53 protein-coding genes (2 of these 53 cut by a window edge) are annotated in these 54,443 nt (G+C 73.3%); 22 read left to right on the forward strand and 31 right to left on the reverse strand.

What is annotated here, in order from left to right; all coding sequences use genetic code 11:
• The 5 genes from AC2EAQ_RS11940 to AC2EAQ_RS11960 form a co-directional block, all read right to left on the reverse strand.
• Positions 1 to 100, reverse strand: the 5' end (the start) of a protein-coding gene (locus AC2EAQ_RS11940; protein ID WP_484644010.1) for an NAD(P)-dependent oxidoreductase. The gene continues 788 nt to the left of window position 1, outside the view; only the first 100 of its 888 coding nucleotides appear in the window; its start codon is at positions 98 to 100; its stop codon lies beyond the left edge, outside the window.
• Between the two features lie 4 nt (positions 101 to 104).
• Positions 105 to 950 carry a carbohydrate ABC transporter permease gene (locus tag AC2EAQ_RS11945; RefSeq protein ID WP_484644013.1) on the reverse strand — a complete coding sequence of 282 codons (846 nt, stop codon included), beginning with the start codon at positions 948 to 950 and terminating at the stop codon, positions 105 to 107.
• A 40-nt stretch (positions 951 to 990) separates the two neighbouring features.
• Entirely contained in the window at positions 991 to 1,845 is an 855-nt protein-coding gene (locus tag AC2EAQ_RS11950) for a carbohydrate ABC transporter permease (RefSeq protein ID WP_484644844.1), read from the reverse strand.
• Positions 1,846 to 1,914: 69 nt separating this feature from the next.
• On the reverse strand, positions 1,915 to 3,249 hold the full coding sequence (locus AC2EAQ_RS11955) for an ABC transporter substrate-binding protein (protein WP_484644016.1): 1,335 nt from the start codon (positions 3,247 to 3,249) through the stop codon (positions 1,915 to 1,917).
• 29 nt (positions 3,250 to 3,278) lie between these two features.
• On the reverse strand, positions 3,279 to 4,343 hold the full coding sequence (locus AC2EAQ_RS11960; RefSeq protein WP_484644019.1) for an ABC transporter ATP-binding protein: 1,065 nt from the start codon (positions 4,341 to 4,343) through the stop codon (positions 3,279 to 3,281).
• An 88-nt stretch (positions 4,344 to 4,431) separates the two neighbouring features.
• Here AC2EAQ_RS11960 and AC2EAQ_RS11965 point away from each other — a divergent pair, with 88 nt between their 5' ends.
• Genes AC2EAQ_RS11965 through AC2EAQ_RS11985 form a run of 5 tightly spaced genes read left to right on the forward strand, consistent with a single transcriptional unit; the run spans position 4,432 to position 8,896 of the window.
• The gene (locus AC2EAQ_RS11965; RefSeq protein WP_484644022.1) at positions 4,432 to 5,205 is read left to right on the forward strand and encodes a FadR/GntR family transcriptional regulator; all 774 of its coding nucleotides are present in this window, start codon (positions 4,432 to 4,434) and stop codon (positions 5,203 to 5,205) included.
• A gap of 28 nt (positions 5,206 to 5,233) precedes the next feature.
• A complete protein-coding gene (gene otnI, locus AC2EAQ_RS11970) occupies positions 5,234 to 6,034 on the forward strand; it encodes a 2-oxo-tetronate isomerase (protein WP_484644025.1) in 801 nt (266 codons plus the stop codon).
• Positions 6,031 to 7,038: a D-erythronate dehydrogenase gene (gene denD, locus AC2EAQ_RS11975; protein WP_484644027.1), complete on the forward strand. Its 1,008-nt coding sequence runs from the start codon at positions 6,031 to 6,033 to the stop codon at positions 7,036 to 7,038. Before otnI ends, denD begins: the two co-directional genes overlap by 4 nt.
• Positions 7,035 to 7,781, forward strand: a complete 747-nt coding sequence (locus AC2EAQ_RS11980) for an SDR family NAD(P)-dependent oxidoreductase (protein WP_484644030.1) — start codon at positions 7,035 to 7,037, stop codon at positions 7,779 to 7,781. The genes denD and AC2EAQ_RS11980 overlap by 4 nt, the downstream gene beginning before the upstream one ends.
• A 2-nt stretch (positions 7,782 to 7,783) precedes the next feature.
• Positions 7,784 to 8,896 (forward strand): dipeptidase, encoded by a 1,113-nt coding sequence (locus AC2EAQ_RS11985; protein WP_484644032.1) that lies wholly within the window; start codon positions 7,784 to 7,786, stop codon positions 8,894 to 8,896.
• A gap of 19 nt (positions 8,897 to 8,915) precedes the next feature.
• Here the strand turns inward: AC2EAQ_RS11985 and AC2EAQ_RS11990 are convergent, their stop codons facing one another.
• The 4 genes from AC2EAQ_RS11990 to AC2EAQ_RS12005 form a co-directional block, all read right to left on the reverse strand.
• Positions 8,916 to 9,386, reverse strand: coding sequence for a hypothetical protein (locus AC2EAQ_RS11990; RefSeq protein ID WP_484644034.1), 471 nt, complete (start codon positions 9,384 to 9,386; stop codon positions 8,916 to 8,918).
• A 167-nt stretch (positions 9,387 to 9,553) separates the two neighbouring features.
• Positions 9,554 to 9,763, reverse strand: coding sequence for a tautomerase family protein (locus tag AC2EAQ_RS11995; protein ID WP_484644036.1), 210 nt, complete (start codon positions 9,761 to 9,763; stop codon positions 9,554 to 9,556).
• A gap of 44 nt (positions 9,764 to 9,807) precedes the next feature.
• Positions 9,808 to 10,728, reverse strand: a complete 921-nt coding sequence (locus AC2EAQ_RS12000) for a ParB/RepB/Spo0J family partition protein (RefSeq protein WP_484644038.1) — start codon at positions 10,726 to 10,728, stop codon at positions 9,808 to 9,810.
• A 45-nt stretch (positions 10,729 to 10,773) separates the two neighbouring features.
• Entirely contained in the window at positions 10,774 to 11,730 is a 957-nt protein-coding gene (locus AC2EAQ_RS12005; RefSeq protein WP_484644040.1) for a helix-turn-helix domain-containing protein, read from the reverse strand.
• 102 nt (positions 11,731 to 11,832) lie between these two features.
• On the opposite strand from AC2EAQ_RS12005, the gene AC2EAQ_RS12010 reads away from it, so the two are divergent.
• The gene (locus AC2EAQ_RS12010; protein WP_484644042.1) at positions 11,833 to 12,366 is read left to right on the forward strand and encodes an ester cyclase; all 534 of its coding nucleotides are present in this window, start codon (positions 11,833 to 11,835) and stop codon (positions 12,364 to 12,366) included.
• Positions 12,367 to 12,369: 3 nt separating this feature from the next.
• On the opposite strand, the gene AC2EAQ_RS12015 is transcribed toward AC2EAQ_RS12010, so the two are convergent.
• A complete protein-coding gene (locus AC2EAQ_RS12015; RefSeq protein ID WP_484644044.1) occupies positions 12,370 to 12,912 on the reverse strand; it encodes an RBBP9/YdeN family alpha/beta hydrolase in 543 nt (180 codons plus the stop codon).
• A 17-nt stretch (positions 12,913 to 12,929) separates the two neighbouring features.
• On the opposite strand from AC2EAQ_RS12015, the gene argC reads away from it, so the two are divergent.
• Both argC and AC2EAQ_RS12025 read left to right on the forward strand, forming a co-directional pair.
• Entirely contained in the window at positions 12,930 to 13,886 is a 957-nt protein-coding gene (gene argC, locus AC2EAQ_RS12020; RefSeq protein ID WP_484644046.1) for an N-acetyl-gamma-glutamyl-phosphate reductase, read from the forward strand.
• Between the two features lie 7 nt (positions 13,887 to 13,893).
• Complete coding sequence (locus AC2EAQ_RS12025; protein ID WP_484644048.1) at positions 13,894 to 15,021, forward strand: NAD(P)/FAD-dependent oxidoreductase; 1,128 nt, start codon at positions 13,894 to 13,896, stop codon at positions 15,019 to 15,021.
• Here the strand turns inward: AC2EAQ_RS12025 and AC2EAQ_RS12030 are convergent.
• Positions 14,972 to 15,937: a LysR family transcriptional regulator gene (locus tag AC2EAQ_RS12030; RefSeq protein ID WP_484644050.1), complete on the reverse strand. Its 966-nt coding sequence runs from the start codon at positions 15,935 to 15,937 to the stop codon at positions 14,972 to 14,974. The genes AC2EAQ_RS12025 and AC2EAQ_RS12030 overlap by 50 nt on opposite strands.
• A 126-nt stretch (positions 15,938 to 16,063) precedes the next feature.
• On the opposite strand from AC2EAQ_RS12030, the gene AC2EAQ_RS12035 reads away from it, so the two are divergent.
• The gene (locus AC2EAQ_RS12035) at positions 16,064 to 16,297 is read left to right on the forward strand and encodes a hypothetical protein (protein WP_484644052.1); all 234 of its coding nucleotides are present in this window, start codon (positions 16,064 to 16,066) and stop codon (positions 16,295 to 16,297) included.
• Positions 16,285 to 16,689 carry a tautomerase family protein gene (locus AC2EAQ_RS12040; RefSeq protein WP_484644054.1) on the forward strand — a complete coding sequence of 135 codons (405 nt, stop codon included), beginning with the start codon at positions 16,285 to 16,287 and terminating at the stop codon, positions 16,687 to 16,689. The genes AC2EAQ_RS12035 and AC2EAQ_RS12040 overlap by 13 nt, the downstream gene beginning before the upstream one ends.
• 7 nt (positions 16,690 to 16,696) lie before the next feature.
• Here AC2EAQ_RS12040 and AC2EAQ_RS12045 read toward each other — a convergent pair whose 3' ends face one another.
• Complete coding sequence (locus AC2EAQ_RS12045; protein WP_484644056.1) at positions 16,697 to 17,044, reverse strand: hypothetical protein; 348 nt, start codon at positions 17,042 to 17,044, stop codon at positions 16,697 to 16,699.
• Between the two features lie 63 nt (positions 17,045 to 17,107).
• Positions 17,108 to 17,539 (reverse strand): TonB family protein, encoded by a 432-nt coding sequence (locus tag AC2EAQ_RS12050; RefSeq protein ID WP_484644058.1) that lies wholly within the window; start codon positions 17,537 to 17,539, stop codon positions 17,108 to 17,110.
• 112 nt (positions 17,540 to 17,651) lie between these two features.
• On the opposite strand from AC2EAQ_RS12050, the gene AC2EAQ_RS12055 reads away from it, so the two are divergent.
• Positions 17,652 to 18,224: a c-type cytochrome gene (locus tag AC2EAQ_RS12055; RefSeq protein WP_484644060.1), complete on the forward strand. Its 573-nt coding sequence runs from the start codon at positions 17,652 to 17,654 to the stop codon at positions 18,222 to 18,224.
• Here the strand turns inward: AC2EAQ_RS12055 and AC2EAQ_RS12060 are convergent.
• The 3 genes from AC2EAQ_RS12060 to AC2EAQ_RS12070 are packed head-to-tail and all read right to left on the reverse strand — an operon-like array spanning position 18,221 to position 20,464.
• Positions 18,221 to 19,072 carry a GNAT family N-acetyltransferase gene (locus tag AC2EAQ_RS12060; protein WP_484644062.1) on the reverse strand — a complete coding sequence of 284 codons (852 nt, stop codon included), beginning with the start codon at positions 19,070 to 19,072 and terminating at the stop codon, positions 18,221 to 18,223. The two genes, AC2EAQ_RS12055 and AC2EAQ_RS12060, sit on opposite strands and share 4 nt — an antisense overlap.
• Complete coding sequence (locus tag AC2EAQ_RS12065; RefSeq protein WP_484644064.1) at positions 19,069 to 19,845, reverse strand: ParA family protein; 777 nt, start codon at positions 19,843 to 19,845, stop codon at positions 19,069 to 19,071. Before AC2EAQ_RS12065 ends, AC2EAQ_RS12060 begins: the two co-directional genes overlap by 4 nt.
• Before the next feature lie 4 nt (positions 19,846 to 19,849).
• A complete protein-coding gene (locus AC2EAQ_RS12070; RefSeq protein ID WP_484644066.1) occupies positions 19,850 to 20,464 on the reverse strand; it encodes a LysE family transporter in 615 nt (204 codons plus the stop codon).
• An 81-nt stretch (positions 20,465 to 20,545) separates the two neighbouring features.
• Between AC2EAQ_RS12070 and AC2EAQ_RS12075 the strand changes: the two genes are divergently transcribed.
• Positions 20,546 to 21,760: a ProQ/FINO family protein gene (locus AC2EAQ_RS12075; RefSeq protein ID WP_484644069.1), complete on the forward strand. Its 1,215-nt coding sequence runs from the start codon at positions 20,546 to 20,548 to the stop codon at positions 21,758 to 21,760.
• A 51-nt stretch (positions 21,761 to 21,811) separates the two neighbouring features.
• Here AC2EAQ_RS12075 and AC2EAQ_RS12080 read toward each other — a convergent pair whose 3' ends face one another.
• Complete coding sequence (locus tag AC2EAQ_RS12080) at positions 21,812 to 22,888, reverse strand: RNA methyltransferase (protein WP_484644071.1); 1,077 nt, start codon at positions 22,886 to 22,888, stop codon at positions 21,812 to 21,814.
• A gap of 90 nt (positions 22,889 to 22,978) precedes the next feature.
• Here AC2EAQ_RS12080 and AC2EAQ_RS12085 point away from each other — a divergent pair, with 90 nt between their 5' ends.
• Complete coding sequence (locus tag AC2EAQ_RS12085; protein ID WP_484644073.1) at positions 22,979 to 24,625, forward strand: mechanosensitive ion channel family protein; 1,647 nt, start codon at positions 22,979 to 22,981, stop codon at positions 24,623 to 24,625.
• A gap of 33 nt (positions 24,626 to 24,658) precedes the next feature.
• Here AC2EAQ_RS12085 and glsA read toward each other — a convergent pair whose 3' ends face one another.
• Entirely contained in the window at positions 24,659 to 26,530 is a 1,872-nt protein-coding gene (gene glsA / locus AC2EAQ_RS12090) for a glutaminase A (protein WP_484644075.1), read from the reverse strand.
• Positions 26,531 to 26,593: 63 nt separating this feature from the next.
• Between glsA and AC2EAQ_RS12095 the strand changes: the two genes are divergently transcribed.
• Entirely contained in the window at positions 26,594 to 29,779 is a 3,186-nt protein-coding gene (locus AC2EAQ_RS12095) for an AAA family ATPase (RefSeq protein ID WP_484644077.1), read from the forward strand.
• A gap of 39 nt (positions 29,780 to 29,818) precedes the next feature.
• Here AC2EAQ_RS12095 and AC2EAQ_RS12100 read toward each other — a convergent pair whose 3' ends face one another.
• The 5 genes from AC2EAQ_RS12100 to AC2EAQ_RS12120 all read right to left on the reverse strand — a co-directional run bounded on the left by AC2EAQ_RS12100 (position 29,819) and on the right by AC2EAQ_RS12120 (position 38,143).
• Positions 29,819 to 30,889, reverse strand: coding sequence for a hypothetical protein (locus AC2EAQ_RS12100; protein WP_484644080.1), 1,071 nt, complete (start codon positions 30,887 to 30,889; stop codon positions 29,819 to 29,821).
• Positions 30,890 to 31,035: 146 nt separating this feature from the next.
• A complete protein-coding gene (locus tag AC2EAQ_RS12105; protein WP_484644847.1) occupies positions 31,036 to 34,254 on the reverse strand; it encodes an error-prone DNA polymerase in 3,219 nt (1,072 codons plus the stop codon).
• 64 nt (positions 34,255 to 34,318) lie between these two features.
• Positions 34,319 to 35,938 (reverse strand): Y-family DNA polymerase, encoded by a 1,620-nt coding sequence (locus tag AC2EAQ_RS12110; RefSeq protein ID WP_484644083.1) that lies wholly within the window; start codon positions 35,936 to 35,938, stop codon positions 34,319 to 34,321.
• Complete coding sequence (gene imuA, locus AC2EAQ_RS12115) at positions 35,898 to 36,761, reverse strand: translesion DNA synthesis-associated protein ImuA (protein ID WP_484644085.1); 864 nt, start codon at positions 36,759 to 36,761, stop codon at positions 35,898 to 35,900. The genes AC2EAQ_RS12110 and imuA overlap by 41 nt, the downstream gene beginning before the upstream one ends.
• A gap of 191 nt (positions 36,762 to 36,952) precedes the next feature.
• The gene (locus AC2EAQ_RS12120; protein WP_484644088.1) at positions 36,953 to 38,143 is read right to left on the reverse strand and encodes an NAD(P)/FAD-dependent oxidoreductase; all 1,191 of its coding nucleotides are present in this window, start codon (positions 38,141 to 38,143) and stop codon (positions 36,953 to 36,955) included.
• A gap of 159 nt (positions 38,144 to 38,302) precedes the next feature.
• Here AC2EAQ_RS12120 and AC2EAQ_RS12125 point away from each other — a divergent pair, with 159 nt between their 5' ends.
• The 5 genes from AC2EAQ_RS12125 to AC2EAQ_RS12145 all read left to right on the forward strand — a co-directional run bounded on the left by AC2EAQ_RS12125 (position 38,303) and on the right by AC2EAQ_RS12145 (position 45,197).
• Complete coding sequence (locus AC2EAQ_RS12125; protein WP_484644091.1) at positions 38,303 to 39,271, forward strand: TAXI family TRAP transporter solute-binding subunit; 969 nt, start codon at positions 38,303 to 38,305, stop codon at positions 39,269 to 39,271.
• Positions 39,272 to 39,330: 59 nt separating this feature from the next.
• Positions 39,331 to 39,762: a DUF1850 domain-containing protein gene (locus AC2EAQ_RS12130; protein WP_484644094.1), complete on the forward strand. Its 432-nt coding sequence runs from the start codon at positions 39,331 to 39,333 to the stop codon at positions 39,760 to 39,762.
• Positions 39,759 to 41,987: a TRAP transporter permease gene (locus tag AC2EAQ_RS12135; RefSeq protein ID WP_484644100.1), complete on the forward strand. Its 2,229-nt coding sequence runs from the start codon at positions 39,759 to 39,761 to the stop codon at positions 41,985 to 41,987. The genes AC2EAQ_RS12130 and AC2EAQ_RS12135 overlap by 4 nt, the downstream gene beginning before the upstream one ends.
• Positions 41,988 to 42,306: 319 nt before the next feature.
• Positions 42,307 to 44,409 (forward strand): CocE/NonD family hydrolase, encoded by a 2,103-nt coding sequence (locus AC2EAQ_RS12140; RefSeq protein WP_484644102.1) that lies wholly within the window; start codon positions 42,307 to 42,309, stop codon positions 44,407 to 44,409.
• Between the two features lie 161 nt (positions 44,410 to 44,570).
• Positions 44,571 to 45,197, forward strand: coding sequence for a hypothetical protein (locus tag AC2EAQ_RS12145; protein WP_484644107.1), 627 nt, complete (start codon positions 44,571 to 44,573; stop codon positions 45,195 to 45,197).
• 94 nt (positions 45,198 to 45,291) lie between these two features.
• On the opposite strand, the gene rsmG is transcribed toward AC2EAQ_RS12145, so the two are convergent.
• From rsmG to AC2EAQ_RS12160, 3 genes are all read right to left on the reverse strand, one after another.
• Positions 45,292 to 45,927 (reverse strand): 16S rRNA (guanine(527)-N(7))-methyltransferase RsmG, encoded by a 636-nt coding sequence (rsmG, locus tag AC2EAQ_RS12150; RefSeq protein WP_484644849.1) that lies wholly within the window; start codon positions 45,925 to 45,927, stop codon positions 45,292 to 45,294.
• A gap of 80 nt (positions 45,928 to 46,007) precedes the next feature.
• Positions 46,008 to 47,990 (reverse strand): tRNA uridine-5-carboxymethylaminomethyl(34) synthesis enzyme MnmG, encoded by a 1,983-nt coding sequence (gene mnmG, locus AC2EAQ_RS12155; RefSeq protein ID WP_484644109.1) that lies wholly within the window; start codon positions 47,988 to 47,990, stop codon positions 46,008 to 46,010.
• A 67-nt stretch (positions 47,991 to 48,057) separates the two neighbouring features.
• Complete coding sequence (locus AC2EAQ_RS12160; RefSeq protein WP_484644113.1) at positions 48,058 to 48,291, reverse strand: DUF2061 domain-containing protein; 234 nt, start codon at positions 48,289 to 48,291, stop codon at positions 48,058 to 48,060.
• 95 nt (positions 48,292 to 48,386) lie between these two features.
• On the opposite strand from AC2EAQ_RS12160, the gene AC2EAQ_RS12165 reads away from it, so the two are divergent.
• Positions 48,387 to 49,088 (forward strand): Crp/Fnr family transcriptional regulator, encoded by a 702-nt coding sequence (locus AC2EAQ_RS12165; protein WP_484644116.1) that lies wholly within the window; start codon positions 48,387 to 48,389, stop codon positions 49,086 to 49,088.
• Between the two features lie 106 nt (positions 49,089 to 49,194).
• Positions 49,195 to 49,389, forward strand: coding sequence for a YgaP family membrane protein (locus AC2EAQ_RS12170; protein WP_484644120.1), 195 nt, complete (start codon positions 49,195 to 49,197; stop codon positions 49,387 to 49,389).
• Positions 49,390 to 49,398: 9 nt separating this feature from the next.
• Here AC2EAQ_RS12170 and AC2EAQ_RS12175 read toward each other — a convergent pair whose 3' ends face one another.
• The 4 genes from AC2EAQ_RS12175 to AC2EAQ_RS12190 all read right to left on the reverse strand — a co-directional run bounded on the left by AC2EAQ_RS12175 (position 49,399) and on the right by AC2EAQ_RS12190 (position 53,758).
• Positions 49,399 to 51,531: a peptidase domain-containing ABC transporter gene (locus AC2EAQ_RS12175; protein ID WP_484644122.1), complete on the reverse strand. Its 2,133-nt coding sequence runs from the start codon at positions 51,529 to 51,531 to the stop codon at positions 49,399 to 49,401.
• Positions 51,532 to 51,535: 4 nt separating this feature from the next.
• Positions 51,536 to 52,777 (reverse strand): HlyD family secretion protein, encoded by a 1,242-nt coding sequence (locus AC2EAQ_RS12180; protein ID WP_484644126.1) that lies wholly within the window; start codon positions 52,775 to 52,777, stop codon positions 51,536 to 51,538.
• Positions 52,774 to 52,947 (reverse strand): hypothetical protein, encoded by a 174-nt coding sequence (locus AC2EAQ_RS12185; RefSeq protein WP_484644128.1) that lies wholly within the window; start codon positions 52,945 to 52,947, stop codon positions 52,774 to 52,776. The genes AC2EAQ_RS12180 and AC2EAQ_RS12185 overlap by 4 nt, the downstream gene beginning before the upstream one ends.
• Positions 52,948 to 53,041: 94 nt before the next feature.
• Positions 53,042 to 53,758 (reverse strand): helix-turn-helix transcriptional regulator, encoded by a 717-nt coding sequence (locus AC2EAQ_RS12190; RefSeq protein WP_484644132.1) that lies wholly within the window; start codon positions 53,756 to 53,758, stop codon positions 53,042 to 53,044.
• 185 nt (positions 53,759 to 53,943) lie between these two features.
• On the opposite strand from AC2EAQ_RS12190, the gene AC2EAQ_RS12195 reads away from it, so the two are divergent.
• Positions 53,944 to 54,252, forward strand: coding sequence for a DUF4902 domain-containing protein (locus tag AC2EAQ_RS12195; RefSeq protein ID WP_484644135.1), 309 nt, complete (start codon positions 53,944 to 53,946; stop codon positions 54,250 to 54,252).
• A 118-nt stretch (positions 54,253 to 54,370) separates the two neighbouring features.
• On the opposite strand, the gene AC2EAQ_RS12200 is transcribed toward AC2EAQ_RS12195, so the two are convergent.
• Positions 54,371 to 54,443, reverse strand: the end of a protein-coding gene (locus AC2EAQ_RS12200) for an ABC transporter permease (protein WP_484644137.1). It continues 1,091 nt past the right edge of the window; only the last 73 of its 1,164 coding nucleotides appear in the window; the start codon falls outside the window, past its right edge; it ends in the stop codon at positions 54,371 to 54,373.

Consider the following 54,443-nt stretch of genomic DNA (forward strand, 5'->3'; position numbering starts at 1 on the left):
CGGCGCGCACGTCGAAGCCGCGCACCGCGTGGCCGGCCTTGACCAGATTGACGGCCATCGGGACGCCCATCGCGCCCAGGCCCACGAAACCGACCTTCACGGCGCTACTCCTTGACCGCGCCGGTCATCGCGCTGACGTAGTGCTCGACGAAGAAGGCGTACAGGATCACCAGCGGCAGCGAGCCGACCAGCGCGCCGGCCATCAGCGAGCCCCAGCGGTACTGGTCGCCGTCGGTGAAGGCCGACAGGATCGCCACCGGCACGGTCTTCTTCTCGGTGCTGTTGATGAAGGTCAGCGCGTAGATGAACTCGTTCCAGCACAGCGTGAGGCAGAAGATCGACGCCGAGATCAGCCCCGGCACCGCCAGCGGCAGCACGATCTTGGTGAGGATCTGCCAGCGGCTGGCGCCGTCCATCAGCGCGCACTCCTCCAGCTCGTAGGGGATGGTCTTGAAGTAGCCCATCAGCAGCCAGGTGGAGAACGGGATCAGGATCGTCGGGTAGGTGAGGATCAGCGCGAAGGGCGTGTCGAACAGGCCGTACTGGAACACCACCGTGGACAGCGGGATGAACAGGATGGAAGGCGGCACCAGGTAAGCCAGGAAGATCGCGCCGCCCACCCACTGCGAGCCGCGGTAGCGGATGCGGGTGATGGCATAGGCCGCGAACACGCTGGCGATCAGCGACAGGATCGTGGCCGACACCGCGATGAACATCGTGTTCCACAGCCACTGCGGGTAGTCGGTCTTGAACAGCAGGTCGTAGATGTGCTCGAAGGTCGGCTGCAGCGTGTAGAACGGGTTGTGCGCGTCCAGGTCGAGCAGGTGCTCCTTCGGCTTGATCGCCGTCATCGTCATCCAGTAGAACGGGAACAGGAGGACGAAGACGATCAGCAGCAGGGGGATGTAGACCCGGACCACGCGCTGCGGCAGCGTGGACAGGTAGCTCATGCCCTCCGAGTCGTCGGACGGGCGCGCGGCTTGGGCGCTGCTACTCATTGTTCTCTCCGCTCTGCCACTTGCGGCGTTGCAGGCCGAACCAGCTCACCATGATGGCGGCCAGCAGGAAGGGCACCATGGCGGTGGAGATCGCCGAGCCCTCGCCGATGCGCCCGCCCAGGATAGCGGTGTTGTAGGACATGGTGGCCATCAGCTCGGTGGCGCCGGCCGGGCCGCCGTTGGTCAGCACCTTGATCAGCTGGAAGTCGGTGAAGGTGAACAGCACCGAGAAGGTCATCACCACCGCGATGATCGGCGTGAGCAGCGGGTAGGTGATGCGTCGGAACATCTGCCAGCGCGTGGCGCCGTCGAGCGTGGCGGCCTCGTACAGCGAGGGCGGCACCGTCTGCAGCCCGGCCAGCAGCGAGATCGCGATGAAGGGCACGCCGCGCCAGACGTTGGCGAAGATGACCGAGAAGCGCGAGTTCCACACGTCGCCCAGGAAGTTGATGTTCTCGGTGATCAGCCCGGCCTTCTTCAGCGTCCAGGAGATGACGGAGAACTGCGGGTCGAAGATCCACCAGAACGCGATCGCCGACAGCACGGTCGGCACGATGAAGGGGATCAGCACCAGCGCGCGGATGATGGCCTTGAACGGCAGCTTCTCGTTGAGCAGGATCGCCAGGTACAGGCCGATGGCGAACTTGAGCACGCTGGCGACGAAGGTGTAGAAGAGGGTGAAGAACACCGCCGTCTGGAACTTGCTGTCGCCGATGATCCATTCGTAGTTCTCGAGCCCGACGAACTGCCCGGGCTGGCCGATCTTGGCGTCCGTGAAGGACAGCCAGATGCCCAGCCCGAGCGGGTACACCAGGAACAGGATCAGGAAGGCCGCCGCGGGCAGCATGAACAGCAGCCCGACGAAGTTCTTGTTGTTCCAGAGCGTGTTCACGCGGCGGCGCTCCTGTCCTGCGGATCAGCGGTAGATGCGCCGGGCCTGGCGCTCGGCCACCGAGATCGCGTCCTTGATCGACGCGCGCCCGGTGCACACCGACGCCACCATGTCCAGCATCACGAAGTCGGCCAGCGCCGCGGCCGCCTTCTCGCCCACCGAGCCCAGGCCGCCCGCGGTCAGCGTGCGGCGGCTGGCGTCCTTGAGCATCGACAGCTTCGGGTCGGTCCGCCAGACGGGGTTGGCGTCGTAGGCGTTGAGCGGGTGCGTCAGGTAGGCCACGGCGTCCTGCAGCCACTTGTCGTAGTTCTCGGCCTCGAGCATGAAGCTCATGAAGGCCTTGCAGGCGTTGGGCACCTTCGAGTACTTCATGATCATCAGCGGGTAGGCGATGTGGAACTCGGTCGGCTTGCCGACCGGACCCACCGGCCACAGCGAGTGGTTCATGTCGTCCATCACCTCCTTGGCCTTGGCGTCGCCCTTGGCGGCGGCGGCCTTGGCGGCGGCATAGATGGACACGCCGTTGTTGGTCAGCGAGACCTGGCTCTCCAGGAACGCCTTGTTATTGAAGGCGTCGTTCCAGCTCGCGGTGCCGGCCACGAAGGTGTCGGACAGCGCCTTGCAGTACTCCAGCGCCTTGACCGTCTCGGGCGAGTTGATGATGACCTTGTCCTTGGCATCGACCAGGTTGGCGCCCTGCGACCACAGCGCCCAGTGCACCCAGGCATTGCCGTCGCCCGAGGCGCGGCCGAGCGCGAAGCCGCCCGGCACCGACTTCTCCTTCAGGCCCTTCATCAGCTCCAGGAAGCCGGCGGTGTCCTTGGGCACCTCCTTGAAGCCGGCCTTCTCGATCATGCTCTGGCGGTAGTTGATGACGTTGCCGTTGTAGGCCACGGGGATGGCGATCCACTTGCCGCCGGGGCCCTTGCCGTAGGTTTCGGCGGTGGAGACCCAGCCGCCGTACTTCTTGCCCAGGTAGCCCGCCACGTCGGTGACGTCGACGCACTTGCTGGGGAACAGGTGCGGCAGCGAGTACAGGCCCCAGAACATGTCCGGGCCCTGGTTGGTGTTGGCCGCGACGCTGGCCTTGGGCTGCACGTCGTCGAGCGACTCGTTGATCACCTTCACGTCCACGCCGGTGGCCTTGGTGAAGGCCGCGCACAGTGCCATGAAGGCGTCCTCCTCGGCCTGCACGAAGCGCTTCCAGCGCAGCAGCGTGATCGCCGCGCCCTTCTCGGGCTTGAACGGCGAGGCCTGGGCCCAGGCGTTGGCCCAGAGCATCAGGTTGGCGGTGCCCGCACCGGCGACGACGGCGCCCGTCTTCAGCACATGGCGGCGATTGAGCTTGTTCTGGAACATGGGCTTGTCTCCTCTTGGGGTTGGGGCGGTCAGATCCGCTGGCCGCTGGTGGCGTCGAAAAGATGCGCGACCGGTGCACGCGGCACGAGCCGGATGCGCTGGCCAGGGGTGAAGGCGTGCCGTTCGCGGAACACGCCGATGAGCTCCTGCGTGCCGAGGCGCGCCACGAGCTGGGTCTCGCTGCCGGTGGGTTCCACCACCACGACCTCGGCCTCGAAGCCGGCGGTCTCGCCGGTGCCGGCCAGGTCGAGGTGCTCGGGGCGGATGCCGTAGACGACGCTGCGGCCGTCGTTGGCCGCCTGCGCGCCCACCAGCGGCAGGCGCGCGCCGTTGGCCGCGACCACGGCGCCGTCCTTCTGGGTGCCCTCGATGAAGTTCATCGCCGGCGAGCCGATGAAGCCGGCCACGAAGCGGTTGGCCGGGCGGTCGTACAGCTCCAGCGGCGAGCCGATCTGCTCGACGCGGCCGTCGTGCATGACGACGATCTGGTCGGCCATGGTCATGGCCTCGATCTGGTCGTGCGTGACGTAGATGGAGGTGGTGCGCAGGCGCTGGTGCAGCTCCTTGATCTCGGAGCGCATCGCCACGCGCAGCTTGGCGTCCAGGTTGGACAGCGGCTCGTCGAACAGGAACACCTGCGGGTCGCGCACGATGGCGCGGCCCATGGCCACGCGCTGGCGCTGGCCGCCGGAGAGCTGGCGCGGAAAGCGCTCGAGCAGCGGCGCCAGGCCCAGGATGGCGGCGGCCTTGCCGACGCGGTCGTCGATGTAGGCCTTGTCCTTCTTGGCCAGCGTGAGCGAGAACGCCATGTTGTCGCGCACGGTCATGTGCGGGTACAGCGCGTAGTTCTGGAACACCATCGCGATGTCGCGTTCCTTCGGCGGCACCTGGTTGACCACCTTGTCGCTGATGGCGACCTCGCCGCCGCTGATGTTCTCCAGGCCGGCCACCATGCGCAGCAGCGTGCTCTTGCCGCAGCCCGACGGACCCACCAGCACCGTGAACGAGCCGTCGGGAATCTCGATCGACACGCCATGGAGCACGGCGGTGTCGCCGAAGCGCTTGATCACGTTGCGGATGCTGACGCTGGCCATCGTGGGGTCGGTCTCGTCGGTCGGTCGGATTAGGGTGCCGGAGCGGTTGCCTCGGCGCGGACGCAAGTTGTATGATGACCTTATCACCATGTCAATCGCGCTTTCCCACGCCCCCGGGCAAACCCTTGGCAAGCCGGTGCAGCGGCTCGAATCGAGCCGGCTGTCCGACCGCCTGGCCGCCCGCATCGAGGCGCAGATCGACGGCGGCGAGCTCAAGCCCGGCGACCGCCTGCCCACCGAGCAGAAGCTGGCCGAGGTGCACGGCGTGTCGCGCACCGTGGTGCGCGAGGCGGTGCACCAGCTCAAGTCGCAGGGCCTGGTGCGCTCGCGGCAGGGCTCGGGCGTCTACGTCACCGAGCCGCCCGCGCACCGCGCACTGGCCTTCGACCCCAAGGTGCTGGAGTCGATGGACGCGGTGGTGCAGATGGTGGAGCTGCGCCGCGTGATGGAAGGCGAGATGGCCGCGCTGGCCGCGGTGCGCGCCACGCGCAGCCAGCTCGCGGGCCTGAAGCGCGCACTGGCCGCCATCGACGAGGCCACCGAACGCGGCGAGCTCGGCGTCGAGCAGGACCTGGCCTTCCACCGCGCCATCGGCGAGGCCACCGGCAACCCGCAGTTCCTGCGCCTGCTGGGCATCCTGGAGGCCTACCTGCGCGACGCGATGACGGTGACCAAGGGCCACGAGTCCAAGCGCGCCGACTTCATGGCGCAGGTGCGGCGCGAGCACCGCGCCATCGTCACCGCGGTGGCCGCGCGCGACCCCAAGGCCGCACGCGCCGCCGCCATCGAGCACCATCTCAACGGCGAGCGCCGGCTGATCGCCAGCGGCGTGATCAAGCCGTCGCGCATCCCGAAGCGCTAGCCCGCACCCCGTCCCGGAGCCGCCGCCGATGCCCCGCTTCGCCGCCAACCTGTCGATGCTCTACAACGAGCATGCCTTCCTCGACCGCTTCGCCGCGGCCGCCGCCGACGGCTTCGGCGCGGTGGAATACCTCTTCCCCTACGAGCACCCGGCCGCCGAGCTGGCGGCGCGGCTGGGCGCGCACGGCCTGCAGCAGGTGCTGTTCAACTCGCCGCCGGGCGACTGGGCCGCCGGTGAGCGCGGCCTGGCCTGCCTGCCCGGGCGCGAGGCCGAGTTCCGCCGCGGCGTCGAGCGCGCGCTCGAGTACGCGCGGGCGCTGGGCTGCCCGCGCATCCACCTGATGGCCGGCCTGGCGCCCGAGGGCGCCGACCGCGCCGCGCTGCAGGCCACCTACGTGGCCAACCTGGCGTGGGCGGCGGCGCAGTCGCGCGAGCACACCTTCCTGATCGAGCCGATCAACACGCGCGACATCCCGCGCTTCTTCCTCAACCGCCAGGACCACGCGCACGAGATCGTCGGCCTGGTCGGCGCGCCCAACCTCAAGGTGCAGATGGACCTGTACCACTGCCAGATCGTCGAGGGCGATCTCGCCCGCAAGATCGAGCGCTGGCTGCCCGGCGGCAACGTCGGCCACTTCCAGATCGCCGGCGTGCCCGAGCGCCACGAGCCCGACGTCGGCGAACTGCACCACCCGTACCTGTTCGCGCTGATCGACCGCCTGGGCTGGGAGGGCTTCGTCGGCTGCGAGTACCGCCCGCGCGACGCGGGCCCCGGCGGCACCACGCGCGGCCTGGGCTGGTTCCAACCCTACCGGACGACATCACGATGAGACTGCTGATCACCGGCGGCGCCGGCTTCATCGGCGCGCGCCTGGCGCGCACGCTGCTCGCGCGCGGCCACCTCGGCGGCACGCCGATCCGCGAGATGGTGCTGGCCGACCAGTTCGCGCCGCCGCCCGACCTGCTGGCCGCCCCCGGCGTGCGCGCGCTCACCGGGCCCCTGCTGGAGCAGTGCGCCGGCTTCGCCGGCGAGCGATTCGACGGCGTGTTCCACCTCGCGTCGGCCGTCAGCGGCGAGTGCGAGCTGGACTTCGACCTCGGCATGCGCTCCAACCTGGACTCCACCCGCGCGCTGCTCGACGCGCTGCGCGCCGCCGGCAACGTGCCGCGGCTGGTGTTCTCCAGCTCGGTGGCGGTGTTCGGCCCGGACCCGGGCCTGCCGATGCCGGCCGTGGTGGCCGACGACACGCTGCCCGCGCCGCAGACGTCCTACGGCACGCAGAAGCTGATGTGCGAGCAGCTCATCGCCGACATGACGCGCAAGGGCTTCATCGACGGCCGCGCCGCGCGCCTGATGACCGTGACCGTGCGCCCGGGCAAGCCCAACGCCGCCGCGTCGTCGTTCTTCAGCGGCGTGATCCGCGAGCCGCTGGCCGGCGTGGAGGCGGTCTGCCCGGTGGACGCGTCGGTGTCGCACCCGGTGTCGTCGCCGGCGCGCACGATCGACGCGCTGGTGCGCATCTACGAGGCCGGCCGCGACGAGCTGCGCGGCCGCCTGGCGCTGAACCTGCCGGCGCTCAACGTCACCGTGCAGCAGATGCTCGACGCGCTGGAGAAGGTGGCCGGCCCGAAGGTGCGCCGGCACGTGGTGTTCCGCCGCGACGAGCGCATTGCCGGCATCGTGGCCAACTGGCCCAAGGGCGCCAGCGCGGCGCGGGCGCGCGCGCTCGGCCTGGGCGGCGACACGTCCTTCGAGGACATCATCCGCCAGTACATCGACGACTGCCGCGCGCGCCCGGACGCCGCGGCCACCCTGAAAGGACTCGACGCATGAACCAGATCGACCTCGCCGGCCGCATCGCCATCGTCACCGGCGGCGCGCAGGGCATCGGCCTGGCCGTGGCCGAGCGCTTCGTCGCCTCCGGTGCCAAGGTGGTGCTGTGGGACATCGACGAGGCGCTGCTGGCCAAGGCGCGCGCCAAGCTCGGCGCCGCGGCCACGACGGCGCGCGTGGAGCTCACCGACGAGGCGGTGGTGGGCCAGGCCGCGCAGGCGGTGCTGGCCGCGCACGGCCGCATCGACATCCTGGTGAACAACGCCGGCATCACCGGCGGCAACGGCCCCACCTGGGAGCTGGCGCCCGACGTGTGGCGCCGCACCGTGGACGTGAACCTGGTGGCGCCCTACCTCACCTGCCGCGCCGTGGTGCCGGCGATGCTGAGCCAGGGCTACGGCCGCATCGTCAACGTGGCCTCGGTGGCCGGCAAGGAAGGCAACCCCAACGCCAGCCACTACAGCGCCAGCAAGGCGGGCCTGATCGCGCTGACCAAGTCGCTGGCCAAGGAAGTGGCCACCAAGGGCATCGTCGTCAACGCGGTATCGCCGGCGGCGGCACGCACCGCCATCTTCGACCAGATGACGCAGCAGCACATCGACTACATGCTGGGCAAGATCCCCATGGGCCGCTTCGTCGAGCCGCGCGAGATCGCCGCCGCGATCGCGTGGCTGGCCAGCGAGGACTGCTCCTTCACCACCGGCTCGGTGCTCGACCTGTCGGGCGGCCGCGCCACCTACTGAGCATGCAGCGCGGCTGGTCGCGCCGTCACTGGCTGGCCACGGCCGGCGCGGCGGCCGTGGCGGGCGCGGCCGGCCCCCTGGCCGCCCCGGCGCACGCGCAGCCGGCCCCGGCACCGCTGCTGGGCGACATGCATTCGCACTTCGGCCTGATCACGCGGCGCGACCTCGACGCGTCGGGCTTCGGCGACGAACTGCGCGATGCGCGCGTGGCCCTGGTGGGCTGGAAGCTCGTCGCCGACGGCCCGTGGCTGCGCGCCACCGGCAGCGGCGTCGAGCAGGCGCGGGTGCCCGCGCCGGGCGAACTGGCGGACTACTTCGCGCGCCGCCTGCAGGCCATGCGCGGCTACCTCGCGCGCCAGCGCATCGACATCGTGCAGGCGCCCGCCGACGTGGACGCGGCGCTGGCCGGCGGCGGGCCGCGCGTGGTGCTGTCCAGCGAGGGCGCGGACTTCCTCGAAGGCGACGTGTCGCGACTGGCCGGCGCGGTGGGCCAGGGGCTGCGCCAGCTGCAGCTGGTGCACTACATCCGCACGCCGGTGGGCGACTTCCAGACCGTGGCCCCGGTGCACGGCGGGCTGTCGGCCATGGGCCGCGAGCTGGTGGCCGCCTGCAATGCGCAGGGCGTGCTGGTGGACCTGTCGCACTGCACCGGCGACGGGGTGGACCAGGCCCTGGCCGCGAGCAAGCGGCCGATGGTGTGGTCGCACGGCTTCGTCGACGGCGACGGCGGCGACTGGCGCGACCCCTACGGCTTCCTCAAGCGCCGACTGTCGCTCGCGCATGCGAAGCGCATCGCCGCCGCCGGCGGCGTGATCGGCCTGTGGGCGCTGGGGCTGAACCGGCCCGGGCCGCCCTGGGCCGTGGCCGCGGGCGACCGGCGTGCCTACGCGCGCGAGCTGGCGCGGCTGGTGAGCCTGCTGGGCGCCGACCATGTGGGCATCGGCACCGACATCGAGGGCCTCGGCCCCAACTGGACCGTGGACCGCTACAGCCACCTGCGCTCGGTGGTGGAGCACATGCGCGACCAGGGCCTGGACTCGGCCACGGTGGAGAAGGTGGCGGTGGGCAACTACGCCCGCGTGCTGCGCGAGGCGCTGGTACCGCTGCGCAGCTAGGCCGCCGGCGCGCGCCGCCTCAGATGCTCAGGCGCGCCCACTGTTCGAGCAGCTGCTCGAACTCGCGCCGCGTCTCGGCGTAGGCCTGCGCGAACTCGCGCGTGGTGCAGCCACCGCTGCCGCGCACCATGGCCTGGCCGGCGTCGGCCGACAGCTTGCGCGACAGCTGCCGCAGCTCGGTCGTGCGCGCCTGCGGCGGCAGCTCGCGCACCACCGCCTGCCAGTCGCGACGCGCGGCGCGCGCGGCCGGGCACATCGCGTCCAGCGAGGTCATCAGGTCGGCGTGGAACAGCAGGTCGCCCATCAGTGCGTCGACGTCCTCGTCGGGCGTGATCACCTGCAGCGCCTTGCCGGGGCCGTGCTTGACGACCGGGCCGCTGGAAGCCCCCGACGCCCCCGCGGCGGCCGCGACCGCGCAGCCCAGCGCCAGCCCGGCGGCCAGCAGCAGGCGGCTCGGCAGGGACGCAAAGGCAAGGCGACGACGGTCCACGGCGGCAGTTGTGACGAGTTGTTGCGAAGCCAGTGTAGGAGCGGCCCGTGCGCCTGCCAGCCCCGCGACATGGGGGCCGCGCCACACCCGCGCCGCGCGCGATCGTTACCGTTACAGGTGCCGGCGAGGCCTCGCCGGGGCCTGCGCGGGCGCGTGGCCGCGAGCGCCTACTTGCGTCGCGCGCGCCGTGCCGTCACCGGCTCGCCGCCCTCGCCCCAGTTGTCGGGGTCGACCTCGTCGATGATCACGGTGACGCTGTCGCGGCGCTTGTCGAGCACGCGCTCGACCACGTCGGTCAGGCCGGCGATCAGCTGCGCCTTCTGTTCGGCCGTGGTGGGCTCGGGACGGCGCGCGATGCGCACGGTGATCAGCGGCATGGCGGGCCTCGTGGGGGGCGATGACGGGTGGTGACGCGGCGCGGTCAGCGCTCGCCGACGCCCAGCCGGTCGAGCAGGCTGCCCAGCTCGTCGAGCGAGTCGAACGAGATCGCGATCTCGCCCTGCTCGCCGCGGCGCGTCTTGCGCAGCACGCGGATCTGCACCGCGGCGGCCAGCTTGTCGGCCAGCGCCTCTTCCAGCCGCACGATGTCGCGCGACTTGGCCGGCTTGGCCGCGGCGCCCTTGCCGCCGCGTGCGGCCGCCGGCGCGGCGCGCTGAGCGGCCAGCTTCTCGGTGTCGCGCACCGACAGCTTGCGCGCGGCCACCTCGTTGGCGGCCAGGATCTGCTGCGCCGGCTCCAGCATCAGCAGCGCGCGGGCGTGGCCCATCTCCAGGTCGCCGGCCATCAGCATCTGCTGCACCGGCGCGGCGAGGTTCAGCAGGCGCAGCAGGTTCGACGCCGCGCTGCGCGAGCGGCCCACCGCCTGCGCGGCCTGGTCGTGCGTGAGCTTGAACTCGTCGACCAGGCGCTTCAGGCCCTGCGCTTCTTCCAGCGGGTTCAGGTCCTCGCGCTGGATGTTCTCGATCAGCGCCATCACCGCGGCGGCCTCGTCGGGCACCGCCTTCACCAGCACCGGCACCTCGTCCAGCCCGGCCAGGCGCGCGGCGCGGAAGCGGCGCTCGCCGGCGATGATCTCGAAGCGCGCGCCGGGGCCGGTGGCCGCGCCCAGCGGCCGCACCAGCACCGGCTGCATCACGCCCTGGCTCTTGATGCTCTCGGCCAGCTCGTAGAGCGAGCCCTCGTCCATGCGCGTGCGCGGCTGGTACTTGCCGGGCTGCAGCTGGGTGAGCTTGAGCGTGGTGGGTGCGCCCGCCTCGCGCGCGGGCGGCGGCGCGTCGCTGACCTTGGGGCCGAGCAGCGCCTCCAGGCCGAGGCCGAGGCCCTTGGGTTTCTTGGTCGCCATGGAGGCGGATTGTCGCCGCGTTCGAGGCGGTACCGCGTGGCCCGACTAGGGGCGCCGCTGCGCCGCGCGGAACGCGGCCGGCGTGCTGCCGGCCACGCGGCTGAAGAACTTGACGAAGTTGCCGGCGTCGGCAAAGCCCAGCCGGTCGGCCACGCGCTTGACCGGCTCGTCGCCGTGCACCAGCAGGCGCTGCGCCTCCAGCACCGCCTGCTCGTCAAGCCAGGCCTTCAGCGACAGGCCGGTGGCGTCGCGCACCATGCGGCCAAGCGTCTTGGTGCTGCAAGCCAGCGCGGCGGCCAGCGTGTCGGCGGTGTGGCGCTGCGCCGGCTGCGACTGCACCAGCGCGCGCAGCCGCGCCATCCGCGCGCCGACCGGCGCTGCGATGCGAGCGATGGCGCGAACGGGGACGTCAGCGTTGTCGGGCGCAGGCACCGGCGCAGCCAGGGCCACGCGCGCCAGCAGCTCGCCCAGTTCGTGGCGCAGCAGCGCGTTGCAGGCGTCCACCGCGGCGCCGTGGCGGCGTGCATCGTCGGCAATGCGGCGCGCCGCGGCGGCGCAGCGCGCGTGCACCGGCGGCGGCAGGCGCTGCGCGGTGGCCAGGCTGGCGAGCAGCGGCTCCAGCGCGCCGGTGCCCGCGACCGGCGCCTGGGCACCGGCGCGGCCACGCACGGTAGCCGGCGCGGGCGGCAGCAGGTCCGGGCGGAACACGATCATCCAGCCGTCCCAGTCGCGCGAGAAGTCGAAGCGCTGGATCTGCCCCGGGCGCAGCAGCATCCAGCTGCCCGGCCCGGCGTCGATGGGGCGGAAGTCGATCTCGTGGCGCGTGCGCCCGCGCGTGACGCCGGTGAGCACGTAGAAATGCACCCGCTGCGGGCTCTCGAAGTGCTCGCGCGAAGCCTTGCCGCGCAGCCGCGCGATGGTGAACGCCTGCACCGCCAGCGCGTAGGCGCCGCCAGGCTGCCAGCGCACCTGGGCGATCGACGTGGCATTGCGGACAGCCATGTCCGGAAACTACCACGCGCCGTCCGGCCGGCACAAGGCGCCGTCTTCGCTGCGCCGCACAGTGCGGCCCAGCGCATGTCGCGCATCGCATTGGAGAAGACCATGTCCCACATCGACACGACCCTCACCCCCACCGCACGCCGCCGCGGCACCCTGCGCACGCTGGCTGCCGCCGCGCTGCTGGCCGCCACGGCCGCGCCTTCGTGGGCCCAGCAGCCGCTGACGCCCGAGGCCGCGCGCCGCGTCGTCGCGCCGTTCTACGAGATGCTCAACCGCCCCGCCACCAAGGACCTGGCCGCGCTGGCCAACGCCAGCCTCGCGCCGGACTGGAAGTCCTACTCCGGCGAGCAGACCTTCAAGGCGCGCGCCGACGTGCTGGCGCTGTTCGCCGGCTTCGGCAAGCTGATCCCCGACCTGAGCTGGGAAATCAAGGAGGTGCTCGTGGCCGGCGACCGCGTGGTGGTGCGCGGCGAGGCACGCGGCACACCCCAGGGCCCCTTCTTCGGCGTGCCCGCCGGCGGCAAGGCGTTCAACATCATGTCGATCGACATCCACACCGTGCGCGACGGCCGCATCGTGGCGTCGCACCATGTGGAGGACTGGGGCACGGCGATCCGGCAGCTTGCGGGGAACTGATCCTCAGCACGCCAGCAGCCGCTCCAGCAGCGCCCGCCCCTCGGCCCAGTCGCCCAGCCCCGACTCGCCGTTGATGTGGCCGGCGTTGCCGATGTCCACCACCTCTGCGCCCCAGTCGGCGGCCATCTGCGCGGTGCGCGCGGGGGCGCCGTAGGGGTCGTCGCGGCTGGTCACCGCGATGGCGGCGAACGGCAGGCGCTGGCGCACGATGGGGCGCCAGGGCAGCAGGTTGGGTGGCATGTCCTCGCGCTCGATGTCGGGCGGCGCCACCAGCAGCGCGCCGCGCACGCGCGCGGTGTGCCGCGAGTGCGCGGCCCAGGCGGCCACGAGCTGGCAGCCCAGGCTGTGCGCCACCAGCAGCGCGGGCGTGTCGGACTCGAGCAGCACCTCCTCCAGCCGCGCCAGCCAGTCGCCGCGGCGCGGCCACAGCCAGTCGCTCTGCACCACGCGCGTGTCGCCGTGCAGCGCCTCCCAGCGGCTCTGCCAGTGGTCGGGGCCGGAATCGAGCCAGCCCGGCAGCAGCAGGATTCGCTCGGACATGCGCATTGACTTATCCTAGCCGCATGAGCAGGAAGCACGCGATCTTCGTCGACGGCCAGGAGGGCACCACCGGGCTGCGCATCCACGAGTACCTGGCGGCGCGCAGCGACGTGGAGCTGCTGCGCATCGACCCCGAGCGACGCAAGGACACGGCCGAGCGCGCGCGCCTGCTCAACGCCGCCGACGTGGCCTTCCTGTGCCTGCCCGACGCGGCGGCGCGCGAGGCGGTGGCGCTGGTGACCAACCCTGCCACTTGCGTCATCGACGCCAGCACCGCGCACCGCGTGGCGCCGGGCTGGGTGTTCGGCCTGCCCGAGCTGGCCCCGGGCCAGCGCGACGCGCTGCGCCGCGCCAAGCGCATCGCCAACCCCGGCTGCCACAGCACCGCCTTCATCGCGCTGATGCGCCCGCTGGTGGACGCGGGCATTGCCCCCGCGCTGCTGCCGGTGACGGCCACGTCGATCACCGGCTATTCGGGCGGCGGCAAGAAGATGATCGAGGAGTACGAGGCCGCCGGCCGCAGCCCGCAGCTCGACGCGCCGCGCCCCTACGGCCTGAAGCTCGCGCACAAGCACGTGCCGGAGATGATGGCCTACGCGCGCCTGACCACCAAGCCGGTGTTCATGCCCATCGTGGGGCCCTTCCTCAAGGGGCTGGCGGTCAGCGTGCCGCTGCACTTCTCGCAGCTGGCGCCCGGCACCGACGGCGCCACGCTGGTGCGCGCCTACCAGAAGCACTATGAGGGCGAGCGCTTCGTGCGCGTGATGTCCGCGGGCGACCCGTCGCTGGCCGAGCCGAACTTCTTCGACGTGCAGGGCAGCAACGGCAGCAACCGCATCGACATCTTCGTCTTCGCCGACGCGCAGCAGGCGGTTCTGATCGCGCGCGTGGACAACCTGGGCAAGGGCGCCAGCGGCGCGGCGGTGCAGTGCATGAACCTGCACCTGGGCTGCGACGAGGGCTCAGGCCTCGAGGCCTGAGCCCCCCATGACCGACCGCGTCGACGCGGTGGTCGTCGGCGCGGGCGTGGTGGGCCTGGCCGCGGCGCGCGCGCTGGCCCGCGCCGGGCACGAGGTGGTGGTGCTGGAGCGCGCCGAGGGCATCGGCACCGTCACCAGCGCACGCAACAGCGAGGTGATCCACGCCGGCCTGTACTACGCGCCGGGCTCGCTCAAGGCCGCGCTGTGCGTGCAGGGCCGGCAGGCGCTGTATGCCCACTGCGCCGAACGCGGCATCGCGCACCGCCGCTGCGGCAAGCTGGTGGTGGCGGTGAACGACGCCGAACTGCCCGCGCTGCAGGCGCTGCAGGCGCAGGCGCGGGCCAACGGCGTGGACGACGCGGTGCTGATCGACGCCGCCGCCGCGCGCGCGATGGAGCCGGCGCTGCGCTGCGTGGCGGCGCTGCACTCGCCGGCCACCGGCATCGTCGACAGCCACGGCCTGATGCTGTCGCTGCAGGGCGACGCCGAGGACGCGGGCGCGATGTTCGCCTTCCACAGCCCGGTGCAGCGCGTGGCGGTGGTGCCCGGCGGCTTCGACATCGCGGTGGGCGGCGCCGAGCCGACGCGCATCGGCGCCCGGCTGCTGGTCAATGCCGCGGGGCTGCACGCGTGCGCGCTCGCCGCGGCCATCGACGGGCTGGACGCGCGCCATGTGCCGGTTCCGCGCGGCTGCCGCGGCCGCTACTTCGCGCTCGCCGGGCGCGCGCCGTTCTCGCGCCTCGTGTACCCGATGCACAACCGCGCCGGCCTGGGCATCCACTTCACGCTCGACCTCGGCGGCCAGGGCCGCTTCGGGCCCGACGTGGACTGGCTGCCCTCGGGCTGGCAGCCCGGCGACGCCGCGGCCGACTACGCGGTGGACGCGTCGCGCGCCGAGGGCTTTGCCGCCGACATCCGCCGCTACTGGCCGGCGCTGCCCGAGGGCGCGCTGGCGCCGGCCTACAGCGGCATCCGGCCCAAGATCGTCGGCCCGGGCGAGCCGGCGGCGGACTTCCGCATCGACGGCCCGGCCGTGCACGGCGTGCCGGGGCTGGTGAACCTGTTCGGCATCGAGTCGCCGGGGCTCACCGCGTGCCTGTCGATCGGCGCGCGCGTGGCCGCGGCGCTGGCGTAGGCGCGGCCGCCGCCGCGCCGGACCCGCGGCCGATCCAGCCGGCCCAGTAGTCGATGCAGGCGCGGATCTTCGGCAGGCGCTGCCGCGTGGCCGCCGTCACGGCGTAGATCGCCACCGGCTGCGGGTCGGTCACCTCCGGCAGAACGCGCACCAGGCGCCCCGCCGCCACCATCGGCTCGGCCACCAGCATGGACAGGCGGCCGATGCCCAGCCCCTCGAGCACCATGTTGGCCACGATGCCGGTGTCGTTGCTGCGCCAGAAGCCCTCGATCGGCAGCTTGACCGGCTGGCCATCGACGAGGAACGGCCAGTGGTTCAGGTGCGGCGCCGCGGTGTTGGCGATCAGGCGGTGCCGGCGCAGGTCGGACAGCTGCGCCGGCAGGCCGTGCGCGGCGGCATAGGCCGGCGACGCGTAGTACGCGCGACCGAGGTCGCCGATGCGCCGCGCCACGGCCGTGTCGGGCAGCGCGGTGGCGGTGCGGATCGCGATGTCGATGCCCTCGCGCGCCATGTCCACCAGCCGGTCGCTCACCTCCAGCTCCACCTGCAGGCGCGGATGGCGCTCGTGCAGACCGGCCAGGCTGGGCAGCAGCAGGTACTGCGCGATCACGGTGCTGGCCGCCACGCGCACCAGGCCGCTGGCCTCGCGCGCCTTGGTGGCGAAGTCGGCCTCCAACTCGTCGAGCGTGGCGCCGATGCGGCGGCAGTAGTCGAGGAAGGTCTCGCCCTCGGCGGTGAGCGCCAGGCCGTGCGTCGAGCGGTGGATCAGCCGCGCGCCGCAGGTGCGTTCCAGGCGCGCCAGCGCGCGCGAGACCTGGCTCACCGGCACGTCGCGCTCGCGGGCCACCGCCGACAGCGTGCCCAGCGCCGCCACGCGGGCGAACAGCTTCAGGTCGTCGAGCGCCAGGCCTTCCATGCGCCGGATCGTAGGCGCTCCGGGCGAGGCCCGGCTTTGCAGCGGCTGCAAGGCGCTTTTGAAGCGCGCGCCGTTTCCGGCCGCGGGGCCGCTGCCTAGAGTGACGCCATCGACAAGGAGCCTCTGATGCCCACCTCCCTCACCCCGATGAACCCGCTCGCCACGCTGACCCCCGGGCAGCGCCAGGCCCTGTACGACCAGGCGCGGCGCGACGCCCAGGCGCTGCGCCGCCAGGCGATCGGCGACGCCGCCGACGCGGTCGGCCGCGCCTTGCAGGCCGCCGTGCGGCGCGTCCGCCAGGCGCTGCCGGGCGCCGCGCGCGGGGCGCTGCCGTCGCAGGCGGTGTCATGCCCGCGCTGACCGTGCGGCTGGCGCCGCTGCCGTCGGAGCCGGTGCAGCGCCGCCTGGCCGAGGCGCTGACCGCGATCACCGTCGACACGCTGGGCAAGCGCGAGGCCGTCACGGCGGTGCTGTTCGAGGCCGTGCCCGCGGCGCAGTGGTGGGTCGGCGGCCAGCGCGTGCAGCGGCCGACGGCGCTGCTGGAGATCCGCATCACCGCGGGCACCAACACCGCCGCACAGAAGGCGCGCTTCATCGAGGCCGCGGACGCGGTGCTGCAGCGCCACCTCGCGCCGCACGGTGCGCTGGAAGAGGCGAGCTACGTCGTCGTGCACGAGCTGCCCGGCACCGACTGGGGCTACGAAGGCCTCACGCAGAGCCAGCGCCGGCTCGAGGCGACGCCGCGCCCCTAGCCCGGCCTCAGCCCTTGCGCGGCCGGGCGTTGGCGATCAGGTCCACGCCGGTCAGGCCGGCGAACAGCTGCGCCGCCTTGAGCTTGATCTCCAGCAGCTCGTTGGCGTTGACCGAGAACTGGCCTGTGGTCTGGTGCAGCTCGACGCCGAACTCGACGTCCTTGCCCTGGTGGGTGAGCGTGCCGCTGGTGAACTCGTAGTCCTCGGCGTCCCAGGGCTGGCCGCGGGTGGCCACGTCCCAGTCGGTGTACTCCACGCGCCGGATCTCGCCGCTGGCCAGGTCCAGCTCGGCCGTGGCGTTGGCGATCTCCTCGCTGCGCTCGACGGTGAGCGCGATCTTGACTTTGAGGTCCACGGGGCCGGCCTTGCAGATGGGGCGGCGATTGTCGCACCCACCGCCCGCAGCACGGGCAGCGCGTTACCGAAGAACGTAGTTGAACTGGATCTGGCAAGTCGACTGGACCGGTTTGCCGTCCTTCAGCGCGGGCCGGACCTTCCAATCGCGAGTGGCCACGGCGGCATGCTGAAGGAACCACTGGGCACCTTCGGACATGTCGATCGGACGCGGCGTCACCTTGCCGTCCAGTTCCACCGTGAAGACGAGCTTCACCTCGGCAGTGCGCCCAAGCATCCCCTCCCTGACCGGGTAAAGCGGCAGAGCGCCCGACTCCAGGTAGGGCGCGCGATCGACGTCCTTGGGTTCGCACACCTTGAACGGCCCCGGGGGCAGGGTCGTCTCGGCGCTGCGGGGCCGGTCGAAGGGATCGAGCACCACCGGCCCGGTGGCGCACCCGTGGAGCATGAGCAGCGTGACCGGCCCCAGGGCCGACAGGAGCAGTTTGGAGGGCATGGCGGGCAGGTGATTGCGGGGACGCGGCGCCGCCTCCGGCGGCCGCGTTCACCGATGCTACTGTCTTGAGGCAGTTCAAGGGCACAGGCCGGCCAGGGCGCACACTCCGCCCATGAGACTTCGCCTGCCTCTGGCCGAACCTGTCGAACGCCTCGCCCTGTGGGTCGTTCTGGCGTGCGCCCTCCTGCCGGTCCCGGCCTTCGCCGCCGACCCCCCGCCCGGCGAGTACCGCGTCGTCGGCGGTCGCGTGGACCGCGGCACCTACCTCGGCTGGCGCGTGTTCCACAGCGTGTGCTTCGGCTGCCACGGCAGCGGCGGCACCGGCACCGACCTCGCGCCCAACCTGGTGGAGCGCGTGCGCACGATGACGCCGCGCGACTTCGCCAACAAGGTGCTCACCAGCTACCGCCTCGTGCCGCCGTCGGTGGAAGGCCGTGCCGAGGACCGCGCGCGCGAGCGCGAGGCCACGCTGGAGGAGATCATGCGCCGCGAGCGCGGCGCCGCCCGCACCGTGGTGCGCATGCCGGCCTGGGACGAGCACGCCGAGGTGCCGGCGCATGTGCTGGACCTGTACGCCTACCTGTCGGCGCGCGCCGACGGCAAGATCGGGCCGGGCAAGCCGCGCGTCGCGGCGACGCGACCGCCGGCGCAGCCGCCGGTGGCGCCGAAGACGCCCGCGCGCTAGCCCGCCAGCCCGGAAGTTGAGGGCTGCACGCGGTAGTGGTAGCCGTAGCCGTCGACGAAGCCGAGCCGGGCGTACACCGCCCGCGCGGCGGCGTTGTCGGATTCCACCTGCAGATAGCCCGCCTGCGCACCGGCCTCGCGCGCGTCGGCCAGCAGCCGCGTGCACAGCGCCCGGGCCAGGCCGCGGCCGCGCACCGACGGTTCCACGAACACGTCGTACAGGCCGGCCAGGCCGGCCTCGACGGCGCACTGGCCGCAGGCCACGACGGCGCCGTCGTCCTTGCGCCGCAACGCCAGCGCCCGGAAGGGCACCGGCGCGGCGGCCAGCCGTTCGGCATGCGCCTGGCGCTGCGCGAGCGGCGAGCCGCGCAGCGCGCCCACCGCCTGCGCCATCGCGCCCAGGCCGAGCGGCTCGAAGGCCAGCCCGTCCGGCAGCGCGGGCACGGCCAGCCGCGCCAGGCTCGCGGCGACCATCACGCGCGTGTCGTCCATCGGCGCATAGCCACGAGCCTGCAGGTCGCGGTCCAGCGTCGCGGGCCGGGTGAAGGGCGTGATGCGCAGCACCATCGGCAGGCCCGCCGCGGCGAACACCGCGCGCGCCTGCGCCAGCTTGTCGTCCAGCGGCAGGCGGCCGTCAGCCACCGCATTGATGCAGCGCGCACGCTTGGCCTTGCCGGGCGAGAAGCGCACCAGCCAGCCGTCGGACCACAGCTGCTGCGGCGGCGCGCTGGCGTTGAGGCCGGCGTCTTCCACGCGCTGCAGCAGCAGCGCGTCGAGCGCGGGGTTCGTGCCGGCGTTGCCGGCCAGCGGCGCGGTGCCCGGGGCCCGCTGCGGCGTGCCGGCGCTCACGCCGCCAGGCGGCCCGCGCGCTGCACCATCTCGCGCGCGAAGGCCACATAGGCCTGCGCACCGCGGGAGGCCGGGTCGAACACCACGCCGGGCTGGCCGTAGCTCGGTGCCTCGGCCAGGCGCACGTTGCGCGGGATCACGGCGTCGAACACCTTGTCGCCGAAGTGCGCCTTGAGCTGGTCGCTCACCTGCTGCTGCAGGGTGATGCGCGGGTCGAACATCACGCGCAGCAGGCCGATGATCTGCAGCTTGGGGTTCAGGTTGGCGTGCACCTGCTTGATCGTGTTGACGAGGTCGGTGAGGCCCTCGAGCGCGAAGTACTCGCACTGCATCGGCACGATCACGCCGTGCGCGCTGCACAGGCCGTTGAGCGTGAGCAGCGACAGCGACGGCGGGCAGTCGATCAGCACGAAGTCGTAGTCGTCGGCGGCCGCGGCCAGCGCGGCGGCCAGGCGCTCGGTGCGGCGCTCCAGCGCCACCAGCTCCACCTCGGCGCCGGCCAGCTCGCGGTTGGCGCCCAGCACGTCGTAGCCGCCCCTCTCGCTGCGCTGGCGCGACTCGGCCACGCTGGCCGATTCCAGCAGCACGTCGTAGACCGACAGCTCCAGCTGGCGCTTGTCGATGCCCGAGCCCATGGTGGCGTTGCCCTGCGGGTCGAGATCCACCACCAGCACGCGCTGCCCCACCTGCGCCAGGCCCGCGGCCAGGTTCACGGTGGTCGTCGTCTTGCCGACGCCGCCCTTCTGGTTGGCCACGCAGAACACCTTGGTCACGGCGTCAGTCCTTCACGAGGCGGATGCCGAAGCCGACCAGGAACACGCCCGCTGCGCGCTCGAGCCAGCGCGCCAGCGTGCGGTGCGCGCGCACCTTCTCGGCCACCGCGTTGGCGAACGCGCACAGCGTCAGGCAGTAGGCGGCGGTGATCGCGGCGATGGTGGCGGCCATCGCCGCGAAGGTGGGCAGCCCGCGGTGCGTGGCCGGGTCGATGAACAGCGGGAAGAAGGCCATGTAGAACACGATGGCCTTCGGGTTGAGCAGCGTGATCAGGAAGGCCTGGCGCGCGTAGTGGCGCGGCTCGATGTGGGCCGGCGAGGCGCTGCCGTCGCCGCGCGAGAACATCAGCTTCAGGCCGATCCAGGCGAGGTAGGCCGCGCCCGCGTACTGCACGGCCTTGAACACCGCCGGGTAGGCCGCCAGCAGCGCGGCCACGCCGGCCACCGCCAGCCACAGCAGCACCTGGTCGCCCGCGATCACGCCGAAGGTGGCGGCCGCGCCGGCGCGCAGGCCGCCCTTGCCGGTGGACGTGAGCAGCGCGAACGTGCCCGGGCCGGGCAGCGCGAGGAACAGCAGGATGGCGGCGCAGAAGGCGCCGTAGTCGGTGATGCCGAACATGGGAAGCGGGGCAGGCCGCCGCGGAGCGCGGGCCTGCGAGATTACAGGATCGGCGCGGCTCGACGACAATCGCGCCCGATCATGTCAGCGCAAACCCCGGGCGGCACGCCCACCGACCCGTCCTCCGCCGCACCGGCCGAGCCTGCAGCCCCGTCCGTCGAGACCGAGGCTGCGGCCGCACCGCCTGCGGCGGACGCCCCGGTCGATGCGGCGCCCGCTGCGGACGTCGCCGCTGGCGACCTGCCGGCTGAGCAAGCCCCCGAAGCGCAAGCCTCTGACTCGCAAGCCTCTGACTCGCAAGCGGCGGCCGCCGAAGCGCCCGCCGCCGCGCCGGGCGAGCTGTCGCCCGCGGCCTGCGGTGCGCGCCTGGCCGAGCTGTTCCCGGCACTGTTCGTGGCGCCCGGCGGGCCCGGGCCGTTCAAGCCGATCAAGCTGCGCATCCAGGCCGACATCCAGGCGCGCGCGCCCGGCGTGTTCAGCAAGCGCACGCTGGGCATCTTCTTCTCGCGCTACACCACCACCGGCGCCTACCTGAAGGCGCTCGTCGCCGAGGGCGCGCAGCGCTTCGACCTCGACGGCCAGCCCGCGGGCGAGATCGCCGAGGAACATCGTGCCGCCGCGGTGGAAGAGCTGGCGCGCCGTCATGCGATCGCCGCCGAGCGCCGCGCGGCGCAACGCCGCGGCGCGCCGCGCCACGACGGCGCGGCAGCGTCGGCGGGCGCTTCCGCCGAGGGCGCCGCGGCGACCGCCGGCGATGCCGCGGCACCCGGAGCGACCCCTCGCCCGCCGCGGCATGACCGCCCGCCGCGGCCGCCGCGCCCCCCGAGGCCGGAAGGCCCGCGCGCCGATGCGCGCGGGCCCCGCGACGGCGAGCGTCGCGGACCGCTCGACGCGCCGGGACGGGCCCCGCGCCACGCCACGCAGGACGGCCCCCGCCCGGGGCCGCAGGACCGGCCGCGCCACGACCCGCGCGACGGCGCGCGCCGCGGGCCGCCCCCGGGCCACCGCCCTGGCGACCGCTCCAGCGAACGCCCGCCGCGGGGCGACGGCGGCCTGCGTCAGGGTGCGCCGCGCGGGGACTTCCGCGCCGGCGGCGGCGCGCCGCAGCGCCCGCCGCGCGCGCCCGAGCCCTCGCTCGCGCTGCCGGCCGACCCGGCGCAGCGCGAACGCGCGCTGCTGCTGCGCGCGTTCGAGTCGTCGCCGCTGAGCAAGGCCAACTTCTGCGCCCTGAAGCGCATGACCGAGGCCGAACTCGACCGCCAGCTCGCGCAGGCGCGCGCCGAACGCGGCCGCTGAGCGCAGCTTCCCGATGGTCGGCGCGCCGGGCGCCAGCGCCTTGCGGCGGCGTCAGGCCGCGCGCGGCCGCGGCCCCTGCACCGGCACTGACACCGGCACCGGCTGCCCCGCCGCGGCGCCGCGCGCGCGCAGCTGGCCGCAGCCGCCGTCCACGTCCTGCGCCGCCGACTGGCGCAGCCGCGTCAGCACGCCGCACTGGTTCAGCCGGCGGAAGATCTCGGTGCAGCGCTCGGCCGACGGGCGCCGGCCGCCGTAGGCCTGCACCGCGTTGAGCGGGATCATGTTCAGGATCGCATGGCGCCCGCGCAGCAACGGCACCAGCGCGTCGAGCTCGTCGTCGCCGTCGTTCACGCCCTCGATCAGCGTCCACTGCAGCTGCAACGGGTAGTCGGTGGCGCGGGCGTAGGCCTCGGCGCGCTGCACCAGGTCGGCCACCGGCAGGCGCGGCGCGCGCGGCAGCAGCGCGGCGCGGCGCTCGTCATGCGTGCTGTGCAGCGACAGCGCCAGCGCCGGCCGCACCGCGCCCGCGGGCAGCGCATCGAGGCGGTCGAACAGGCGCGCGTCGCCCACGGTGGACAGCACGAGGTTCTTGTGGCCGATGCCGCCTTCGGCCCCGAGCAGCGCGATCGCGTCCATCACCGCGTCGAGGTTGTGCGCGGGCTCGCCCATGCCCATGAACACCACCTTGTTGACCGCGCGGCGCGCGCGCGCCAGCACCACCTGGGCCACGATCTCGGCGCTGCCGAGCTGGCGCAGCAGGCCGCCCTCGCCGGTCTGGCAGAACACGCAGCCCACCGCGCAGCCCACCTGCGTGGACACGCACACGCCGTGCGACTTGCCGGTGGCCGGCAGCAGCACCGACTCCACCGTCTGGCCGTCGGCCAGCGCCACCAGCAGGCGCTGCCCGCCGTCGGCCGATTCGTGCGCCGAGCGCACCTGCGCCAGCGCGTCGAGCTCCTGCGCCAGCGCGGGCAACGCGTCGCACAGCGCGCGCGGCAGGTAATGCTCCATGCGGCGCCGGCCGCCCGTCTGCGGCCGGGCCTGGGCCCAGCGGCGCAGCACATGCGACTCGTGCGCCGGGTTGGCGCCGAGCGCGCGCAGGCGGTGGCGGAGCTGGTCGATCTGCATGGCGGGCCGGCAGTATCGCCCCTGCGGTGCGCTAGCATCGCCGCCACCCCCTGCTGCACGATCGCCGGCCGAACCGGCGACGCTTCCACGATGCGCGCACGAGCTCCGGGACGAGGCTGGCGCCGGGCCGCCCTGCAGGCCCTGCTGCTGGGCGCGTGGGCCCTGGCCCTGGTGCTGCCGTGGGCCCCGGCCGTCGCGGCCGACGCGCCGCCGCCCGCGTCGCTGGTGCTGGGCACGCGCACGGTGCTGGAGTTCCGCACCGCGCAGGGCGAGTACACGCCCGCCGAACGCGCCGACAGCGCGCGCGCACGCATCCTGCGGGCCTTCGACGGGCCGGGCGAGGGCTGGACCTCGGTGCGCGTGCAGGGCGACGGCGCGATGGTCGAGCTCGACGGCAAGCCGATGTTCACCGTGCTGCCGGGCGACGTGCCCGAAGGCAGCGGCACCACCGCGCAGGGCCTGGCCAACACGGCGTCGCGCTCGCTGCAGACCGCCTGGCGCGAGGCGCGCGAGCGGCGCGACACCCGCGCCAACCTGACCGGCCTGACGCGGGCGCTGGGCGCGGCCTTCGTGCTCGGCCTGGCGCTGGTGCTGCTGTGGCGGGCCACGCGCTGGCTGCGCGATGCCGTCGCCGCGCGGCTGGACCGCGGCATGCGCGGGCTGCCCGACGCCGGCCTGGCGTCGCGCATGTCGCCGCTGGCCGGCTCGGTGGTCACGCAGGTGACCGTGCTGATGGCGTGGGCCGCCAGCCTGCTGCTGGTCTACGTGTTCGTCGTCTTCGCGCTCGACCAGTTCGCCTACACGCGCTCGATCGGCGAGGGCCTGTTCCAGGCGTTCTCGGGCCTGCTGCTGCAGGGGCTGGGGGCGATGGCGCAATCGGTGCCGGGGCTGTTCGTCGCGGTGGTGATCTTCCTGGCCGCGCGCGTGCTGACCCAGGTGTCGGCCGAGGTGTTCCGCCTCGTCGGCTCGGGCCGGCTCAAGCTCGGGCTGCTGGACGCGCACACGGCACCGGCCACGCGGCACATCGTCAACACCTGCCTGTGGCTGTTCGCGCTGGCCATGGCCTACCCCTACCTGCCGGGCGCGCAGACGGAGGCGTTCAAGGGCCTGTCGGTGATCCTGGGCGTGATGTTGTCGATCGGCGCGTCGGGCGTCGTCGGCCAGGTGGCCAGCGGCGTGATCCTCGTCTACACCCGCGCGCTGTCGCTCGGCGAGTACGTGCGCATCCAGGACACCGAGGGCACGGTCACCGAGATCGGGCTGTTCGTGACGCGGCTGCGCACCGGCCTGGGCACCGAGGTGGCGCTGCCCAATGCGCTGGTGCTGGGCAACGTCACGGTGAACCACTCGCGCAGCGCGCGCGCGGGCGCCTTCGTCCACGACACGTCGGTGACCATCGGCTACGACACGCCCTGGCGCCAGGTGCATGCGCTGCTGGAGGAGGCGGCCCGCGCGGTGCCGGCCATCGCCACCGACCCCGCGCCCTACGTGTCGCAGACCGCGCTGTCGGACTTCTACGTCGAGTACCGGCTGGTGGTGCAGGTGCGCGCCACCGACCCGGCCGAGCGCGCGCGCGCCATGAGCGCGCTGCGCGCGGCCATTCTCGACACCTTCAACCGCTACGGCGTGCAGATCATGTCGCCCGGCTACTACGACGACCCGGCCCAGCCCAAGGTGGTGCCGGAGTCGCGCTGGTACGAGCCGCCCGCACGCCGCCCGGACGCCGGGCCGGGCTGAGCCCGCGCCGGGCGGCCCCGCGGGGCCCGAGGGTCAGGCTTCCAGGGCCGCCACCTCGGCGGTCAGCCGCGCCGTCGTGGCATGCGTGCTGCGCAGCACGTTGTGCAGCAGTCGCAGCGCCACGGCGGGGTGGTCCCGCTCCAGGCGGCTGAAGGCCGCGCGGTCGAGGCTGGCGCAGTCCACCTGCGCGTCGGCGCGCAGGTCGGCCGATCGCACGCCGTCGGCGAACAGCGCCGACTCGCCGAAGGCCATGCCCGGGCCCAGGGTGGCCAGGCGCTTGACCGAGCCGTCGGGCAGCGCGACGACGATGCTGACCTCGCCGCCGAGCAGCAGGTACAGCGCGTCGGCCGCGTCGCCGCGGCGGAACACCAGCGTGCCGGCCTCGATGGGCTCGCGCACCAGATGGGCGTCGAGCGTGGCGACGTCGGCCGCCGACATGCCGGCGCACAGTGCATGCTCGGCCAGCGCGGCCAGGCGCTGCACCGGCCGCTCGCGCGTGTGCCGCTCGATCAGTCGGCGCTCGCACCATTCCAGCGCCAGGTCGAGCTGGGGCTGGAACACCAGCGCGCCGGCGTGATGCGGGTCCAGCTCGCCGGGCAGCGCGTCGATCGCGCTGCCGCGGCGCACGCGGCTGCACACGAGATGCGCGCCGCGCCGGCCGAACGCCTCCACCAGGCGCGCCAGCAGGCGCACCGAGGCCGCGTCGGCATGGGCCACGCGCTTGAAGTCGAGCACCGCGAAGGCGGGCTGCGGCGTGGCTTCGCTGAGCGCTCGGATCACCGGCTCGAGCGTGGCGAAGCGCAGGTCGCCCTGCAGCTCGTGCACCACGATCGACGCGCCGAGGCGGTCGAGCAGCGCGGCCTCCGCGCCCGAGCGGCGCCGCTTGGAGCGCACCTGCGAGCCGTCGTAGCGCGCCCGCACCGCCACGCCGGCCACGCGCGGCGGCTGCAGGAAGTGCAGGCCCAGCTCGGCCGAGATCGCCTCGCACACCTTGACCCCGCGCACGCTGTTGCCGCGCGCGTCCAGCGCGGGCGAGAACACGCCGATGCCCAGCTGCCCCGGCAGCACGGCCACGATGCCGCCGCCCACGCCGCTCTTGGCCGGCATGCCCACGCGCGCGACCCACTCGCCGGCGAAGTCGTACATGCCGCAGGTGGTCATCACGCTGAGGATCGCGCCCAGGTGCGCGGCCGCCACCGCGCGCTGGCCGGTGGCCGGGTTGACGCCGCCGTTGGCCAGCGTGGCGGCCACCAGCGCGAGGTCGCGCGCGTCCACCACCACCGAGCACTGGCGGAAGTACAGCTCCAGCGCCGGCTCGGGGTCGTCGGTCAGGATGCCGTGGTTGCGCAGCAGGTGGCCGATGGCGCGGTTGCGGTGCCCGGTGCTGCGCTCGGACTCGAACACCGCCTCGTCGATGGCGAGCGGCCGGCCCGCGTAGGCCGACAGCGCGCCCACCACGCGCGCGAGGCGGGCGTCGCGGTCGGCGCCCTGCACCAGCGAGCTGGTGGCGATGGCGCCGGCATTGATCATCGGGTTGAGCGGGCGGCCGGTGCCGGCCTCGAGGCTGATCGAGTTGAACGCGTCGCCGCTGGGTTCCACCCCGATGCTGGCGCGCACGCGCTCGGCGCCGCAGTCCTCCAGCGCCACGCCGTACACCAGCGGCTTGGAGATCGACTGGATGGTGAACGGCGCGCGCGTGTCGCCGGCCTCGTAGACGCGGCCGTCCACGGTGGCGATGGCGATGCCGAACTTCGACGGGTCGGCCTTGGCCAGCTCGGGGATGTAGTCGGCCACGCGGCCGTCGGCCAGGCCGGCGAAGCGCGCATGCAGGGCGTTGACGAAGGCCTGGATCGGGGAGTCGGCCGGGGTGGGTGCGGCAGCGGGTGCGGGAGCGGTCGGGTCCATGCACCACCACAGCAAGTTCCGTGCACACCGGTGGGGCGCGGGGCCAACGCTAGACTCCGCGGCATGGTCGCGTGCCCGTCCTGCGGCGAAGACAACCCTCCCAAGTTCCGGCTCTGCGGCTACTGCGGCACGCCGCTGGCCGCGGCCGCGCCCGCGCTGCCGGTGCGCGAGGTGCGCAAGACGGTGACCATCGTCTTCTGCGACCTGAAGGATTCCACCGCGCTGGGCGAGCGCCTGGACGCCGAGGCGCTGCACGAGGTGAAGGCGCGCTACTTCGAGGCCATGGCCGCGCAGATCGTGCGCCACGGCGGCAAGGTGGAGAAGTACATCGGCGACGCGATCATGGCCGTGTTCGGCCTGCCGCGCGCGCACGAGGACGACGCGCTGCGCGCGGTGCGCGCCGCCGCCGGCATGCGCACCGAACTGGCGCGGCTCAACGCCGACCTGGGCGGCCGCTACGGCGTGGCGCTGGCCAACCGCACCGGCATCAACACCGGCGAGGTGGTCGCCAACGACGACCCCACGGCCGACCAGCAGCTGGCCACCGGCGACGCGGTGAACCTGGCCGCGCGGCTGGAGCAGGCCGCGCCGCCGGGCGAGATCTACCTCGGCGAACTGACGTGGCGCCTGGTGCGCGACGCGGTCGAGGTGGAACCGGTGGAGCCGCTCGCGCTCAAGGGCAAGGCGCAGAAGGTTCCGGCGCTGCGCCTGGTGGCGGTGCGCGGCCAGGACGGCCTGGTGCGGCGCCACGACCGGCCGCTGGTCGGGCGCGAGGCCGAGCTGGCGGCGCTGCAGCAGGCCTGGCACGAGGCGACGACGCAACGCGCGGTGCGCACCGTCACGCTGCTGGCCGACGCGGGCTTCGGCAAGTCGCGCCTGGTGCTCGAGGTGATCGACCGCATCGCCGCCGGCGCGCGCGTGCTGGCCGGGCGCTGCCTGCCCTACGGCGACGGCATCACCTTCTGGCCGCTGCTGATGATGCTGCGCGACGCCGCGGGCATCCGCGACAGCGACCGCGCCGACGCCGTGCTGGCGCGCCTGCGCGACACGATCGGCGAGCCCGACGTGGCCGACCGCCTGATCAGCGCGGCGGGCCTGGGCGGCGCGGCCTTCCCGCTCAACGAGATCAACTGGGCGGCGCGCCGCTTCGTCGAGCGCCAGGCCGCCGACGCGCCGCTGCTGGTGTTCGTCGACGACATCCACTGGGCCGAGCCGGCCTTCCTCGACCTGCTCGAGCATGTGCAGCAGCACGCGCGCGACGTGCCGGTGCTGGTGCTGGCCACGGCGCGGCACGACCTCGTGGAGGCGCGGCCCGAGTGGTGCACGCAGCCGGGCACGCAGCGCATCGCGCTCAAGCCGCTGACGGACGAGGCCGCGGCGCGGCTGGTGACGCAGCTGCTGGGCGCCACCGGGCTGCCCGACACGCTCGTCGGCCGCGTGGTGCGCGCCGCCGAGGGCAACCCGCTGTACGCCGAGCAGATGCTGTCGATGCTGGTGGACGCCGGCACGCTGCGCCAGGCCGACGGCCGCTGGGTGCTGGCCGACGACGGCGCGGACATCGCCGTGCCGCCCACGATCCAGGCCCTGCTGGAAGCGCGGCTGGACCGGCTCGACCGCACCGAGCGCGCAGCGGTGGAGCCGGCCTCGGTGATCGGGCTGGAGTTCGCCCAGTCGGCGGTGGAGTCGCTGGCGCCGGACGCGCTGCGCGCGGCGCTGCCCACCCACCTGGGCGCGCTGGCGCGCAAGCAGTTCATCCGCCCGGCCCAGCCCACCGAGCGCGACCTCGTCTACCGCTTCCACCACCACCTCGTGCGCGAGACGGTCTACAACGGCCTGCTCAAGCGGGCGCGGGCGCAGATGCACCTGCAGTTCGTGCGCTGGGCCGACCGCGTCAACGCCGACGGCGACCGCGGCCGCGAGTTCGAGGAGATCCTCGGCTACCACCTGGAGCAGGCGCACCGCTACCTGCGCGAGCTGGGCCCGCTGGACGCCGAGGGCCTGGCCGCGGGCCGCGACGCGGCGCGGCGCCTGGGCTCGGCCGGCCGGCGCGCCGCCGCGCGCGGCGACATGCACGCCGCAGCCAGCCTGCTGCGCCGCGCCGCCGCCACGCTGGAAGCCGACGACGCCGAGCGCCGCGCGCTGCTGCCGCCGCTGGCCGAGGCGCTGATGAGCCTGGGCGACTTCGCCGGCGCGCGCGCCGCGCTCGACGACGCGCTGGAGGCGGCCACCCGCCACGGCGACGAGCGCGTGCAGTGCGCCGCGCGCGTGCAGGCGATGTTCGTGCGCCTGTACAGCGGCGACGGCGGCGGCGACTGGAGCGAGGAGTCGCTGCGCGTCGCCCACGCCGTGATCCCGGTGCTGGAGCGGCTGGACGCCAGCGCCGAACTGGCCTCGGCGTGGCGCCTCGTGGTGCTGGTGCACGGCATCGCCGGCCGCTACCAGAAGGCCGACGAGGCCGGCGCGCAGTCGATCGCCCATGCGCGGCGCGCCGGCAGCGAACGCGTGGTGGCGCGCAACGGGCTGATGATGGCGATGAACGCGCTGCACGGGCCGCTGCCCGTGCCCGAGGCGATCGCGCAGTGCGAGCAGCTGCTGGCCGCCGGCCTGGGCGAGCGCCAGATCGAATGCAACGTGCGCTGTGCGCTGGCGCAGCTGCTGGCGATGGACGACCGGCTCGACGCGGCGCGCACGCACTACCGCCAGGCGCGCGCGATGCTGCGCGAGCTGGGCCAGGGCGTGTACGCCGCGTCCACCGCGATCGACCTCGCGCGCGTCGAGCTGCAGGGCGGCGACCTGGCGCAGGCGCAGCGCGAGGCCCAGGCCGACGCCGACTTCCTGGCCGCCAAGGGCGAGACCTACTTCCTGTCCACGCTGGCGGCGCTGATCGCGAAGCTGGCGCGCGACCAGGGCCGCGACGACGAGGCGCTCGCGCTCACGCGCACGGCGGAGGAGGCCACCGGCGCCGACGACGTCGAGTCGCAGGCGCTGTGGCGAATGGTGCGCGCGCCGATCCTGGCGCGGGCCGGCGACGCGGACGGCGCCGAGGCGATGGCGCGCGAGGCGGTGGCGCTGGCGCGCGGCACCGAGGCGTCGATGCTGCAGGCCGAGGCCCTGGCCGAGATGGCCGCGGTGCTGCGGGCCGTGGGGCGCGACGGCTGGCGCGAGGCGGCTCAGGAGGCCGTGGCGCTGTACCGCGCCAAGGGGCATCGCGCCGCGGCCGGGCGCGTTGCGGACTGGGCCGCGCGCTGAGCGGGCCGCCGGTTGCGCGGCGGCCCGGCGCGGCCGGGTTCAGAACACCTTGTAGGAGCCGTTCCTCAGGTTGATCAGGGTCCACTCGAAGTCGCCGTCGAGCTCGGGCGTCCAGCCCGGCACCGACGAGGTCGAGTAGTGGGTGCGGCGCGCCACGCAGGGCAGGCCGTCGCTGCGCGGCGTGGTCGGGCTGGCGCAGTCGCCGACGATGTAGGCCACGCCGTTCTCGTCGAAGTACTTCACCAGCACGCTGGCGATGCTGGAGCCCTTGACGATGGTGGACTTGTCCTGCCGCAGCACGATCGTCAGGTACGGGTTGAAGGTGCCGGGGATGGTGACGTCGGAGCGGAAGCAGTCGGTGAAGTTGCTAGAGCAGAACTGGCCTTCGGCCTCTTCGCGGATCTGCGCCGTGGTGTAGGTGGGGCCGGCCGGCACCGCCACCGCGGTGGTGAACTTGTCGTCGCCGGTGGTCACCGCGCCGTTGCCGGTGAACACCGTGCCGCCGGTGCGCTGCACCGCGGTCGTCACCAGCGACGGGTTGAAGGTGCCCAGCGTCACCGGGGCGGCGCTCCAGTTGGCCAGGAAGTAGCGCAGGCGCGTGCGGCCGCCCTTGTCGGACAGCGCGGTGAAGACCGTGTAGCCGCCGAAGGCCGCGCAGTCGGTGGTGGTGCAGCTGCCGGCCACGCCGTCGGGCAGCGGGCTGGCCGTGTCCTTGGCCGGCGCTTTGAAGAACAGCACGAACTCGGGCAGGGCCGCCCCGGGGGCGATCGCGCCGAGGTCGCACTTGACGGTGCGCGTGTCGGCCTCGGCATGGCAGGCCGCGCCTTCGGCCGACGCGAAGCTCGGCCGCTCGTCGGTGTCGGTGGCGGCCAGCGTGCCGGCGAAGGTGGCGCCGGCGATGGCGACGGTGCCGGTATTGGCCACGCGCACGCGGTAGCCGATGTAGGTGTCGAGCGCGGCGCGGCTGGCGCTGGCCGGCACGCTGTAGGTGACGGCCGCCGACAGCGGGGTCACGGTGGTGGTGAGGGCCTCGGCCGCCAGCACGGTGGCCGGCAGGGCGGAGACGACGGCGAAGGCCGCCACGAGGGCGGGCTTGATCGAGAAGTTCATCGGTGGCTCCCGAACGCGGGCCGCCTGACGAGGCTCCCCGGTTGTTGCTTTTGGTGGCAGGCTGCGTTGTCTCCGCAAGTCGCATGCCGGTCAACCCCCCGGCATCGGGGGCCGGGAGTTCACGGGGGCCTGCGCCGCCCGGTGGCTCAGTGGAAGTCGCGCGAGTGGGTGGCCAGCGCGCCCAGCCACGGCGTCATGTCCACCAGGCGGCGCGCCACCAGGTGCGTGACGCCGTCCTGGCGCTGCCAGGTGCCGGCCACCGCCAGCAGCCGCGAGCGCATCAGCGCCGGGCGCTGGCGCTCGCGCACGTGGCGCCAGACGATGACGTTGACGCTGCCGGTCTCGTCCTCCAGCGTGACGAAGATGGTGCCCTTGGCGGTCTCGGGCTGCTGGCGCATCGTGACGATGCCGCAGGCCCAGGCCGGGCTGCCGTCGGCCGCCGCCTCCAGCTGCTGCGCGCTCTTCCAGCCGCGCCGCGCCGCGCGCTCGCGCAGCAGCGCCATCGGGTGGCGGCGCAGCGTCAGGCCGGTGGCGCGGTAGTCCAGCGCGATCGCCTCGCCCTCGGGCGCCTCGAACAGGTCGGGCTGCTCGTGCGCGGCCTCGGTCACCGGCGCGTCGGCCAGCAGCGCGCGCTCGGGCCGGCCCTGCCCCGCCGCGGCCCAGAGCTGGCGCCGGCGGTGGCCGGCCAGCGTGGCCAGCGCGTCGGCCTGCGCCAGCGCCTGCAGGTCGCGCGCGTCCAGGCGCGCGCGGCGCGCCAGGTCGTCCACGTCGGCGAAGGCGCGCTCGCGGCGCGCGGCCATCAGGCGCTCGGCGCCGGCCTGGGTGAAGCCGGCCACCAGGCGCAGGCCCAGGCGCACCGCGGGCTGCGGCGTGGCCGGGGGATCGGTCGCGGCCGATGCGCCCGCAGCCGGTGCCGGTGCCGCGTCGGCGCGTTCGAGCGTGCAGTCCCAGTCGCTGGCGGCGGCATCCACCGGGCGCACCTGCACGCCGTGGCGGCGCGCGTCCTGCACCAGCTGCGCGGGCGCGTAGAAGCCCATCGGCTGCGAGTTGATCAGCGCGGCCACGAAGATCGCCGGCTCGTGGCACTTGAGCCAGGCGCTCACGTAGGCCAGCAGCGCGAAGCTGTAGGCGTGGCTCTCGGGGAAGCCGTATTCGCCGAAGCCGCAGATCTGCCGGAAGATGCCGTCGGCGAACTCGGCGTCGTAGCCGCGCGCGGCCATGCCGTCCTTGATGCGCTGCTCGAAGCGGTGCACGTGGCCGTCGCGGCGCCAGGCCGCCATCGCGCGGCGCAGCTGGTCGGCCTCGCCGGGCGTGAAGCCGGCGGCGATGCTGCAGATCTGCATCACCTGCTCCTGGAAGATCGGCACGCCCAGCGTGCGGCCGAGCGCGGCGTCCAGCGCCGGGTAGCGCGACGGCGCCAGCGTGCCGGCCGCGCGCGCCTCGCGCCGGCGCAGGTAGGGATGCACCATGCCGCCCTGGATCGGGCCCGGCCGCACGATCGCCACCTCGATCACCAGGTCGTACAGGCAGCGCGGCTTCAGGCGCGGCAGCATGCTCATCTGCGCCCGGCTCTCGATCTGGAACACGCCCACGGTGTCGGCGCGGCAGGCCATGTCGTAGGTGGCCGCGTCCTCGCGCGGGATGTCCTGCATGCGCCAGGGCCGGCCGTGCCACAGCGTCATGAAGGCCAGCGCGCGCCGGATGCACGACAGCATGCCCAGCGCCAGCACGTCCACCTTGAGCAGGCCGAGCGATTCGAGGTCGTCCTTGTCCCACTGGATGACGCGGCGCTCGGGCATCGCCGCGTTCTCGATCGGCACCAGGCGCGACAGGCTGTCGCGCGCGATGACGAAGCCGCCGACGTGCTGCGACAGGTGGCGCGGGAAGCCCTGCAGCGTGCCCACCAGCGACATCCACTGCCGCACCACGAGCGACTGCGCGTCCAGCCCTGCCTCCTCCAGGCCGCGCTGCAGGCGCTGCACGTCGTCGAACCAGTGCACCGAGCGCGCCACCGCGTCGATCGGCCCGCCGGGGTGGTCGTCCAGGCCGAGCGCGCGGCCGACGTCGCGCACCGCGCCGCGCGCGCGGTAGGTGGACAGCGCCGCGGCCAGCGCGCAGCGGCCGATGCCGTACTTGCCGTAGATGTACTGGATGACCTCCTCGCGCCGCTCGTGCTCGAAGTCGACGTCGATGTCGGGCGGCTCGCGGCGCTCGCGGCTGATGAAGCGCTCGAACAGCAGCGTGGTCTGCGTCGGGTCCACCTCGGTGATGCCCAGGCAGTAGCACACCGCCGAGTTGGCCGCCGAGCCGCGGCCCTGGCACAGGATGCCGCGCCCGCGCGCGAAGCGCACCACGTCGTGCACGGTCAGGAAGAAGGGCTCGTAGCGCAGCTCCTCGATCAGCGCCAGCTCGCGCTCGAGCTGCGCCGCCACCGCGGCCGGCACGCCCTGCGGGTAGCGCTCCTGCGCCGCGCCCCGCTGCACCAGCGCGCGCAGCCACGAGATCGGCGTGTGGCCCGCGGGCACCAGCTCGGCCGGGTACTCGTAGCGCAGCTCGTCGAGGCTGAAGCGGCAGCGATCGGCGATGCGGACCGCGGCGGCCAGCCATTCGGGCCGGCACAGCTGGGCCAGGCGCAGGCGCGAGCGCAGGTGCTGCTCGGCGTTGCGCGCCAGCGCGTAGCCGCAGTCGGCCACCGGCGTGCGCAGCCGGATCGCGGTCAGCGTGTCCTGCACCGCCTTGCGCGAGCGCACGTGCATCAGCACGTCGCCGGCGGCGGCGATGTCGATGCCGGTGGCCGCGGCCAGCGCGTCCAGCCGCTCGACGAGCAGCGAGTCGTCGGCATGCATCAGCAGCTCGGCGGCCACCGCGGCACGCTCGCCGAACAGGCCCTGCAGCCAGCGCGCCTGCGCGAGCAGCACCTCGGGCGCGTCCTCGCGCCGCGGCACCAGCAGCGCGCTGCACTGCGGCAGGCCGGCGGCGAGGTCGTCCACCGTGGCGCGGTAGCTGCCCTTGTCGGCGCGCAGCCGCGCGCGCGTGATCAGCTCGCACAGCTGCGCGTAGCCCTCGCGGCAGTGCGCCAGCAGCACCAGGCGGCAGCCCGGCTGCGCGGCGCTGCCTTCGAGCGTGAACTCGCTGCCCACGACGAGGCGCAGCGGATTGCCGGCCTCGGCCTGGCGCCGCGCCTCCTCGTGCGCGCGCACCACGCCGGCCACCGAGCACTCGTCGGTGATCGCCAGCGCGGTGTAGCCGAGCTGCGCGGCGCGCGCCACCAGCTCCTGCGGGTGCGACGCGCCGACGAGGAAGCTGAAGTTGGAGCGGCAGTGCAGCTCGGCATACGCGGGCAGCGGGTCGGCCGCCGGCGGCACGGCCGGCGAGGCCAGCGGCGGCACCGGGCGCGGCGCCTTGGGGTGGGTGGGCTGCGGCACGGCCTCACCCGAACACGCCGTGCAGGTACCAGTGCGCCACCGCCTCGCCCGGGCGCTGCTCGCGGAACACCCACAGCCAGCGCCGGTCCGGCGCCTGCGCCACGTGATAGTCGCGGCGCGCCATCGCGGCGTCGAACCAGCCGGCCTCGATGCGCTCGGCGCGGCCGCGCAGCGCCAGCGGACGGCCCTGGTAGAGCGGCCGGCCGCTGGCCGGGTCCTCGGCCAGGCGCGCGGGCTCGGGCAGCAGCCAGGTCGGGCGCGGCGGGGTGTCGGGGGCGGGCGGGGCGGTGCCGCTGGCATTGCCGTGTGCCGTGCCGCTCGAGGTGCTGCCCGCCGTGCGGGCCGCGGCGCCGCGCCGCGCACCGGCCGCCGCTGCGGCCTGCGGCGCGGGCACCAGCTTCATCGCGCGCTCGGGGCGGTGGTCGGCCACCAGCACCGGGCGGCACACGCGGTCGGCGCCCAGGCGCGCGGCCAGGCGGTCGAACAGCGCCTGCGCGTCGGCGGCGCCGGTAGCCCCGGCAGCGCTGCCCTGCTCACGCCACAGCACGGCCTCGCGGCCGGCGTGCGCGCAGGCCTGGTCCAGCCGCAGCATCAGCGCGTACACCGGCGCCGGCAGCACGGTGCGCGACAGCCGCTCGCGCAGCAACAGCTGGATCTGCGCCGCGTCGCGCGTGGGGTCGCCCAGCGCGAGCACCAGCTCGGTGTCGGGCCGCGCGTGGCGCAGGCTGGTCTCGTGGCGCAGCACGAGCGTGAGCCGCGTGGCGGCCAGCCACTGCTGCGCCAGCCAGCCGGCCAGCGGCTGCACCAGGCGCTGCAGCGCGAACACCAGCATCGCCGCGTCGTCGGCACGGTGCAGCAGCTCCAGACCCATCTCGAAGCGCTGCGGCAGCTCGAACCAGGGCTGCGGGTCGGGCGCCTGGCCGTGCGCGCGCGCGATCGCGTCCAGCAGCGGGCCCAGGCCGCGCCGCTGCGCGCCGCTGCGCGGCAGCACGCGCACGTCGCCCAGCGTGCGGCAGCCCACGCCGTGCAGCAGCTCGTGCAGCCGCGCGTCGAGCCCCCAGGCCACCAGCGCGCCGGCCAGCGGCAGCGCGTCCAGGCGCTGCGCCAGCGGCAGCCGGCGCAGCGCGGGCGAGGCCGGCTCCACCCGTGCCAGCACCGCGGCCGCGGTGGCGGTGGGCGCGGCGGCCATGCGCAGCCGCTGCACGCCGCCGGCGCGGGCGGTGTCGCGCACCGCGCGCCACAGCGCGCGCGCGCCGCCGAACAGGCGCAGGCTGGCCTGCACCTCGAGCAGCAGGCCGTCGGGCTGCAGCACCAGCGACGGCGTGAAGCGCGCCAGCGCCAGCGCCAGGCGCTGCACCTGCGCCGCTTCCTGCGCCGGGTCGCGCGCGAACACGCGCAGGCCCGCCGCGAGCGACGCCGCGGTGGCCGCGCTCATGCCCGGCTCGACGCCGGCGGCCGTGGCGGCGGCGTCGGCCAGCAGCACGCGGCGCGCGTCGACCACGCAGCACGGCGGCGTGGCGGCGGCGGCCGTCGCGGGCGCTCCGTCGTCGGCCGCGGCCGCGGGCAGCGCGGCCAGGCAGGCCTCAAGCGGCAGCCCGCTCAGGTGCAGTGCGAACCACAGCATGGGTCGGCAGGTCGGGCGGGGTGGCTGGCGCGGCGTCGGCCGGCGTGGCGATGCGGGCCGGCACAGGCGCCGGGCCGGCAACGGGCGCGGACGGCAGCACGATCGGCGCCGTCGCGGCCGGCGCGGCGCGCCGCGGGGCCGGCCCGCGCAGCGCCAGATGCAGCGGCGCGGCCAGCGGCGGGCCGCGCCGCTTGAACACGTCCACCGCCAGCTGCGACGGGCCGGCGAGGTCCAGCGCCAGGCGCAGCGGCGCGGGCGAGGACTGCGCGCGCGCGGCCGCCGGGCGCAGCGCGAACAGCGGCGTGCGGCCCTCGGTGGCCGCCAGGTGCAGGCGGCGCAGCGTGGCCGGCAGCACCGGCGCCGCGCCCTGCCACCACAGCACCGCGCCCAGCACGCCGGCGCGCAGCGCCTGCTCGGCGGCCCAGGCGGCGTCGGCGGCCTGGGTGGCCGCCTGGGTGATGGCTTGGTGCGACCCGGCCGCGCCCGCCCCACCGGCCGGGCAGGCCACGGTGATCCGGTCGGCCGCGAGGCCGAGCGCGGCCAGTGCCGGCGCATACGGCAGCAGCGGCGGCGCCACCCACAGCACCGGCAGGCCGGCCAGCGCCGGGGCCAGCAGGCGCAGCTCGCCGCAGCCGGGCGCGGGCAGCAGCAGCTCGGTCAGGCCGGCCGCCGGCCAGCCGCCGCCGGGCAATTCGGCGTCGAGCGCGGCGTGGCCGGTGGGGCGCACGGCGTCCGCCCCCACGGCGGGCGCCAGCTGGTCGGCGCGCCAGACCGGCAGCGACGATGCGGCGGCGTCGGGGAAAGCGGGGGCAACGCTGCGCATGGGCAGACGGATCGGCGGGGGGTGGAGGGCGGTTTCAGGGCACTGCGAAGGCTGTATGTTTATACAGTGTTTTTCGCGCCGCGAACACCCTGCGAGCCCGCACGAGCGGCAGGATTGCCGGCTTGGGCGGCCTCCCCGCCCGGCACTTCGCCCGCGCCTCGGCGGGCCCGGCGCGAGCGCCGGCCGCGCGGCTACGACACCGCGCCCTGCCCGTAGCGGCCCACCAGCAGCTCGCCGCGCGCGAAGCGGTCGATCGCATACGGCGCCAGCGGCACGTCGGTGGGCTGGCCGAGCACGGTCTGCGCGATCGCGCGGCCGACGGCCGGCGACAGCTTGAAGCCGTGGCCCGAGAAGCCGAAGGCCACCACCAGGCCGGGCAGCCCGGGCACCGGGCCGAGCACCGGGTTCCAGTCCGGCGTCACGTCGTAGACGCCGGTCCAGCTCGACGCGAGGCCGGCGCTGTCGTAGCTGGGAAAGCGCTCGGCGACCTGGGCCCCGATGTCGGCCACGAGGTCCATCGACACGTCGCCCGGCTCGTTGGACGGCGCGTCGAGCGTCTCGCCCGCGGTGCCCTCGGACACCAGCATCTGGCGCCCGCCGTAGCTGCGGCAGTACAGCATGCCGGGCGAGCCGAGGTCCTTGAACACCGGCATCGCGGCGGTGTAGGCCGGCTCGCCCTGCAGCGCGAGCACGCGGTGGCGCTCGGCGCGCACCGGCATCGGCACGCCGGTCCAGGCCTCCAGCTCGGCGCTCCAGATGTTCTGCGCACTGACCACCGTGCCGGCATGCAGCTCGCCCTGCGCGGTGCGCACGCCGACGACGCGGCCGGCAGCGTCGCGCAGCAGGCCCTGCACCGCCACGCCGGTGCGCAGCGTGGCGCCGCGGCGGCGCGCGCCGCGCGCGAACGCGCTGGCCACCAGGTGCGCGTCGGCGAAGCCGGCCTCGGGCTCGAAGCCGATCAGCGCCGCGTCGTCGAAGCGCGCGATCGGCAGCAGCGACGCCGCCTCGCCCGCGTCGAGCAGGCGCAGCGGGATGCCGCTGGCCTGCTGGTGCGCCAGCGACGCGCGCAGCGCCTCGAGCCGCTCGCCCTCGGGCGCGGCGATCAGGTAGCCGCACCGGACGAGGCCGGCCGAGGCCTCGTCGTCGCCCACGTAGTCGGCGAAGCGCTCGAACGCGGCCCACGACGCACGCGCCAGCGCCACGTTGCTCGGCACCGAGTAGTGCGTGCGCAGGATGCCGCTGGACTGCGCGCTGGTGCCCTCGCCGACCTGGCCGCGGTCGAGCAGCAGCACGTCGCGCACGCCGAGCGCGGCGAGGTGGAAGGCCACCGACGCGCCCACCACGCCGGCGCCGATCACGATCACGTCATGGGGTCGGGTCATCGGCCCATTGTCGGGGAGCGCGTCAGGACTCGGGTCGGGCCGCGCTGCGGGCAAGCCCGGTGGGCCGCGCCGCATGCCGGGGGTATGGTCGCGATCTTGCTACCCCGCCTGCATTCCCCGCACGCACCACCTGCACGCATCAACCAAGGAGCCCTTCAGATGAAAACGAGCTGGAAGTTCGTCGCCGCCGTGGCCATGGCCGCCACGCTGGCCACCGCGGCCGTCGCGCAGCAACGCCTGTTCTTCGGCATCGCCACCGGCGGCACGGGCGGCACCTACTACCCGCTGGGCGGCATGCTGGCGCAGCTGATCTCCAACAAGGCCACCGTGGGCGGCCAGAAGATCAGCGCCACCGCCGAGGCGGCCGGCGCGTCGGTGGGCAACGCCAAGCTGCTGGGCAACAAGGAGATCGAGTCGGCCTTCGTCGCCGCCGACATCCTGGACGCGGCCTACAACGGCACCGGCCAGTTCAACGGCGCGCCGCTGAAGAACCTGCGCGCGCTCGGCGCGCTCTACCCCGAGACGGTGCAGCTGATCACGCGCGCCGACATGGGCATCAACAGCGTGCGCGACCTCAAGGGCAAGAGCGTGTCGTCGGGCTCGCCGGGCTCGGGCCAGTACCAGCTGCTGACCGACCTGCTCAAGGTGCACGGCATGAGCCGCAACGACGTGAAGGAGGACCTGTCCTCGTTCACGCAGGCGGTGGACAAGATCAAGGACGGCAACCTGCACGCCACGCTGATCACCGCCGGCGTGCCCACCGCGGCCGTCACCGACTTCGCGCAGAGCCATGCGCTGAAGGTGATCCCGCTGTCGGGCCCGGAGATCGCCGAGCTGCGCAAGCAGCAGCCCTACTACGCCGAGGTGCCGCTGCCCGCCAACACCTACAAGGGCCAGACGGCCGCCGTGCCGACGCTGGCCGTGATGGCGGTGTGGACCGCGCACGACGCCGTGCCCGAGGCCGTGGCCTACGAGGTGACCAAGGCGCTGTACGAGAACACGGCCATCATGGGCCAGGTGCACGTGCAGGGGAAGAACATCTCGCTGTCCACCGCCACCGCCGTGGGCACCGCGCCGCTGCATCCGGGCGCCGTGCGCTACTTCAAGGAAAAGGGCATCGTCAAGTGACGCGCCCGCGGCACGCCGCCACGGCGGCGTGCTGCCTTGCTGCCGCGCTGGGGGTCGCGATGGCAGCGACGGCCGCGCCGGCCTCGGCCTGCGAGGCCGTGCTGCGCGAGCACCGCAGCGGCACCGAGCTGGCCCGCCTGCCGCTGGACGCGGCGCAGCCCGAGCTGCGCATCGCGTTCGAGCATTCGGTGCTGGGCACCACGGTGGTGGACCGCTACCGCTTCACGCCGCGCCCGCGCCTGGTGGAGGAGCGTTTCGACGGCCAGGGCTACGGCCTGCCGCATGCCGCCGGCCCGGGCGAGACGCTGCAGCGCGACGGCGCCGGCTGGCGCCTCGTGCTCGACCGCGCGGTGGACCCGCTGGTGGTGCGCCCGCTGCCCGCGCAGCGCATGCGCATCGTGCTGGCCGACCGTGAACTGCCGCTGGCCACGCTGAGCAGCGCGGCCATCGAGATCGCCGCCCGCGGCTGCCCGAACCGACCCGCCCCATGACCACAGACGCCCGCACCGACAAAGGCCCCGACACCGACGCCCCGATCGCCCAGGACGAGGTCGACCGGCTGATCGAGCAGTTCGACCCCGAGTCCAACTTCCGCCGCCTGGTGGGGCTGTCGGCCGGCATCGTCACCGTGCTCGCGGTGGCGCTGTCGGGCTGGCACTACTACACCGCGGGCTTCGGCCTGCACAACGAGATCGCGCACCGCGCCATCCACCTGTCGGTGGTACTGGGGCTGTGCTTCCTGGTGTTCCCGCGCCAGACGCGGCTGCCCGGCCCGTGGGAGTGGATCGTCTCCGCCGGCCTGGCGCTGTTCTACGTGACGATGGGCGTGGCGCTGGTGCGCCAGCTCGGGCCCGACGTGCCGGCCGGTGCGCAGGCGATGTTCTTCGTGGTGCTGCTGGCCATCGCCGGGCTGTCGCTGCCGTTCCGGGCCTACGACGGCAGCCATCGGCACATCCCGTGGCGCGACTGGATCTTCGCCGCGCTGGCCGCGAGCTTCAGCCTGTACCTGCTGGTGTTCTTCGACAGCATCTTCATCCAGCGCCCGGGCCAGCACACGCCGGTGGACCTGATGATCGGCGTGATCGCCATCGCGATGGTGATCGAGGCCACGCGCCGCACGATGGGCATCTTCCTGCCGCTGCTGGCGGTGGCCACCGTGCTGTACGGCATCTTCGGGCCCTACCTGCCGGGCGACCTGGCGCACCGCGGCTACAGCGTGTCGCGCGTGGTGGCGCACCTGTACAAGGGCACCGAGGGCATCTACGGCATCCCCGTGGGCGTGGTGGCGACCTTCGTCTTCCACTTCGTGCTGTTCGGCATCATGGCCCAGCTGACCGGGCTGGGTCAGCTGTTCGTCAACCTCGCCACCATCGCGGCGGGCCGCTTCGCGGGCGGGCCGGCCAAGGTGAGCGTGGTGTCGTCGGGCCTGTTCGGCATGATCAGCGGCAGCGCCATCGCCAACACCGTGACCACCGGCGTGATGACGATCCCGCTGATGAAGCGCGTGGGATTCTCGCCGCGCTTCGCCGGCGCGGTGGAGGCCAGCGCATCGTGCGGCGGGCAGATCACGCCGCCGATCATGGGCGCGGCCGCGTTCATCATGGCCGAGACGCTGGGCATCCCCTACAACCAGCTGATCCTGGTGGCGGTGGTGCCCGCGATGCTGCACTACGCGGCGATCCTGTGGATGGTGCACCTGGAAGCCAAGCGCCTGAAGCTGGCCGGCATGCCCGCGCACGAGATCCCGTCGCTGGGCCTCGTGCTGCGCAGCAGCTGGCACCTGTTCATCCCGCTGGTGGTGATGGTGACGCTGCTGCTGATGCAGTACACCCCCTTCCTGGCCGCGTTCTGGGGCATCACGCTCACCGTGGCGTGCTCGTGGATCCCCAAGCTGCTCGGGCCGATGGGCAGGCAGATGACCGGCCTGGCCATCACGCCGCGTGCGCTGGTGCAGGGCTTCGAGATGGGCGCCAAGAGCGCGCTGGGCATCGGCGCGGCCTGCGCCTGCGTGGGCTTCGTGCTGGGCATCACCACGCTCACCGGCATGGGCTTCAAGTTCTCGGCCTTCGTGATCGACCTGTCGGGCACCGCCGCCGCCGCGCTGCATGCGCTGGACCCGCTGGGCTGGTTCGACCTGAAGGACCTGACCATCCTGTTCGGCCTGCTCTTCACCGCCATCGCCTGCATCATCATGGGCTCGGGCGTGCCCACCACGCCCACCTACATCATCCTGGCGTCGATCGTGGCGCCGGCGCTGGCGCAGCTGGGCGTGCCGCAGCTGGCGACGCACTTCTTCGTCTTCTACTACGGCGTGCTGGCCGACGTGACGCCGCCGGTGGCGCTGGCCGCGTTCGCCGCCGCGGGCATCGCCCGCAGCGAGCCGATGCGCACCGGCATGACCGCGTTCCGCCTGTCGATGGGCAAGGCGCTGGTGCCCTTCGCCTTCGTCTACACGCCCGCGCTGCTGTTCGTGGACTTCACCTGGGGCCAGTTCCTCGTGTCCCTGGTCGGCTCGCTGGTGGCGATCATGGGCCTGGGCGCGGCCTACACCGGCTACGCCGGCCGCGACATCGGCAAGACCGCGTTCGTGGCGCTCAACCTGCTGTCGCTGTCGCTGATCTTCGGCCACGCCGGCGTGACCGCCGTGGCCGCGCCGCTGGTGCTGCTGATCCTGGCGTGGCACTGGAAGACGGGGCAGAAGCTGGCGGCGGGGTGAGCGTCTTGCGACGCTGGCGGGTGCCAGCCGCTGTTCTCGTCTGATTCGGCCCCAACATCCACGGCGACCACCGGCCGCATTGGGGCGTACCGAGCCATTCCATGACAGCCAATCGACACCACCACGTCGCCTGATCCTGAAGCGCGAAGCTTGCGCCGTGCGCAAGATGCCCACCCCGACCCATGCCACCCCGCACCCCATGACCTTTCGATGGCTCTGCCTGCTGTTCCTGCTCTGTGGACCGTTGTGTGCTCGCGCGCAGCCGGTCTTGCTCGAAGCTCCGACTGCGCGCCAGATCGGCACCGAGCTGGATGCGCAGATGCTCCGCCTGACCCTCGCGCTGCTGGACCAGCCCGCAGGCGCCGAACCGATGACCCGATGGCGCCTGCAGGCTGCGGCCGGCCGTCATGCCGAAGCCCTGGCCAGCATCGAGGCGTTGCGCACCCAACGCCCCGGTGCGGCCGGACAACCACCACTGTTCCTGCAGCATGAGCTGCACCTGCGCGCCCGGTTGGCCGAGGCCGCAGGCGCAGACTACGCCGGCGCGTGGCGCCAGGCCTTCGCCGCCCGCTTCGGCAGCTTGAGCGATGGTGAAGCCCAGCGCGCCGCCTTCAGCTTCGGCAACAGCCTGCCGCGCCTGCGCAGCGAGCTGGAGGCCCAGCTCGCCCGCACCGCCGGCCGCGCGCAGCTGCCGGCTGCCGAGGCGGTCGAGCTGCTTCGTGCGTGGCAGCTGCACGGCGCCTTCGCCGCCTTCCAGCCGCTGGTGGCCGACGCGTTGCGCGACGACCAGGCACGCCGCTACGTCATCGAGCCCGCGCAGCTCGTGCCGGGCGGCGGCGGCGCGCTGATCCACACCCTGGTCGTCCGCCCCCGCGGTCGCACCGGGCTGACGACTCTTCACACCCACACCATCTACGCCAACGACGACTGGGCACTCGACGACGCTTTGCGCGCCGCTGCCCAGGGCTATGCCGGCGTGGTCAGCTACACGCGCGGCAAGGGCCGCAGCCCCGGGCCGGTCGTGCCCTTCATGCACGAGGGGCGCGACGCCGCAGCGGTCATCGACTGGATTGCGGCCCAGCCCTGGAGCGACGGCCGCGTGGGCCTGTACGGCGGCAGCTACAGCGGCTTCACGGCCTGGGCCGCCGCCAGGCAGCGGCCGCGCGCGCTGAAGGCGATCGCCGCGTCGGCCACCGCCGCGCCGGGCATCGACGTGCCGATGGAGGGCGGCGTGTTCCTCAACTTCATGTTCGCGTGGCCGCACTACACGACGAGCAACTCCGGCCTGAACGACGCGCTGTACGGCGACAGTGGGCGCTGGGCTGCGCTCAGCGAAGGCTGGTACGCCAGCGGCCGCGCCTACCGTGAGTTGCCCAAGATCGACGGCCTGCCCAACCCCTGGTTCAGCCAGTGGCTGCAGCACCCTCGCTACGACACCTATTGGCAGCGCCTCATCCCCCAGGGCGCCGAGTACGCAGCACTCGACTTGCCCGTGCTCGCCACCACGGGCTACTTCGACGGGGCGCAGATCGGTGCGCTGCACTACTGGCGCGAGCACCTCAAGGCCCGCCCCGATGCCGACCACCGCCTGCTCATCGGCCCCTTCGAGCACTTCGCCATGCAGCGCGGCGTGCCGCCCGTCGTGCAGGGCTATCCGACCGACGCCGCTGCGCGCATCGACCTGCAGGCGCTGCGACTGCAATGGTTCGACCATGTCTTCAAGGGCGAGCCGCTGCCGCCGCTGCTGGCCGGGCGCATCAACTGGCAGGTGATGGGCGCCAACCGCTGGCGACACGCCGACTCGCTCGACGCCATGCCCACCGAGCGGCGCCGGTTGCACCTCGTGCCGGGTGGCCTGCGCGAGCAGCCCCAAGCCCAGGCGCAGAGCCTGCAGACGGTGAACTTCCGCGACCGCCGCGACGCGGCCTGGCGCGCCCCCGACACCGTGCTGCTCGACGCCCTGCCCGCGCAGGCTGGACTGGTGTTCGAAAGCGAGCCCCTCGGCGCGCCGCTGGAACTGGCGGGTGCACTGCAGGGCGAGCTGCACTTTCGCATCAACAAGCGCGACGTGGACCTTGCCCTGTCCGTCTACGAGCGCACCGCCCAGGGCCAGTACCTGGAACTGGCCTGGTGGCTGCAGCGCGCCAGCCACGCCGCCGATCCGCGCCAGCGCCAGCTGCTTCGGCCGGGCGCGCTGCAGCGCCTGGTGCTGAGGGACACCCGCCTGCTCGGCCGCCAGCTGGCCGCCGGCAGCCGGCTCGTCGTCACCCTGGGCGCCGTGAAGCAGCCCGACCGGCAGCTCAACCTGGGCAGCGGCAAGGAGCCCGCCGACGAAACGCTGCGCGACGCCGGTGCGCCGCTGCAGTTGCGCCTGCAAGGCAGCAGCTTCGTCGACTGGCCGGTGCGGCGACCTGGCGACTGAGTCGTCGTCAGGTACCAGTGCGGCCTCTATCAGCAGCGCATTGAACCGATGCCACCGATCCCCACGGCGCCTGCCAGCAGTCCGGCTCAGAAGCAAATGTCTCAACGAGCGACGAGGACCCCGCTGGACGCGACGCGAATTGCCTGCAAACTCTGGCGGAAATGCAACGTCGCCACCTGATCGGCACGGCGTGCCTGGCGCCCCTGCTCACCGGCTGCATCTACAGCCGCACCTTCGAGCTCGAGTGGGAGGAAGAGGCCTTGCAGCCCGACGGGCGCATCGTCGTCGTTCACCGCAAGGAGAAGTACGAGCGGCTCACGCAAGGCTTCACGCCCTATGGCGGACGGAACCTGTTCTGGGAGTCGACCCTCACGATCGATGCCGGTCCACCGGTGGGGCGGGTCCGTCAGCTGTTCCGAGGCTTCTGGCCGATGTTTGTCGGTGATCACGCGAACGTCTGGTACGCGGTCATTCGGGGTCGCTACCCAAGCCTGCCTCCCGGGATCGAAGCCCAGAACTGGGGGAACTTCGAAACCGACTCCTCGCAGTTGGCCATCAAGATGGTTGACGGCGCATGGCGGCCGATCTCGTTGATGGAGCTTCCCGAGGTTTTCCAGAAGCCCAACTTGCTGATCCCGGCCGAAGACTTGTCCAAACTCGCCCGGTTCGATGGAAAGCGCGTGCGCTTGAGCGACAAGAGTTCCGTGGGACAGGAACCCAGCAGTCCGAGTTCCGCGCTTCTTCTCAGGCCAAGACCGGCATCGCAAAAGCTCGATCGCCGGCCTTAGTCCATCGTTGCGAGCGCGCGGCAGTCACGCGCGTTCCCGCGCTGCACAGCTTGCCACCAGCAACGCCGCATGTGTGCGCACGCTTGCGGAAAAATCATTTGCTGGTGCGGGTCTCTGACAATGCCGAGCCCGTCGGCCCCAGCCACACCAGGCACCGCTCCGCCTCCAGCCCGGGCACCTGCAGCGGCTCCACGGCCTGCACCTGCACGCCCGGCGGCAGGGCGGTGATCTCGTCGGCGGGGGGCTTGCCCTTCATCGCCATCCACATGCCGCCCGGCGCCAGCAGGGGCCGGGTCAGGCGCACGAAGTCGGGCAGCGACGCGAAGGCGCGCGAGGTGATCACGTCGAAGGGCCGGGCGGCGCGCAGCGCCTCGACCCGGGCGTGCTCGGCGTGCAGGTTGGGCAGCGCCAGCTCGGCGGCCACCTGGCGCACGAAGGCGGCCTTCTTGCCGACGGTGTCGACGCAGGTCACGTCCCACGCCGGGTCCACGATGGCCAGCACCACGCCGGGCAGGCCGCCGCCGCTGCCCACGTCCAGCACGCGCAGCGGCTTGCCGGCGGCGTGTCGACGCAGCGGCGCCACCACGGCCAGGCAGTCGGCCAGGTGCTGGGTGCGCATCTGCGCCGGGTCGCGCAGCGCGGTCAGGTTGTAGGTGTCGTTCCACTTGGCCAGCAGCGCGCGGTAGGCGGCCAGCCGGGCGGCGGCCACGTCGGGCAGCGCCCAGCCCATGGCGGCGGTGTCGGCCTGCAGGGCGGCCGCCAGCGTGGCGCTGTCGTTGGCATCGCCGGCGTCGGCCGGGGGCGCGGTGCTCAAGCGGCCTGCCCGGCGCTCGGGCGATCAGCGGCCTGGCGGTCGCCGGAAGCAAAACCCTTGAAGCGGCCCTTCTTCAGGTGCACCAGCAGCAGCGAGATCGCCGCCGGCGTGACGCCGGAGATGCGCGACGCCTGGCCCAGCGTGGCCGGGCGATGCCGGCTGAGCTTCTGCCGCACCTCGTGGCTGAGCGCGGTGACCTGGGCGTAGTCCAGCGTGTCCGGCAGGGCGAGGTGTTCGTAGGCGGCGGCGCGCTCCACCTCGTCCACCTGCTTGTCGATGTAGCCGGCGTACTTGGTGGCGATCTCCACCTGCTCGATCACGGCGCCGGCCAGCGGCGCGCCGAGTTCGGCTTCCAGCGTTTCACGTGAAACACCGGCGTCCGGCCGGGCGATGGTGGCGATGGCGGCCACGGTGTCGAAGCCCACGCCGGGGCGGCGCAGCAGGTCGATCAGCGTGTGCTCGTGTTCCAGCGCCTTGCCCACCAGCCGCTCGGCGTCGGCCGCCGGCAGCAGGCCGGGGTGGACCCAGGTGGACTTCAGGCGCTCGGTTTCACGTGAAACCGCGTCGCGCTTGCGGCAGAAGGCGTCCCAGCGGGCGTCGTCCACCAGGCCCATGCGGCGGCCGGCTTCGGTGAGGCGGGCGTCGGCGTTGTCCTCGCGCAGCTGCAGCCGGTACTCGGCGCGGCTCGTGAACATGCGGTACGGCTCCGACACGCCCTGGGTGACCAGGTCGTCCACCAGCACGCCCAGGTAGGCCTGGTCACGCCGCGGCGTCCAGGCCGGCTCGCCCTTCACCTGCAGCGCGGCGTTCACGCCGGCGTACAGGCCCTGGGCCGCCGCCTCCTCGTAGCCGGTGGTGCCGTTGATCTGGCCGGCGAAGAACAGGCCCTGGATCGACTTCGTCTCGAAGCTCGGCCGCAGCTCGCGCGGGTCGAAGTAGTCGTACTCGATGGCGTAGCCCGGCCGCAGGATGTGCGCCTGCTCCAGCCCCACCATCGACCGCACCGCCGCCAGCTGCACGTCGAACGGCAGCGAGGTGGAGATGCCGTTCGGATAGAACTCGTGCGTCGTCAGGCCCTCGGGCTCCAGGAAGATCTGGTGGCTGGTCTTGTCGGCGAAGCGGTTGACCTTGTCCTCGATGCTCGGGCAGTAGCGCGGGCCCACGCCCTCGATCACGCCGGTGAACATCGGGCTGCGGTCGAAGCCGGCGCGGATGATCTCGTGCGTGCGCTCGCTGGTATGGGTGATCCAGCACGGCACCTGGCGCGGGTGCATCGCCGCGCTGCCGACGAAGCTGAACACCGGCACCGGGTCCAGGTCGCCCGGCTGCTCCTCGAGGCGGGCGAAGTCGATGCTGCGGCCGTCCAGCCGCGGCGGCGTGCCGGTCTTCAGGCGCCCCTGCGGCAGCTTCAGCTCCTTCAGCCGCGCCGACAGGCTCACCGCCGGCGGGTCGCCGGCGCGGCCGGCGCTGTAGTTCTGCAGGCCCACATGGATGCGGCCGTCGAGGAAGGTGCCGGCGGTCAGCACCACCGCCCGGCCGCGGAAGCGCAGGCCCACCTGGGTGACGGCGCCGACGACGCGGTCGCCTTCCACCATCAGGTCGTCCACCGCCTGCTGGAACAGCCACAGGTTCGGCTGGTTCTCCAGCCGACGCCGGACGGCGGCCTTGTACAGCACGCGGTCGGCCTGGGCCCGGGTGGCGCGCACCGCCGGCCCCTTGCTGGAATTGAGGATGCGGAACTGGATGCCGGCTTCGTCGGTGGCCAGCGCCATCGCGCCGCCCAGCGCGTCCACCTCCTTGACGAGGTGCCCCTTGCCGATGCCGCCGATGCTCGGGTTGCAGCTCATCTGGCCCAGCGTCTCGATGTTGTGCGTCAGCAGCAGCGTGGCGCAGCCCATGCGGGCAGCGGCCAGCGCCGCCTCGGTGCCGGCATGGCCGCCACCGACGACGATGACATCGAACTCCTGGGGATGCAGCACGGCTGGGCCTCGAGAAAACCGCGGGGGCGACCACGCCGCGGTGGTGGCGCAAGGCGCCGGCGCGGCGTCAGGCGACGGATCGCCTCGGAATGGGATGCCCAAATTTTAAGCGGGCCGCCTGCCATGCCGCGACCGCCCGGGGATGGCCCCACCACCGATCGAAGAAGTAATGCGCGACGGTGTTCACCAGCGGTTCCACGAGCGTGATCGCGCCGGCGATGGCCACGCTGCCGGTGAGCGCATAGCTCACGCCGAACGCGATGCACAAATGGATGGCGCCGAAGGCTGCAGACTTGGCCACAATCGGACTCCTCGATCGGTGAAGACGATGGATAGTCTGCGCCAATCGCTTTGTCTCATCCAATTGTCTATGTCGATCCCGCCGATCGACGCCCCATGACCGACCCGCATCCGCTCGCCGCCCTGCTCGGCGCCACCTACCCGGCGCTGGCCTCGATGCCCGCCGACCTGCGCGACCCGGTGCTGGCCGGGCACGCGCAGGCCTTCGACGTGCCGGCCGGCACGACGCTGTTCGACGAAGGCTCACCCTGCCGCGGCTTCCCGCTGGTGCTGTCGGGCGAGGTGCGGGTGGCGCGCGGCTCGGCCCAGGGCCGGGCGCTGGAGCTGTACCGGGTGACGCCCGGCGAGGTGTGCGTGGTGTCCGCGTCCTGCCTGTTCGGCCACCGCGCGATGGCGGCGCACGGCACCACGGCCGCCCCGACGCAGCTCCTATTGCTGGACCCTGCTGGCTTTGAGCGATGGTGTGCGCACGCTCCGTTTCGCAGTTTCGTGTTCGGCGTGTTCGCCGAGCGGCTGGCCGACCTGATGACGCTGGTGGAAGCGGTGGCCTTCCAGCGGCTCGACCGGCGCCTGGCCGACGCCCTGCTCGGCCACGGCAGCGTGGTCCACGCCACCCACCAGACCCTGGCCGACGAGCTGGGCACCGTGCGCGAAATCGTCACCCGGCTGCTGCGCCGCTTCGAGCGCGCCGGCTGGCTGCGCCTGGCGCGCGAGCGCATCGACATCCTCGACGCCGGCGCCCTGCGCGCGGTGGCCGAGGGCACGGCCCCGCCGGCCGCCCCCCGCGCCGACGCTTGAGGCCGCGCAAGGCGTCGGTGACTGCGGTCACCGACCGCACTGGCCTCCCGGCGCACACTGCGGACACCGCGGCGGTTTCGCCGCTTCTGTCGCAGGAGACCCTCTCATGAAGACCAATGTCGGTTCCATCGATCGCATCGCCCGTGTCGTGATCGGCGTCGTGCTGCTCGGCCTGGCCTTCACCGGCACCATCGGCGCCTGGGGCTGGATCGGCGTCGTGCCGCTGCTCACCGCCGCCATCGGCAACTGCCCGCTGTACAGCGTGCTCGGCTTCTCGACCTGCCCGGTCAAGAACGCCTGACCGGGGCGCTCAGACGCGGCCTGCGCCCGGCACCGAGCGCAGGTCCTGCGACACGCGCCCGTCCTGCAGCACCACCACGCGCGACGCGCTGGCGATGGTCTCGGGGCGGTGCGCCACGATCACCCGCGTGAGCGCCAGGCGCCGGATGTTCTGGTTGACCTGCCGCTCGCGCTCCACGTCCAGCGCGCTGGTGGCCTCGTCCAGCAGCAGCACGCGCGGCCGCTTGTAGAGCGCGCGCGCCAGCAGCAGCCGCTGCTGCTGCCCGCCGGACAGGCTGGCTCCGGACTCGCCCACCAGCGTGTGGTAGCCCATCGGCATGGCCTCGATCTCGTCGTGCACCGCGGCCATGCGCGCGCACTCCACCATCCAGTCCAGGTCGGGCACGGCGTCGAAGAAGCAGATGTTGTCGGCCACCGACCCGGTGAGCAGCGTGTCGTCCTGCATCACGGTGCCCACCATCGACCGCCACTGCGCCAGACCCAGCTGCGCCAGCGGCAGGCCGCCCACGCGCACCTCGCCGGCCTGCGGCGCGTGGATGCCCAGGATCACCTTCAGCAGCGTCGTCTTGCCGCAGCCCGACGGGCCGACGATGGCCACCGCCTCGCCCGGCTCGATCAGCAGGTTCACGCCGCGCAGCACGTCGGCCTCGTTGTCCGCATAGCGGAACGACAGCCCGCGCAGCTCGATGCCGGCGTCGAGCGAACGCTCGGCCAGGCGCGGCACGCCCATGTCCTCCGGCGCGGCAGTCACGATGTCGGCCAGGCGCTCGCCCTGCAGCCGCAGCATGCGCAGTTCCACGCCCTTGTCGATCAGCGCGCTGACCCGCTGCGCGAACTGCTCCTTGAAGGCGACGAACGCGAACAGCATGCCCACCGAGAAGCGCTGGTCCATCACCATCAGCGCGCCCACCCACACCACGGCCACGCGCTCGACGCCGAACAGCAGCCGGTGCAGCACCGAGAACAGGATCTCCAGCTTGCGTGTGGCCAGGCCCGCGTTCATCGCGTCGACCACGCGGTTCATGAAGCGCGCCTGCCGGTCGGCCTGCCGGTTGAACAGCTTGATCGCCTGGATCGAGCGCAGCGACTCGAGGAAGTGGCTCGCCTGCTGCGCCTCGTGCACCAGCGTCTCTTCCGTGGCCTGGCGCAGCGGCCGGAAGAAGGCCCAGCGCAGCAGCGCATACGCGCCCACCGCAGCCAGCACGATGGCCGTGAGCGTGAGGCTGTAGAACGCCATCATCGCCAGCGTGGCCACCACCAGCAGGCCGTCGATCAGCGCCTCGACGAAGTGCGTCGACAGCGTCTTCTGGATCTGCTGCACCGACGCGAAGCGCGACCACACGTCGCCCGCATGGCGCTTGTCGAACCAGGCCACCGGCAGCCGCATCAGGTGCGCGAACACGTTGCCCAGCCACTGCAGGTTGAGCGTGGCCGACAGGTGCAGCACCGCCCACGAGCGCAGCGCCGCGGTGCCGGTCTGCAGCAGCACCAGCAGCACGAAGCCCACGCCCAACGTCAGCAGCAGGTCGCGGTCGGCGCTGACCACCACGTCGTCCACCACCCACTGCAGCAGGAACGGGCTGCCCAGCACGAAGGCTTCCAGCGCCAGCGCCAGCAGGAGGATCTGCGCCAGCGAGCGCTTCAGGCCGTGCACCGGGCCGATCAGGTCGGCCAGCCGCACCGTCTGTCGCTCCACGCGCGGCGCGAAGTCCGCCGCCGGCGTCAGCTCCAGCGCCACGCCGGTGAAGTGGCGCGACAGCTCGGCCAGCGACAGACGGCGCACGCCGCGCGCGGGGTCGTGCAGCGTGGCCACGCCGCCGCGCAGGTCGGCCAGCACCACGAAGTGGTTCAGGTCCCAGTGCAGCACGCAGGGCAGCGCCAGCTGCTCCAGCTGCTCGGGCTCCACGCGCAGCGCGCGCGGGTTGAACTGCAGCTCGCCGGCCATGCGCACCAGGTCGGCCATCGTGGCGCCCTTGAGCGACAGCGAAAAGCGCTGGCGCAGCGTCGGCAGATCGGTGCGGTGGCCGTGCGCACCGGCCACCATCGCCAGGCAGGCCAGCGCGCACTCGGCGGCCTCGGTCTGCAGCAGCAGCGGCACGCGCCGCGAGCCGAAGGGCGACAGCTTCAGCGCGTCGACCGACATCGCGCTACACCCGGCCGGCCACGCCGAGCACCGGCGCGAACAGCCACTCCACGAGGCGGCGCCGCTCCACCGGCACGTCGGCCTCGAGCTGCATGCCCGGCACCAGCGGCCGCGCCTCGGCGCCGGCGGGCACGTCCTGCCGCGCCAGGGTCACGGCGATGCGGTACATCGGCTCGCGCGGCGTGCCCGACAGGCCGCTGATCTCCGCCGGCGACACCGGCGCCAGCGACACCTGCTCGATCTGCCCGTGCTGCTGGCCGTACTTCTGGTACGGGAACGCGTCGTAGCGCAGCAGCACCGGCTGCGCCGTGCGCAGGAAGCCCACCGCGCTCGACGGCGCATACAGGTGCGCCTGCAGCCTGGCGCCCGCGGGCACCAGGCTGGCCAGCGCCACGGCCGGCGTCACGGTCTGCCCCGGCTGCGCGTTCAGGCCGCTGACCACGCCGTCCTGCGGCGCGCGCACGACGAGGCTGCGCCGGCCTTCGGACTCGGCGCCGGCCTGCGCCAGCTCGGCGCGCTCGCGCACGATCTCGCCCTGGCGCCGCGCGTGTTCCAGCGGCAGGTCGCGCCGCTGCGCTTCCAGCGCCGCCATCTCGCGCGCGTGCAGCCCGCGCTGGCGGTCCAGCGCCTTGGCCTGCGCCTGCAGGCCCAGCAGTTCCTCGGCCTTGGCCTGCACCTGGGCCGGCGACACGAAGTTGTCGGCGCGCAGCGACTCCAGCCGTGCCCTCGCCTCCTCGGCCAGGCGCACGCGGCGCTCGGCCAGCGCCGCCTCGGCGTCGAGCGCCTCGCGCTCGCGAAGCATGTCGGCCCAGCGCCGCGCCAGCGCGGCGGACTGGCTCTGGTACAGCGCCTCCTGCTGCGCCGCGGCGGTGGCCAGGCTGCCCTCGCGCGCGGCCAGCGAGCGCTGCACCGCCGCCTGCGTGTCGCCAGACACCGCCGAGCGGTCGAGCGACAGCACGAACAGCACGTCGCCAGCGCGCACCTGCTGGCCGTCGGCGACGCGCCGCTCCAGCAGCACCGCGTCCTGCGGCGCCACGAGCCGGATCACGCCCCGGTCGGGCACGAGCACACCCGTCACGCGCACCTTGCGCGTGTACTCGCCCAGCACCAGGAAGGCGCCGAGCATCACCGCGATGCCGACCGCGGCACCGGTCAGCCAGGCCAGCGGCACCGGCCGGACGAGCTGGATCTCGCCGACCCAGGAGGTGCGGCGCGACTCCAGCACCTCCGGGCGGAAGAGGTTCACCACCCCTTGTTGGGGCCCTGGGTGTTGCCGCCGACGCCGCCGCTGACCTGGCGCAGCTGCTCGCCGTCGAGCGTGCGCAGCGGCTCGGCCGCGACGCGACGGGCCTGGCCGCGCGGCTGGCCCGCCAGCTTGGCAACCCAGCGAAGGATGGTGCTTTGTGCGACTTTCATGCGCGCTCCTGTAATGAATGGGGCGGTTTCGTTCCGCCGACACCATTCAAACAGCGCGCGCGTTAGCGCGGTATCGTCAACTCTTACGAGGGCGCTAGTGGATCAGGCCCAGTCGAAGCGCCTTGAGCACCGCCTGGTGCTTGGAGTTGCACTGCAGCTTCTTCATCGCGTTCTGCAGATGCTGCACCGTGGTGCGCTCCGCAATATTCAGTAACTGGCCGACCTCCCAGGCGGTCTTGCCTTCCATGGTCCAGCGCAGCACGTCGAGCTCGCGCGGGGTCAGCGCCGGCCGCTCGGGCTGCAGCGCCTCGGAGATCAGCACGCGCATCGCGGTGTCCTGCGCATGCACGGCGAACAGCTGCAGGTCGGCCACCAGCCGGGTCAGCTCGATGCGGTCGGCTGGCAGCGGCTGGTCGCGGTCCACGCCGAGGAAGAAGTGGCGGCCTTCGGGCAGGTGCAGCGCCATCGCGATGCCGTTGCGGTAGCCGTACTGCGCCTGCATGTCCCACAGGTCGATCGAGCCCTGGTCGAGGTAGGTCTTCTGGCCCCAGACGATGGGCACCGTGTGGCGCTTGCAGTGCTGCATCACCGGGTCGCGCCGGCCGATGTCCAGGTTCTCGAAGGTCTGCTCGAAGGCGGCCGGCGTGTTGTGCACCGCCACGAACTCGGAGCCCCCCGCGTCGGGCCGGTCGACGATGGCCGAGGCCGACACCGTGTCGAAACCGAGCTGCTGCGCGAAGCGCACGACGACCGACCGGAACTGGGCCTGGTCCTTCGCCTCGAGCACCGACAGGTAGTCGCCTTGCAGCATTTTTTAACGGTTTGACCCGGTCACCTCGGCAGTTCTTACGCCTAGCGCGGCTGCGTCGCCTTCTTCAAACTGCGCGGCGCGCGGGCCCTTCGAGTCCGCAGCAACTGACAGGAGTCGCCATGAACACCTCTTGGACCATTCGCGCCTGGCCGCCCCTATTGTGGCAGGCAGACGGCGCTTCGCGCTTGCAGTTCGACCATCTGGAGACCCAAGTCTTCCCGCCTTCGGACAGCGAAAGCACCGTGTCGGGGCAGACCGTGTGGCGCACCACGGGCGCCGACGGCGAGGCCGGCGTGGCCTGGGACTGGGTGATGCTGTCGCGCGACGTGGTCGCCATGGCCGACCCGATGTGCGTGGTGACCAATCTGCGGCTGCTCGGCCGCAAGGGCGAGGTGCTCACGTCCTGGGAGGCGGCGCGGCACCTGAGCCAGATCGTCTACGGCCTGCCGTGGCAGGGGGAGGTCCAGCGGGCGGTGCGCCAATTGAATGACTGAACCACCCACCCCCGTTGCGCCTTCGGCGCTCCCCCTCTAGGGGGCGAAGCCAGCGGACCGGCCGAGCCGGATCCGCGGCTTCTGCTGAACCAGGCCCGGGCTTGCGGGGGGCTGCGCGTCAGCGCAGCGCGGCGGTGCGCAGCTGGTGCGCGACGTAGGCGACGCCGGCGGCGGTGATGGCGGCGCACACC

The sequence above is a fragment of the Aquabacterium sp. T101 genome (assembly GCF_057219775.1).

Excerpts from the sequence above, each read along its gene's own strand:
- AC2EAQ_RS11945 (WP_484644013.1), bottom strand. The coding sequence starts at position 950 with ATGAGCTACCTGTCCACGCTGCCGCAGCGCGTGGTCCGGGTCTACATC.
- AC2EAQ_RS11950 (WP_484644844.1), bottom strand. The coding sequence starts at position 1,845 with ATGCTGCCCGCGGCGGCCTTCCTGATCCTGTTCCTGGTGTACCCGCTC.
- AC2EAQ_RS11955 (WP_484644016.1), bottom strand. The coding sequence starts at position 3,249 with ATGTTCCAGAACAAGCTCAATCGCCGCCATGTGCTGAAGACGGGCGCC.
- AC2EAQ_RS11960 (WP_484644019.1), bottom strand. The coding sequence starts at position 4,343 with ATGGCCAGCGTCAGCATCCGCAACGTGATCAAGCGCTTCGGCGACACC.
- AC2EAQ_RS11965 (WP_484644022.1), top strand. The coding sequence starts at position 4,432 with ATGTCAATCGCGCTTTCCCACGCCCCCGGGCAAACCCTTGGCAAGCCG.
- otnI (WP_484644025.1), top strand. The coding sequence starts at position 5,234 with ATGCCCCGCTTCGCCGCCAACCTGTCGATGCTCTACAACGAGCATGCC.
- denD (WP_484644027.1), top strand. The coding sequence starts at position 6,031 with ATGAGACTGCTGATCACCGGCGGCGCCGGCTTCATCGGCGCGCGCCTG.
- AC2EAQ_RS11980 (WP_484644030.1), top strand. The coding sequence starts at position 7,035 with ATGAACCAGATCGACCTCGCCGGCCGCATCGCCATCGTCACCGGCGGC.
- AC2EAQ_RS11985 (WP_484644032.1), top strand. The coding sequence starts at position 7,784 with ATGCAGCGCGGCTGGTCGCGCCGTCACTGGCTGGCCACGGCCGGCGCG.
- AC2EAQ_RS11995 (WP_484644036.1), bottom strand. The coding sequence starts at position 9,763 with ATGCCGCTGATCACCGTGCGCATCGCGCGCCGTCCCGAGCCCACCACG.
- AC2EAQ_RS12000 (WP_484644038.1), bottom strand. The coding sequence starts at position 10,728 with ATGGCGACCAAGAAACCCAAGGGCCTCGGCCTCGGCCTGGAGGCGCTG.
- AC2EAQ_RS12005 (WP_484644040.1), bottom strand. The coding sequence starts at position 11,730 with ATGGCTGTCCGCAATGCCACGTCGATCGCCCAGGTGCGCTGGCAGCCT.
- AC2EAQ_RS12010 (WP_484644042.1), top strand. The coding sequence starts at position 11,833 with ATGTCCCACATCGACACGACCCTCACCCCCACCGCACGCCGCCGCGGC.
- AC2EAQ_RS12015 (WP_484644044.1), bottom strand. The coding sequence starts at position 12,912 with ATGCGCATGTCCGAGCGAATCCTGCTGCTGCCGGGCTGGCTCGATTCC.
- argC (WP_484644046.1), top strand. The coding sequence starts at position 12,930 with ATGAGCAGGAAGCACGCGATCTTCGTCGACGGCCAGGAGGGCACCACC.
- AC2EAQ_RS12025 (WP_484644048.1), top strand. The coding sequence starts at position 13,894 with ATGACCGACCGCGTCGACGCGGTGGTCGTCGGCGCGGGCGTGGTGGGC.
- AC2EAQ_RS12030 (WP_484644050.1), bottom strand. The coding sequence starts at position 15,937 with ATGGAAGGCCTGGCGCTCGACGACCTGAAGCTGTTCGCCCGCGTGGCG.
- AC2EAQ_RS12035 (WP_484644052.1), top strand. The coding sequence starts at position 16,064 with ATGCCCACCTCCCTCACCCCGATGAACCCGCTCGCCACGCTGACCCCC.
- AC2EAQ_RS12040 (WP_484644054.1), top strand. The coding sequence starts at position 16,285 with ATGCCCGCGCTGACCGTGCGGCTGGCGCCGCTGCCGTCGGAGCCGGTG.
- AC2EAQ_RS12050 (WP_484644058.1), bottom strand. The coding sequence starts at position 17,539 with ATGCCCTCCAAACTGCTCCTGTCGGCCCTGGGGCCGGTCACGCTGCTC.
- AC2EAQ_RS12055 (WP_484644060.1), top strand. The coding sequence starts at position 17,652 with ATGAGACTTCGCCTGCCTCTGGCCGAACCTGTCGAACGCCTCGCCCTG.
- AC2EAQ_RS12070 (WP_484644066.1), bottom strand. The coding sequence starts at position 20,464 with ATGTTCGGCATCACCGACTACGGCGCCTTCTGCGCCGCCATCCTGCTG.
- AC2EAQ_RS12075 (WP_484644069.1), top strand. The coding sequence starts at position 20,546 with ATGTCAGCGCAAACCCCGGGCGGCACGCCCACCGACCCGTCCTCCGCC.
- AC2EAQ_RS12080 (WP_484644071.1), bottom strand. The coding sequence starts at position 22,888 with ATGCAGATCGACCAGCTCCGCCACCGCCTGCGCGCGCTCGGCGCCAAC.
- AC2EAQ_RS12085 (WP_484644073.1), top strand. The coding sequence starts at position 22,979 with ATGCGCGCACGAGCTCCGGGACGAGGCTGGCGCCGGGCCGCCCTGCAG.
- glsA (WP_484644075.1), bottom strand. The coding sequence starts at position 26,530 with ATGGACCCGACCGCTCCCGCACCCGCTGCCGCACCCACCCCGGCCGAC.
- AC2EAQ_RS12095 (WP_484644077.1), top strand. The coding sequence starts at position 26,594 with ATGGTCGCGTGCCCGTCCTGCGGCGAAGACAACCCTCCCAAGTTCCGG.
- AC2EAQ_RS12100 (WP_484644080.1), bottom strand. The coding sequence starts at position 30,889 with ATGAACTTCTCGATCAAGCCCGCCCTCGTGGCGGCCTTCGCCGTCGTC.
- AC2EAQ_RS12110 (WP_484644083.1), bottom strand. The coding sequence starts at position 35,938 with ATGCTGTGGTTCGCACTGCACCTGAGCGGGCTGCCGCTTGAGGCCTGC.
- imuA (WP_484644085.1), bottom strand. The coding sequence starts at position 36,761 with ATGCGCAGCGTTGCCCCCGCTTTCCCCGACGCCGCCGCATCGTCGCTG.
- AC2EAQ_RS12120 (WP_484644088.1), bottom strand. The coding sequence starts at position 38,143 with ATGACCCGACCCCATGACGTGATCGTGATCGGCGCCGGCGTGGTGGGC.
- AC2EAQ_RS12125 (WP_484644091.1), top strand. The coding sequence starts at position 38,303 with ATGAAAACGAGCTGGAAGTTCGTCGCCGCCGTGGCCATGGCCGCCACG.
- AC2EAQ_RS12130 (WP_484644094.1), top strand. The coding sequence starts at position 39,331 with ATGGCAGCGACGGCCGCGCCGGCCTCGGCCTGCGAGGCCGTGCTGCGC.
- AC2EAQ_RS12135 (WP_484644100.1), top strand. The coding sequence starts at position 39,759 with ATGACCACAGACGCCCGCACCGACAAAGGCCCCGACACCGACGCCCCG.
- AC2EAQ_RS12140 (WP_484644102.1), top strand. The coding sequence starts at position 42,307 with ATGCTCCGCCTGACCCTCGCGCTGCTGGACCAGCCCGCAGGCGCCGAA.
- AC2EAQ_RS12145 (WP_484644107.1), top strand. The coding sequence starts at position 44,571 with ATGCAACGTCGCCACCTGATCGGCACGGCGTGCCTGGCGCCCCTGCTC.
- rsmG (WP_484644849.1), bottom strand. The coding sequence starts at position 45,927 with ATGGGCTGGGCGCTGCCCGACGTGGCCGCCGCCCGGCTGGCCGCCTAC.
- AC2EAQ_RS12165 (WP_484644116.1), top strand. The coding sequence starts at position 48,387 with ATGACCGACCCGCATCCGCTCGCCGCCCTGCTCGGCGCCACCTACCCG.
- AC2EAQ_RS12170 (WP_484644120.1), top strand. The coding sequence starts at position 49,195 with ATGAAGACCAATGTCGGTTCCATCGATCGCATCGCCCGTGTCGTGATC.
- AC2EAQ_RS12175 (WP_484644122.1), bottom strand. The coding sequence starts at position 51,531 with ATGTCGGTCGACGCGCTGAAGCTGTCGCCCTTCGGCTCGCGGCGCGTG.
- AC2EAQ_RS12185 (WP_484644128.1), bottom strand. The coding sequence starts at position 52,947 with ATGAAAGTCGCACAAAGCACCATCCTTCGCTGGGTTGCCAAGCTGGCG.
- AC2EAQ_RS12190 (WP_484644132.1), bottom strand. The coding sequence starts at position 53,758 with ATGCTGCAAGGCGACTACCTGTCGGTGCTCGAGGCGAAGGACCAGGCC.